The organism is Planococcus sp. ISL-109, from assembly GCF_018613655.1.
Lineage (GTDB): Bacteria > Bacillota > Bacilli > Bacillales_A > Planococcaceae > Planococcus.
The window spans coordinates 727,306-784,976 of the sequence record NZ_JAGGPW010000004.1 but is presented as its reverse complement, the minus strand read 5'-3'; the positions used below and the strand labels follow the sequence as shown (position 1 = coordinate 784,976).

The 57,671-nt window shown below is 49.3% G+C and carries 55 protein-coding genes, 1 pseudogene and 1 riboswitch (2 of these 57 only partly in view); of the genes and pseudogenes, 51 read left to right on the top strand and 5 right to left on the bottom strand.

Annotation, left to right across the window (positions count from 1 at the left end; genetic code table 11):
- From comGA to gcvPB, 11 genes are all read left to right on the top strand, one after another.
- Positions 1-550 carry the 3' portion of a competence type IV pilus ATPase ComGA gene (comGA, locus tag J7E21_RS05745; RefSeq protein WP_215105543.1) on the top strand. It extends 476 nt beyond the left edge of the window, so 550 of the gene's 1,026 nt are visible here — the last part of the coding sequence; its start codon lies off the left edge, out of view; its stop codon occupies positions 548-550.
- The gene (gene comGB / locus J7E21_RS05740) at positions 522-1,565 is read left to right on the top strand and encodes a competence type IV pilus assembly protein ComGB (protein ID WP_215105541.1); all 1,044 of its coding nucleotides are present in this window, start codon (positions 522-524) and stop codon (positions 1,563-1,565) included. The genes comGA and comGB overlap by 29 nt, the downstream gene beginning before the upstream one ends.
- Positions 1,566-1,576: 11 nt before the next feature.
- Entirely contained in the window at positions 1,577-1,891 is a 315-nt protein-coding gene (comGC, locus tag J7E21_RS05735; RefSeq protein ID WP_215105539.1) for a competence type IV pilus major pilin ComGC, read from the top strand.
- Positions 1,828-2,319 (top strand): competence type IV pilus minor pilin ComGD, encoded by a 492-nt coding sequence (comGD, locus tag J7E21_RS05730; RefSeq protein WP_353047740.1) that lies wholly within the window; start codon positions 1,828-1,830, stop codon positions 2,317-2,319. The genes comGC and comGD overlap by 64 nt, the downstream gene beginning before the upstream one ends.
- Complete coding sequence (locus J7E21_RS05725) at positions 2,306-2,605, top strand: hypothetical protein (RefSeq protein ID WP_251047792.1); 300 nt, start codon at positions 2,306-2,308, stop codon at positions 2,603-2,605. The genes comGD and J7E21_RS05725 overlap by 14 nt, the downstream gene beginning before the upstream one ends.
- On the top strand, positions 2,593-3,027 hold the full coding sequence (locus tag J7E21_RS05720) for a ComGF family competence protein (protein ID WP_215105537.1): 435 nt from the start codon (positions 2,593-2,595) through the stop codon (positions 3,025-3,027). The genes J7E21_RS05725 and J7E21_RS05720 overlap by 13 nt, the downstream gene beginning before the upstream one ends.
- A complete protein-coding gene (locus J7E21_RS05715) occupies positions 3,008-3,211 on the top strand; it encodes a hypothetical protein (RefSeq protein WP_215105535.1) in 204 nt (67 codons plus the stop codon). The genes J7E21_RS05720 and J7E21_RS05715 overlap by 20 nt, the downstream gene beginning before the upstream one ends.
- A gap of 19 nt (positions 3,212-3,230) precedes the next feature.
- A complete protein-coding gene (locus J7E21_RS05710) occupies positions 3,231-3,743 on the top strand; it encodes a shikimate kinase (protein ID WP_215105533.1) in 513 nt (170 codons plus the stop codon).
- Positions 3,744-3,887: 144 nt separating this feature from the next.
- Positions 3,888-3,981: riboswitch (glycine riboswitch) on the top strand.
- A 148-nt stretch (positions 3,982-4,129) separates the two neighbouring features.
- Entirely contained in the window at positions 4,130-5,230 is a 1,101-nt protein-coding gene (gene gcvT / locus J7E21_RS05705; protein ID WP_215105531.1) for a glycine cleavage system aminomethyltransferase GcvT, read from the top strand.
- A 27-nt stretch (positions 5,231-5,257) separates the two neighbouring features.
- Positions 5,258-6,625 (top strand): aminomethyl-transferring glycine dehydrogenase subunit GcvPA, encoded by a 1,368-nt coding sequence (gcvPA, locus tag J7E21_RS05700; RefSeq protein ID WP_215105529.1) that lies wholly within the window; start codon positions 5,258-5,260, stop codon positions 6,623-6,625.
- Complete coding sequence (gene gcvPB, locus J7E21_RS05695) at positions 6,618-8,090, top strand: aminomethyl-transferring glycine dehydrogenase subunit GcvPB (protein ID WP_215105527.1); 1,473 nt, start codon at positions 6,618-6,620, stop codon at positions 8,088-8,090. Before gcvPA ends, gcvPB begins: the two co-directional genes overlap by 8 nt.
- Positions 8,091-8,254: 164 nt before the next feature.
- Here the strand turns inward: gcvPB and J7E21_RS05690 are convergent, their stop codons facing one another.
- The gene (locus tag J7E21_RS05690; protein ID WP_215105525.1) at positions 8,255-8,635 is read right to left on the bottom strand and encodes a rhodanese-like domain-containing protein; all 381 of its coding nucleotides are present in this window, start codon (positions 8,633-8,635) and stop codon (positions 8,255-8,257) included.
- Between the two features lie 406 nt (positions 8,636-9,041).
- Between J7E21_RS05690 and J7E21_RS05685 the strand changes: the two genes are divergently transcribed.
- The 18 genes from J7E21_RS05685 to J7E21_RS05600 all read left to right on the top strand — a co-directional run bounded on the left by J7E21_RS05685 (position 9,042) and on the right by J7E21_RS05600 (position 27,083).
- The gene (locus J7E21_RS05685; protein ID WP_215105523.1) at positions 9,042-11,600 is read left to right on the top strand and encodes a vitamin B12-dependent ribonucleotide reductase; all 2,559 of its coding nucleotides are present in this window, start codon (positions 9,042-9,044) and stop codon (positions 11,598-11,600) included.
- Positions 11,601-11,728: 128 nt separating this feature from the next.
- Positions 11,729-12,157, top strand: a complete 429-nt coding sequence (gene aroQ, locus J7E21_RS05680) for a type II 3-dehydroquinate dehydratase (protein ID WP_215105521.1) — start codon at positions 11,729-11,731, stop codon at positions 12,155-12,157.
- A 17-nt stretch (positions 12,158-12,174) separates the two neighbouring features.
- Positions 12,175-13,233, top strand: coding sequence for a M24 family metallopeptidase (locus J7E21_RS05675; protein ID WP_215105519.1), 1,059 nt, complete (start codon positions 12,175-12,177; stop codon positions 13,231-13,233).
- A 17-nt stretch (positions 13,234-13,250) separates the two neighbouring features.
- Complete coding sequence (efp, locus tag J7E21_RS05670; RefSeq protein WP_215105518.1) at positions 13,251-13,811, top strand: elongation factor P; 561 nt, start codon at positions 13,251-13,253, stop codon at positions 13,809-13,811.
- A 126-nt stretch (positions 13,812-13,937) separates the two neighbouring features.
- Positions 13,938-14,441 carry an acetyl-CoA carboxylase biotin carboxyl carrier protein gene (gene accB, locus J7E21_RS05665; protein WP_215105516.1) on the top strand — a complete coding sequence of 168 codons (504 nt, stop codon included), beginning with the start codon at positions 13,938-13,940 and terminating at the stop codon, positions 14,439-14,441.
- Positions 14,442-14,454: 13 nt separating this feature from the next.
- Positions 14,455-15,807 (top strand): acetyl-CoA carboxylase biotin carboxylase subunit, encoded by a 1,353-nt coding sequence (gene accC, locus J7E21_RS05660; RefSeq protein ID WP_215105514.1) that lies wholly within the window; start codon positions 14,455-14,457, stop codon positions 15,805-15,807.
- Between the two features lie 14 nt (positions 15,808-15,821).
- Complete coding sequence (locus J7E21_RS05655) at positions 15,822-16,217, top strand: Asp23/Gls24 family envelope stress response protein (protein WP_215105512.1); 396 nt, start codon at positions 15,822-15,824, stop codon at positions 16,215-16,217.
- Positions 16,218-16,381: 164 nt separating this feature from the next.
- Entirely contained in the window at positions 16,382-16,771 is a 390-nt protein-coding gene (nusB, locus tag J7E21_RS05650) for a transcription antitermination factor NusB (RefSeq protein WP_215106142.1), read from the top strand.
- Between the two features lie 17 nt (positions 16,772-16,788).
- Positions 16,789-17,664 carry a bifunctional methylenetetrahydrofolate dehydrogenase/methenyltetrahydrofolate cyclohydrolase FolD gene (folD, locus tag J7E21_RS05645; RefSeq protein WP_215105510.1) on the top strand — a complete coding sequence of 292 codons (876 nt, stop codon included), beginning with the start codon at positions 16,789-16,791 and terminating at the stop codon, positions 17,662-17,664.
- A gap of 72 nt (positions 17,665-17,736) precedes the next feature.
- Positions 17,737-19,089, top strand: coding sequence for an exodeoxyribonuclease VII large subunit (gene xseA / locus J7E21_RS05640; RefSeq protein ID WP_215105508.1), 1,353 nt, complete (start codon positions 17,737-17,739; stop codon positions 19,087-19,089).
- The gene (xseB, locus tag J7E21_RS05635; protein WP_215105507.1) at positions 19,090-19,326 is read left to right on the top strand and encodes an exodeoxyribonuclease VII small subunit; all 237 of its coding nucleotides are present in this window, start codon (positions 19,090-19,092) and stop codon (positions 19,324-19,326) included. It abuts the gene before it with no gap.
- The gene (locus tag J7E21_RS05630; protein ID WP_215105505.1) at positions 19,323-20,201 is read left to right on the top strand and encodes a polyprenyl synthetase family protein; all 879 of its coding nucleotides are present in this window, start codon (positions 19,323-19,325) and stop codon (positions 20,199-20,201) included. Before xseB ends, J7E21_RS05630 begins: the two co-directional genes overlap by 4 nt.
- 93 nt (positions 20,202-20,294) lie before the next feature.
- Positions 20,295-22,208: a 1-deoxy-D-xylulose-5-phosphate synthase gene (gene dxs, locus J7E21_RS05625; protein ID WP_215105503.1), complete on the top strand. Its 1,914-nt coding sequence runs from the start codon at positions 20,295-20,297 to the stop codon at positions 22,206-22,208.
- On the top strand, positions 22,205-23,047 hold the full coding sequence (locus J7E21_RS05620) for a TlyA family RNA methyltransferase (RefSeq protein WP_215105501.1): 843 nt from the start codon (positions 22,205-22,207) through the stop codon (positions 23,045-23,047). Before dxs ends, J7E21_RS05620 begins: the two co-directional genes overlap by 4 nt.
- Positions 23,048-23,242: 195 nt before the next feature.
- Complete coding sequence (gene ahrC, locus J7E21_RS05615; protein WP_215105499.1) at positions 23,243-23,692, top strand: transcriptional regulator AhrC/ArgR; 450 nt, start codon at positions 23,243-23,245, stop codon at positions 23,690-23,692.
- Between the two features lie 17 nt (positions 23,693-23,709).
- A complete protein-coding gene (gene recN / locus J7E21_RS05610; protein WP_215105497.1) occupies positions 23,710-25,407 on the top strand; it encodes a DNA repair protein RecN in 1,698 nt (565 codons plus the stop codon).
- A gap of 30 nt (positions 25,408-25,437) precedes the next feature.
- The gene (spo0A, locus tag J7E21_RS05605; protein ID WP_215105495.1) at positions 25,438-26,190 is read left to right on the top strand and encodes a sporulation transcription factor Spo0A; all 753 of its coding nucleotides are present in this window, start codon (positions 25,438-25,440) and stop codon (positions 26,188-26,190) included.
- A 197-nt stretch (positions 26,191-26,387) separates the two neighbouring features.
- Positions 26,388-27,083: a glycerophosphodiester phosphodiesterase gene (locus J7E21_RS05600; RefSeq protein WP_215105493.1), complete on the top strand. Its 696-nt coding sequence runs from the start codon at positions 26,388-26,390 to the stop codon at positions 27,081-27,083.
- Between the two features lie 85 nt (positions 27,084-27,168).
- On the opposite strand, the gene J7E21_RS05595 is transcribed toward J7E21_RS05600, so the two are convergent.
- Positions 27,169-27,405: a DUF2627 domain-containing protein gene (locus J7E21_RS05595; RefSeq protein WP_215105491.1), complete on the bottom strand. Its 237-nt coding sequence runs from the start codon at positions 27,403-27,405 to the stop codon at positions 27,169-27,171.
- A 128-nt stretch (positions 27,406-27,533) separates the two neighbouring features.
- Between J7E21_RS05595 and J7E21_RS05590 the strand changes: the two genes are divergently transcribed.
- The 13 genes from J7E21_RS05590 (at position 27,534) to J7E21_RS05530 (ending at position 44,887) form a co-directional block, all read left to right on the top strand.
- On the top strand, positions 27,534-29,576 hold the full coding sequence (locus J7E21_RS05590; protein ID WP_215105490.1) for a sigma-54 interaction domain-containing protein: 2,043 nt from the start codon (positions 27,534-27,536) through the stop codon (positions 29,574-29,576).
- 131 nt (positions 29,577-29,707) lie between these two features.
- Positions 29,708-30,616 (top strand): phosphate butyryltransferase, encoded by a 909-nt coding sequence (gene yqiS, locus J7E21_RS05585; RefSeq protein ID WP_215105489.1) that lies wholly within the window; start codon positions 29,708-29,710, stop codon positions 30,614-30,616.
- Between the two features lie 143 nt (positions 30,617-30,759).
- Positions 30,760-31,860, top strand: a complete 1,101-nt coding sequence (locus J7E21_RS05580) for a Leu/Phe/Val dehydrogenase (protein WP_215105488.1) — start codon at positions 30,760-30,762, stop codon at positions 31,858-31,860.
- A 28-nt stretch (positions 31,861-31,888) separates the two neighbouring features.
- Positions 31,889-32,974 carry a butyrate kinase gene (gene buk / locus J7E21_RS05575; RefSeq protein WP_215105487.1) on the top strand — a complete coding sequence of 362 codons (1,086 nt, stop codon included), beginning with the start codon at positions 31,889-31,891 and terminating at the stop codon, positions 32,972-32,974.
- Positions 32,975-32,998: 24 nt separating this feature from the next.
- Entirely contained in the window at positions 32,999-34,426 is a 1,428-nt protein-coding gene (gene lpdA / locus J7E21_RS05570) for a dihydrolipoyl dehydrogenase (RefSeq protein WP_215105486.1), read from the top strand.
- Between the two features lie 13 nt (positions 34,427-34,439).
- Complete coding sequence (locus J7E21_RS05565) at positions 34,440-35,444, top strand: thiamine pyrophosphate-dependent dehydrogenase E1 component subunit alpha (protein ID WP_215105485.1); 1,005 nt, start codon at positions 34,440-34,442, stop codon at positions 35,442-35,444.
- The gene (locus tag J7E21_RS05560) at positions 35,444-36,427 is read left to right on the top strand and encodes an alpha-ketoacid dehydrogenase subunit beta (RefSeq protein WP_215105484.1); all 984 of its coding nucleotides are present in this window, start codon (positions 35,444-35,446) and stop codon (positions 36,425-36,427) included. The genes J7E21_RS05565 and J7E21_RS05560 overlap by 1 nt, the downstream gene beginning before the upstream one ends.
- Positions 36,428-36,992: 565 nt before the next feature.
- A complete protein-coding gene (locus J7E21_RS05555) occupies positions 36,993-38,327 on the top strand; it encodes a dihydrolipoamide acetyltransferase family protein (protein WP_215105482.1) in 1,335 nt (444 codons plus the stop codon).
- A 98-nt stretch (positions 38,328-38,425) separates the two neighbouring features.
- Entirely contained in the window at positions 38,426-40,120 is a 1,695-nt protein-coding gene (locus J7E21_RS05550) for a methylmalonyl-CoA mutase family protein (protein ID WP_215105480.1), read from the top strand.
- The gene (gene scpA, locus J7E21_RS05545; RefSeq protein WP_215105478.1) at positions 40,121-42,268 is read left to right on the top strand and encodes a methylmalonyl-CoA mutase; all 2,148 of its coding nucleotides are present in this window, start codon (positions 40,121-40,123) and stop codon (positions 42,266-42,268) included. It begins immediately after the preceding gene.
- A complete protein-coding gene (gene meaB, locus J7E21_RS05540) occupies positions 42,268-43,335 on the top strand; it encodes a methylmalonyl Co-A mutase-associated GTPase MeaB (protein ID WP_215105476.1) in 1,068 nt (355 codons plus the stop codon). The genes scpA and meaB overlap by 1 nt, the downstream gene beginning before the upstream one ends.
- Positions 43,336-43,400: 65 nt before the next feature.
- On the top strand, positions 43,401-43,841 hold the full coding sequence (locus tag J7E21_RS05535; protein WP_215105474.1) for a BrxA/BrxB family bacilliredoxin: 441 nt from the start codon (positions 43,401-43,403) through the stop codon (positions 43,839-43,841).
- A 53-nt stretch (positions 43,842-43,894) separates the two neighbouring features.
- Positions 43,895-44,887: an aromatic acid exporter family protein gene (locus J7E21_RS05530; RefSeq protein ID WP_215105472.1), complete on the top strand. Its 993-nt coding sequence runs from the start codon at positions 43,895-43,897 to the stop codon at positions 44,885-44,887.
- 133 nt (positions 44,888-45,020) lie between these two features.
- Here J7E21_RS05530 and prli42 read toward each other — a convergent pair whose 3' ends face one another.
- A complete protein-coding gene (prli42, locus tag J7E21_RS05525; RefSeq protein ID WP_215105470.1) occupies positions 45,021-45,116 on the bottom strand; it encodes a stressosome-associated protein Prli42 in 96 nt (31 codons plus the stop codon).
- A 166-nt stretch (positions 45,117-45,282) separates the two neighbouring features.
- On the opposite strand from prli42, the gene mce reads away from it, so the two are divergent.
- The 9 genes and pseudogenes from mce (at position 45,283) to gdhA (ending at position 55,936) form a co-directional block, all read left to right on the top strand.
- Positions 45,283-45,681 (top strand): methylmalonyl-CoA epimerase, encoded by a 399-nt coding sequence (gene mce / locus J7E21_RS05520; protein ID WP_215105468.1) that lies wholly within the window; start codon positions 45,283-45,285, stop codon positions 45,679-45,681.
- 15 nt (positions 45,682-45,696) lie between these two features.
- Positions 45,697-47,238, top strand: a complete 1,542-nt coding sequence (locus J7E21_RS05515; RefSeq protein WP_215105466.1) for an acyl-CoA carboxylase subunit beta — start codon at positions 45,697-45,699, stop codon at positions 47,236-47,238.
- 119 nt (positions 47,239-47,357) lie between these two features.
- Positions 47,358-48,476: a M20/M25/M40 family metallo-hydrolase gene (locus J7E21_RS05510; protein ID WP_215105464.1), complete on the top strand. Its 1,119-nt coding sequence runs from the start codon at positions 47,358-47,360 to the stop codon at positions 48,474-48,476.
- 711 nt (positions 48,477-49,187) lie between these two features.
- Entirely contained in the window at positions 49,188-50,429 is a 1,242-nt protein-coding gene (locus tag J7E21_RS05505) for a DNA polymerase IV (RefSeq protein ID WP_215106140.1), read from the top strand.
- Positions 50,429-51,376, top strand: coding sequence for a ribonuclease Z (gene rnz / locus J7E21_RS05500; protein ID WP_215105462.1), 948 nt, complete (start codon positions 50,429-50,431; stop codon positions 51,374-51,376). Before J7E21_RS05505 ends, rnz begins: the two co-directional genes overlap by 1 nt.
- A 90-nt stretch (positions 51,377-51,466) precedes the next feature.
- A pseudogene (locus tag J7E21_RS05495) lies at positions 51,467-51,559 on the top strand (DNA alkylation repair protein); the annotation flags it as partial.
- A gap of 443 nt (positions 51,560-52,002) precedes the next feature.
- Positions 52,003-52,659: an NAD(P)H-binding protein gene (locus J7E21_RS05490; RefSeq protein ID WP_215105460.1), complete on the top strand. Its 657-nt coding sequence runs from the start codon at positions 52,003-52,005 to the stop codon at positions 52,657-52,659.
- A 62-nt stretch (positions 52,660-52,721) separates the two neighbouring features.
- Positions 52,722-54,104 carry a M1 family metallopeptidase gene (locus J7E21_RS05485; RefSeq protein ID WP_215105459.1) on the top strand — a complete coding sequence of 461 codons (1,383 nt, stop codon included), beginning with the start codon at positions 52,722-52,724 and terminating at the stop codon, positions 54,102-54,104.
- Between the two features lie 476 nt (positions 54,105-54,580).
- Positions 54,581-55,936 carry an NADP-specific glutamate dehydrogenase gene (gene gdhA, locus J7E21_RS05480; protein WP_483313485.1) on the top strand — a complete coding sequence of 452 codons (1,356 nt, stop codon included), beginning with the start codon at positions 54,581-54,583 and terminating at the stop codon, positions 55,934-55,936.
- 102 nt (positions 55,937-56,038) lie between these two features.
- Here the strand turns inward: gdhA and J7E21_RS05475 are convergent, their stop codons facing one another.
- Entirely contained in the window at positions 56,039-56,749 is a 711-nt protein-coding gene (locus J7E21_RS05475; RefSeq protein WP_215105457.1) for a hypothetical protein, read from the bottom strand.
- A gap of 286 nt (positions 56,750-57,035) precedes the next feature.
- Positions 57,036-57,671, bottom strand: partial view of an AI-2E family transporter gene (locus tag J7E21_RS05470; protein WP_215105456.1) — the 3' portion only. It continues 447 nt past the right edge of the window; 636 of the gene's 1,083 nt are visible here — the last part of the coding sequence; the start codon falls outside the window, past its right edge — the gene reads right to left on this strand; its stop codon occupies positions 57,036-57,038.

The window sequence follows — 57,671 nt, the reverse complement described above, 5'->3', positions numbered from 1 at the left end:
TCTGCGCCATTGCTCCGAACGATTAAAACGCAACGTCATCACACTGGAGGATCCGGTTGAACGGCAGAACGCCGCTTTTTTGCAGATCCAAGTGAACGAAAAATCGGGCATGACCTATGCAACTGGCTTGAAAGCTATTTTGCGCCATGATCCGGACATCATCATGATCGGTGAAATCCGCGATGCAGACACAGCCGCAATCGCCGTACGAGCTGCTCTAACGGGACATCTTGTACTGTCCACTATACATGCTAGGCATTCGGTCGGCTGTCTGCACAGGCTTCATGACTTGGGAATCCCGTATGAGGATATGCTGCAGACAATCATCGGTATCGCTGCCCAAAAAATCGTGCCGATGTATGAAGACTTGGAGCAGCTGGAAACCAAGCATCGGGCACTTTATGAAATACTCAGCAGCGACAGCCTGTCGAATGCGATTCAGTCTGCAAAAAACCAGCAGGACTATCAGCTTCCTGAACATTTGTCGTTCGGCGGCCAAATTAGGGAAGGGGTGAGAATCGGTGCGCTTCACGCTAACTCCGACTGCTAAGCGCTTGCCATTCCGTGAGCGGGCACAATTTTTGACGAGACTATCGGCGTTGATGGCAGAAGGCTATTTGTTTCCTGTGGCATTGACGCTGTTATTGCCGATGCATACGACGCGTGTCGATGATGCTCTTGCCGGCATGGACCGGATCCTGAAGGGTGGGGGCAACGCGGCAGAAGTGCTGAAGTTTCTCGGATTCCGGGAGCGGGTTTTGTTTCCGGTGGAAATTGCTGAGTTTCACGGGCGGCTCAGCGAAGCGATAAATGGCATTGCCGCGGGTTTTAAACGGACGCAAGAAGTGCAGAAAAAACTGCAGAATATTCTCGTCTACCCCGTATCCTTGCTGATTCTCACTGCAGCGTTGTTTCTGTTTTTCCGGACCAATTATGTGCCGAATTTATCGGCGCTCATTTCATCTTTGCAAAACGACGGCGATCAGCAAGGCGTCCCTGTCTATCTGTTGCGGATCCCGGATGTCTTTATCGGCCTGCTGGTAGTCTGCGTGGCAGTGGCGTTACTTTTGCGTCTTTATATCAAAAGCCAGCCGGTCGAACGGCAAATCATGCTGCTGCTGCAAATGCCGGTGATCGGTCCGTCCGTGCGCTTGTACTGGTCGCAGCTTGTCTCCCGGGAACTTGGAACCTTGCTGCACAGCGGCATTTCCCTGCAAGAAGCATTAAGGCTTCTGTACAAACAGCGGCATCATCTGGTCATCAGCCATATCGCCGAGACTTTGCACGCACAAGTCAAGACGGGTATTCCGTTATCTGTCGCGGTTGAAAGGCATACTTTTGCCGCGCACGACATGGCAGCATTTACACGCCATGGCGAAGCGACCGGCATGCTGGGGAAAGAGCTGGTGCTCTATAGTGAAGTGCTGTTGGACCGGATCGAATTGCAAGCACAGCGTTCGCTGAAAATCATCCAGCCCAGTTTTTTTGTATTAATCGCCGTGTGCATTGTCGCCGCGTATTTGGCGATTTTGCTGCCGATGTATAATCTCGTCCATACGATATGAGGAGGAATACAATGAAACGATTAAAAGACCAACGCGGGTTTACGCTCATTGAAATGCTCATAGTCATGCTAATTATTACAGTCCTCATCGCCATCGCGATACCGAACGTCGCCAAACAAACTTCAGCGGTCGACGAAAAAGGCTGCAAAGCATTTGTCCAAATGGTTCAAGGGCAAGTCGAGTCCTACCGGATGGATAATAAGAAAGTACCTGCACTCACGGACCTGGTGGCGGACGGTTATTTGAAAACAGGTGAAACGAGCTGCCCGAACGGGGAAACAATCGAAATTTCAACAGAGGGCGTAGTATCCTCACGGGCTTCCTGAAACAGCAGGGCGGCTTTACGCTCATAGAGATGCTACTCGTGCTGTCGGTGCTGGGGGTTGTTTCTTCACTTGCACTTTCGAGTGCTGTTCTGCACGAGGAAAGAAGGGAAGAACAGCGGTTTTTTGCGCTGCTCGAGCAAGACATCCATTATGCGCAAAGCCAAAGTTATGCGCTTAGTTCTTCGGTAATGCTCGTTTTTCGTGAAGGGAAACTTGGTTATGAGGTGATGTATGGTTTGAATAGACCGGGCTTTTCTAGGCCTATGCCATCAACTGTCAGTTTAAGCAAAACGAGCAATATCCGCGAAGTTTATTTCACGCCAAGCGGCTCGATTCGCCAGCCCGGAACCTTGCGCTTTGCGACCAGCCGCGGAGAAAGGACGGTGACGATACATCTTGGGAAAGGGCGGGTGGTTGTTTCACAATGAACGGGGCATTTCATTAGCGGAAACGATGTTGAGCCTGTTCATGGTTTTTCTCGTGTTCGGCTCGCTCTTGCCGCTGATCCATGATATGCATATGCGGCTCGAATTAAAAAAAGAGCGCCATGCAGCTTATGAAACTTTGCACGAAGCGGCAAAGCTGATAGCCCAAAGTGGTGTCGATGGAGGTACCCGGACGGTCAACGGCATTGTCTATTCCTGGCAGTCTAAGGGGCATTGTGTCGATTACAGCGATTACCGCGGAGAAGAGCAGCGCATATGCTTAAAATGATGCGTTCTAAGCGCGGCTTTACGTTCGTGGATTCTTTGCTGAACATTGTAGCTCTTTCACTAGTGTTGCCACTAGCGGCAATGTTCTATTTGTATAGTATGCAGTTTTTGTCGGATATGGATTCGAGCGCTACCGAGTTTAGGCTTTTTACGCTGGAGCTTCAGCGGTATTTGGCGGGCAGTGAGCAAGTCCACATCATGCGCAGCGGCCAGGGCTTGCGCATTTACCAATCAGGTACAGTTTACGACATTGAAATGTACGGGGCGGTTGTGCGCAAACGCAAAGATCTGCTCGGCCATGAAATTATGCTGACGGAAGTAGCTGCCGGTGGATTTGCCATCGACGGAAAGACCTTGACGATTTCCATGGAATTTGAAAGTGGTGCCGCCGAGGAGGTGGGATATGAACTATCGCTTCCTTGATTGCGAGTCGGGGGCTGTCTACCCGCTCACGCTCATCTTTTTCATCTCTGCACTAATGCTGATGTCCCATATGGTGCTCATGTATACGATTGAATACCAGACCTATGATAGTTTGGAAAATGTTCATAGAAATGCTACTATACAACTACTGACGGAAATTGGGCAAAATAAAATCCCTGAGTAGGGTAGTACGGGTGGGAACAATGAACAGAATCTATTTAATCGGTTTTATGGGCTGCGGCAAAAGTGCAATCGGCAGGAGGCTTAGCTTTTTGTTGAAAATGCCTTATTATGACATGGACAAGGAAATTGTCCGACAGATGGGCATGACCATCCCGGAAATTTTCGAGCAGTATGGCGAGCGGTATTTCAGAGATCTCGAAACTCAATTTTTGCAAAATTTGCAACAGGATCACTGCATCATTTCAACCGGAGGCGGCGTAACGATGCGCAAAGAAAACCAGCGGATCATGCGGCGGACCGGGCTTGTCTTGTTTTTAGATGCACCTTTTCGTGAAATTTGGCGGCGCATCCATAAAGATCCGAATCGCCCGATTGTCCGGCGCTCGACGCGCGAGGAAATCGAAGCGCTTCACAAAGCGCGTTACCGTGATTACAAACGGACAGCCCATATCACCATCCGCACAGAACATCGCACCTTAAAGCAAATCACTCAATATGCTGCATTTCAAGTTCGTCGCTTGAAAACCGAATGAAATATTAGTTTGCATGGTTTATTGTTCGTGAATTGACTTGGGTAGCGAAAAAGATTGCGCTTTCTCCCATTCAATGTTAGGATGTAGTCGAAGTTATACTATTCTGTATAACGGGTTGGACCAATTCAGCATTGATTTGGGCGGATGAATGTATGGGGAGAGAACGCTTAGTTTAGCGTCGCCGAAGGAGCAAATGAGCAATCATGAATCTCTCAGGCAAAAAGACTCGTACAGGACGCATCTCTGGAGAACGCTGCTTCTATGCAGCTACCAAAGAGGAAAGCCATAACGGTAAACTTTCAGGTGCCAGGACAGAGAATTCCCTTTTTATGAAGAGGGGATTTTCTGTCCTTTTTTGCGCGCCCTGAAAAACAGGAGGGAAAGAGATGGGACAATTAAAGCGAACACCTTTGTTTGACTCGTACGCTCGCTATGGCGGGAAAACAATCGATTTTGGCGGCTGGGAATTGCCGGTGCAATTTTCTTCCATCAAAGAAGAACATGAAGCAGTCCGAACAAAAGCGGGATTGTTTGATGTATCACATATGGGCGAAATTTTCGTCACTGGATCCGATAGCTTGTCCTATTTGCAGAAGCTTGTGACGAACGATGTCGCAAAGCTCCAACAAGGACAAGCGCAATACACCGCTATGTGCTATGAAGATGGGGGAACGATTGATGACCTGCTCGTTTACAAGCTCGAAGATGACCGTTATCTGCTGGTCGTCAACGCCTCCAATATCGAGAAAGATTTCGGCTGGATGCAACAGCAACTCGCAGGCCAAGTCGAACTCGACAATGCCTCCGAGCGCTACGGATTATTGGCTTTGCAAGGTCCGGTTGCACAACAAGTGTTGAGCACATTGACCGATGAAGACTTGTCTGCGATCCGCCCATTCCGTTTTAAAGACAATGTGGAAGTAGCGGGTTCTACGGTGCTCGTATCCCGCACTGGCTATACAGGCGAAGACGGTTTTGAAATTTACGGCAGCCCGCAAGCGGTCACCGCATTATGGGATAAAATCCTGAAAGCCGGCGAACCGCAAGGCGTCGTTCCGGTTGGACTCGGCGCACGGGACACTTTGCGTTTCGAAGCCGGCCTTGCGTTGTACGGCCAGGAATTGTCAAAAGACATCACGCCGCTTGAAGCAGGCATCGGTTTTGTCGTCAAGCTGAAAAAAGAAGACGACTTTATCGGAAAAGCTGCTTTAGCTGCGCAAAAAGAAGCAGGAGTTCCGCGCAAGTCCGTCGGAATCGAAATGATCGACAAAGGGATACCGCGCCACGGATACGTCGTCTATAAAGGTGACGAAAAAATCGGCGAAGTCACGACCGGCACACAATCACCGACCTTGAAAAAGAACATTGGACTTGCCCTATTAGCAGCAGACCACCAGGAGCTTGGCAGCGAAGTGGACGTCGAAATCCGCAACAAGCGGCTCAAGGCGAAAATCATAACTGCACCGTTTTATAAACGTTCAAATTAATCCGAATAAAAAAGGGGACTGCATACGATGAAACATCGCTTTTTACCAATGACTCAACAAGATGAAAAAGAAATGCTCGAGGTGATTGGCGTCCAATCGATCGAGGAATTGTTTTCGGACATTCCTGAAAAAGTGCGCTTCCAGGGCGAATACAACATCAAGCCCGCCAAATCCGAGTCGTCGCTGACGAAAGAATTGGCTCAGCTCGCTTCCAAAAATGCGGATTCTGTGCGCTACGCATCGTTCCTTGGCGCAGGCGTTTACGACCATTACAAACCGATCGTCGTGGATCACGTCATTTCCCGTTCTGAATTCTATACCGCCTATACACCGTACCAGCCGGAAATCTCGCAAGGGGAATTACAGGCGATTTTTGAATTCCAGACGATGATTGCGGAACTGACCGGAATGGATATCGCGAACTCATCCATGTATGACGGTGGAACGGCACTCGCAGAAGCGGGCATGCTAGCAGCCGGCCAGACGCGCCGCAAGAAAATCCTTGTGTCGGCTGCTGTCCATCCGGAATCGCGCGACGTGGTCCGGATGTATGCGCTCGGGCAATCGATCGACGTGGTGGAAATTCCGTTGAAAGATGGCCGTACTGACATGGATGCCTTGAAAGAAATGGTCGATGAAAATACAGCCACAGTGATGATCCAATATCCGAACTTTTTCGGACAAGTCGAGAACTTGAAGGAAATCGAGCCGATCGTCCACGAAGCCGGCGCCCTCTTTACGGTTTCTTCCAACCCGTTGGCGCTCGGCGCTCTCACGCCGCCAGGCAAGTTCGGCGCAGATATCACGGTCGGCGATGCACAGCCGTTCGGCATTCCGGAAGCGTTCGGCGGGCCGCATTGCGGCTATTTCGCCGTCACGAAAAAATTGATGCGCAAAGTCCCAGGACGTCTCGTCGGTGAAACGACGGACGATGAAGGTAGACGTGGATTCGTGTTGACTTTGCAGGCGCGCGAGCAGCACATCCGCCGTGACAAAGCGACATCGAATATTTGCTCGAACCAGGCACTGAACGCACTCGCTGCATCTGTTGCGATGACAGCACTCGGCAAACAAGGCGCAAAGGAAATTGCAATCCAAAACATCACCAAGACACATTATATGAAACAACAACTGAAAAAAGCAGGCTTTGAAATTGCTTTTGAAGGAGCACATTTCAACGAAGTGGTCGTCAAAACAAAATCATCCGTCAAGGAATTGAATGCGGCCTTGTTCGAAAAAGGCATGATCGGCGGTTATGACCTCGGCCTCAGCTACGATGAGTTCGCAGGGCACATGTTGATAGCCGTCACTGAGCAGCGTTCAAAAGAAGAAATCGATGCGTTTGTCCAGGAAATCGATGCATTCGTGCGAGAATTGGAGGCTTCCCATGCATAAAGACAACCAACCACTCATTTTTGAAATGACAAAAGAAGGACGGGTCGGCTATAGCCTGCCGGAACTTGATGTACCGGAAGTAGATCTAAGTGAATTGCTTGGACAGGAACTGGTGCGCGAAGAATTGGCAGAACTTCCGGAAGTATCGGAACTCGACATCATGCGCCATTATACGGCTTTATCCAACCGTAATCACGGCGTCGACTCTGGATTTTATCCGCTTGGGTCGTGTACGATGAAATACAACCCAAAAATCAATGAATCCGTCGCGCGTTACTCCGGTTTCGCGAACATCCATCCGCTACAGGAAGAATCCACTGTGCAAGGCGCGATGGAATTGATGTTTGATTTGCAGGAGCATTTGAAGGAAATCACCGGCATGGACGAAGTAACCCTTCAGCCAGCAGCAGGTGCCCACGGCGAATGGACGGGCCTCATGATGATCCGCGCGTACCATGAAGCGAACGGCGATACACACCGTACGAAAGTCATCGTCCCAGATTCTGCACACGGCACGAACCCTGCTTCTGCAACGGTCGCCGGATTTGAAACGGTAACGGTGAAATCGAACGAGCACGGACTTGTCGACCTTGAAGACTTGAAGCGCGTTGTCGGCGACGATACCGCAGCGCTCATGTTGACGAACCCGAACACACTTGGTTTGTTTGAGGAAGATATTTTGGAAATGGCCGCGATTATCCATGGCGTCGGCGGCAAGCTTTATTATGACGGGGCGAACTTGAACGCCGTCATGTCAAAAGCACGCCCGGGCGATATGGGCTTTGATGTGGTGCATTTGAACTTGCACAAAACATTCACCGGCCCTCACGGCGGAGGCGGCCCAGGTTCTGGACCTGTCGGTGTCAAAGCGGACTTGATCCCTTATTTGCCGAAGCCGCTTCTCGTCAAGAAGGGCGAAGGCTATGCGTTTGATTACGACCGTCCGCAATCGATCGGGCGCGTCAAGCCCTTCTACGGCAACTTCGGCATCAATGTGCGTGCCTATACGTATATCCGCACGATGGGGCCGGACGGCTTGAAAAAAGTAACGGAATACGCAGTATTGAACGCCAATTACATGATGCGCAGGTTAGCGCCTCATTTCGATTTGCCGTACGACCGCCACTGCAAGCACGAATTTGTATTGAGCGGCCGCCGTCAAAAGAAACTTGGCGTCAGAACACTCGATATGGCGAAGCGCCTGCTCGATTTCGGTTACCACCCGCCGACGATCTACTTCCCGCTCAACGTAGAAGAAGCTATGATGATCGAGCCGACCGAGACCGAGTCGAAAGAAACGCTCGATGACTTTATCGACGCGATGATCCAAATCGCTCGTGAAGTGGAGGAAAATCCCGAGATTGTCCAAAATGCACCGCATACGACGGTCATCAATCGCCTGGATGAGACGAAAGCGGCACGCAAGCCGATTCTTCGTTACCATAAACCGACAGATAGCGAATAAAGAGAAACTAACAATCAGTGGGTGGCTTCATCTCCAACTGATTGTTAGTTGATCCAATCGGACTTTTACGGCCCGTGGAGCTGCCGCTTAAGGAAGTGGGAGTTTTACGGGCCGTTGAAGCAACATAAAAAATCCCCGGAAGCCTAAGCTCCCGGGGATTTTAGTTATTTGGATTTGACTTTGCCTGTCCATTTTTTAAAGCCGCCTTGCAATTGGAACAACTGATCGTAGCCTTTTTTCTTCAGGAACAATGCGGCGCGTCCGCTTCGGGATCCGTTTTGGTCGTATAAATAGACCGGTTTGTCGATACGGATTTCCTTGTAGCGCTGGCGCATTTGCGTTTGCGGAATATTGCGGGCTCCTAGAATATGCCCCGCTGCAAAGTCTTTCGGTTCCCGGACATCGATCAGCTGGGCTTTTCGGTAGCCTTGGATAAATTCTTCCTGGTTCAAGTCGGTGACCGCTTTGCGGATGCGGAAAAAGGAAATGACCGCGAAAATGAGGATAGCGATAACTACACCTAATGTGATATACAATAATTCCACTGTTGTTGCCCCTTTCTATACTTACTCATTATAAGAGATAAAGCGGCGGATATTCAATCACTATGTTGAAGGAATCGGGGGAAAATGAAGACAATCCTGTGAAGAGGGGCAGATTAGGTTGATGATTCCCGCCATCGGTAGCGTTTATCGGCTGGTCGAATTGTCAAGTACTGTGGAGAAAGAAAAAAATCAATTTTTGCGCTGTTTTATGCGAACGTATGTGTCTTTTGTCTCATTTTCATCGGAACGAAAATGCCGAACCCTTGCCGTTGCTCGCTTAATTAGGTGGCGGAATTTCCATCAGAAAAATATTATTGCGAGTGAGTTTCAATATATAGTATCATGGGAATTGTAGTAATACTATATATAGTGTTTAACACATATAATATAAAGGAGGATTTGTCAAATGGTTTCCGCCACACAATCCGAATATACATTGAACGTCGAGTCCCTGAACAAAGACATTGAAGCTTTCCCGCAAGTCCACGCAGTGACGAAAGAAATGAAGAAAACGCATAAAGGCGTATCCCGGCTGGTCATGATCGACCGCTATTCGTTTAAGGATACGAGCAAACAATCATTGAAGCCCGGCGATTTTGTCGTTTTGACGGTCAAAGAAGACCCGAAATTCCCTGCACGCGGCCTCGGCTATATCGTGTCGATCGACCGCGAGGCGAACAAGGCGCGCGTATGGATCGAAGAAGATTACCGCAGTGCTATCGACAATTCCGATGAAGCGGTAAAAGGCATCGTCAACCGCCCGATCGATGTTATCGAAAAGCCGCTGGAAGTGTTTTATGAACAAATCGCCAAGCGCAACGCAACAGGTCTATCGGCTGTCGAAAAAACACCGGAAAAGCAAAGCGAATGGTTCACGAAATTCTACGATCAGCTCGTCGATTTGAATTTCGTGCCGGCTGGACGTGTTCTTTACGGTGCAGGCGCTGATACGGACGTAACGTATTTCAACTGCTACGTCATGCCGTTTGTTGCGGATTCCCGTGAAGGAATTTCCGACCACCGTAAGCAAGTGATGGAAATCATGAGCAGAGGCGGCGGCGTCGGGACAAATGGTTCGACATTGCGCCCGCGCAACACACTCGCGCGCGGAGTCAACGGCAAATCATCCGGCTCGGTTTCCTGGCTGGACGATATCGCCAAACTGACGCATCTCGTCGAACAAGGCGGATCGCGCCGCGGCGCTCAGATGATCATGCTGGCCGACTGGCATCCGGATATCGCGGAATTCATCATCTCCAAAATGCAAAATCCGCGCATCCTCCGCTATTTGATTGAAACGAGTGAAGACGAGACGATCAAGCGCCTGGCCAACGATAAGTTGAAATTCAAGCCGCTGACGGAGCAGGAAGAAGCGATGTATCAAGGGCTGCTCAATTACCGGGCAATTCCTGGCATGGGCGGATTCAACGAGAAGATCATGCGCGACGCTGAAACGAAGCTGCGCGACGGCGGTACGTTCTCGGTCCATAACGAAGAATTCCTGACAGGTGCCAATATTTCCGTCACGCTGACCAAAGACTTCATGGAAGCGGTCGAAAAAGACGAAGACTTCGAACTGCGCTTCCCTGCTGTCGAATCGTATTCGAAAGAGGAAATGGCGAATTACAATGAAGAGTGGCATAAAGTCGGTGATGTCCGCGAATGGGAAAAACTCGGCCATAAAGTCCGGACATACCGGGTCATCAAAGCACGCGAACTGTGGAACTTGGTCAATGTCTGCGCGACCTACTCTGCAGAACCGGGCATTTTCTTCATCGACAACGCCAATGAAAAAACGAACGCCACTGCCTACGGGCAGAAAGTCGTGGCAACGAACCCTTGCGGTGAACAGCCGCTCGCACCTTATTCGGTCTGCAACTTGGCCGCGGTCAACTTGGCGCGCTTTGCAGATCCGAAAACAAAAATGGTCGATTTTGAAGCCTTGAAGGAAACGGTCCGCGTCGGTGTCCGTATGCAGGACAACGTCATCGATGCGACTCCTTATTTCCTGGAGGAAAACCGCATCCAGGCACTCGGCGAACGCCGCGTAGGCCTTGGCGTCATGGGTCTTGCTGATCTGCTCATCTATACGGACCGCGAATACGGCTCGGATGAAGGCAACGCACTCGTCGATGAAATCTTCAAAACGATTGCAACTGCCGCATATGAAGCTTCCACTGAACTTGCTGAAGAGCGCGGGAGCTTCCCGTTCCTCGTCGGGAAAACAGATGAGGAAACGCAAAACTTACGCCGTGCCTTCACGGAAACAGGCTTTATGCAAGGCATGCCGGAAGAAATCCGCGCGGCGGTACTGGCCAAGGGCATCCGTAACTCCCACTTGTTGACGGTGGCACCGACCGGGTCAACCGGAACGATGGTGGGCGTATCAACTGGGCTTGAGCCGTATTATTCCTTTACTTACTACCGCAGCGGACGCTTAGGAAAGTTCATCGAAGTGAAAGCGGATATCGTCCGTGAATACTTGAAGAACAATCCGGATGCAGACGAAGATAATTTGCCGAAAGCATTTGTCACCTCGATGGATCTCGCTCCGGAAGCGCACGCGGACGTTCAATGCATCATCCAGCGCTGGATTGACTCGTCGATTTCAAAAACAGTCAATGCGCCGAAAGGCTATACGGTCGAACAAGTTGAAGGCGTCTATGAGCGCTTGTACAAAGGCGGCGCGAAAGGCGGCACGGTTTATGTCGACGGCAGCCGTGATTCACAGGTATTGACCTTGAAAGCAGAAGACAATACATTCGAAGAAGAACATACAGAAGAAGATACGGGCAAACGTCCGATCGTCTTGATCGACACGATCCAGGCCTTGCGTTCGACGAATGTGGCGATCGGTTCGGAAGTGGGCGATACATGCCCGGTCTGCCGACAAGGCACCGTGGAAGCAATGGGCGGCTGCAACACATGCACGAACTGTGCGGCTCAATTGAAATGCGGATTGTAATAAAAGTAAGCGGAAGCCGAAACTGGCTTCCGTTTTTTTTGTTGGCCTAAACCGCTTTACGGGTTTGTGCTTGCCACCGTTTCGTATGCTAAAATGGGAAAGGAACGCTTAGGAAGGGGTGTAGGAGCATGAGAGTTTTAGTGCTGAACGGTCCAAACTTAAACCGTCTCGGAAAACGAGAGAAAGAAGCGTATGGAAGTTTCACGCTGCCAGAACTGGAACAAGAACTGGCCAGCTTTTCAATCGAACGCGGCTTTGAGTTGATCTGCAGGCAATCAAACCACGAAGGTGAATTGATCGATTGGATTCACGGAGCGGACGATGACGGCATTTCCGGAATCGTCTTGAATGCCGGAGCGTATACGCATACGAGCATTGCGCTGCGTGACGCCATCGCGTCCGTCCAAGTGCCGGTCGTTGAAGTACATATTTCCAATATCCATGCGCGGGAACAGTTTCGCCATCATTCCCATATCGCGCCCGTTGCAATTGGGCAAATTGCGGGCTTTGGCAAGGACGTTTACCGCCTCGGGCTCGAAGCGCTCCTGCTTCGATAACAGAAAGGATGAAAACGATGAAATTGTTGAAACTGCGTGAAGAAATGCACAAGCGGGGGATGGATTCTTTCCTCGTGACAAGTTCTTATAACTTGCGCTATATTACAGGCTTTACCGGCACGGCAGGCCTTGCGCTCATTACTCGCAACGATGCCTGGTTCATTACGGATTTCCGCTATACCGAACAAGCGGGTGAGCAAGTGACGGAGTTCAAGGTCGTCCAAGCACAGAAAGGCTTGATCGATGAAGTGACACGGATCGCACAAGAAGCGGCTGTCGAGCGTATAGCGTTCGAGCAGGATTATATGACCTTTGCGACATATACAGTATATCAAGAGAAGTTATCGGCAACACTCGAACCGGTCAGCGGAGTTATCGAGAACCTGCGTATGGTCAAAGCCCCGGAAGAGATCGACGTTTTGAAAGCTGCGGCGAAAATCGCCGATGATGCATTTGAGCATATTTGCGGATGGATCAAAGCGGGAATGACGGAACTCGAAGTATCGAATGAACTGGAATTTTTCATGCGCTCACAAGGAGCCGCGTCCTCGTCATTTGATATTATCGTCGCATCCGGGCTCCGTTCTGCATTGCCGCACGGCGTCGCATCCGATAAGAAAATCGAACAAGGCGATTTCATCACACTCGATTTCGGTGCATTGTATAAAGGGTATATTTCCGACATCACGCGGACCATCTCTGTCGGTGAACCGTCTGAAAAACTTAAGGAAATTTACCAAATCGTCCTCGATGCACAGGTGCTGGCGCTGGAAAAAATCAAGCCAGGCATGACGGGTATCGAAGCGGACGCCATCGCACGCGATTACATCAAGTCAAAAGGCTACGGCGAAGCGTTCGGCCATTCGACCGGGCACGGCATCGGCATGGAAGTCCACGAAGCTCCAGGACTGTCGTTCCGTTCAGAGACGGTGCTCGAAACAGGGATGGCTGTCACGGTGGAACCGGGCATTTACTTGCCGGGAATTGGCGGTGTGCGCATCGAAGATGATATACTGATAACCGAAACGGGGAATGAGCGGTTGACGCATTCTTCTAAAGAGCTACGCATTTTATAACAAACGGAGGAACTAACATGATTTCAGTGAACGATTTTAAAACAGGCTTAACAATTGAAGTAGACGGCGATATTTGGCGCGTTATGGAATTCCAGCACGTCAAGCCGGGCAAAGGGGCAGCGTTTGTACGTTCGAAACTGCGCAATTTACGTTCAGGAGCGGTCAACGAAAAAACTTTCCGCGCCGGCGAAAAAGTTGGCAAAGCACAAATCGATAACCGCAAAATGCAATATTTGTATGCAAATGGCGATATGCATGCGTTTATGGATACCGAAACATATGACCAAATCGAATTGCCGGAAAAAAGCATTGCTTACGAATTGAAATTCCTTCAGGAAAACATGGATGTGCAAGTGATCCAATACCAAGGGGAAATTCTCGGTGTGGAATTGCCGAACACCGTTATCCTCGAAGTGGCTGAGACGGATCCCGGCATCAAAGGGGACACGGCAAGCGGTGGTTCAAAACCGGCAATCTTGACGACCGGGTTGAGCGTCCAAGTGCCATTCTTCATCAATCAAGGGGACAGACTCATCATCAATACGACCGATTCATCTTATGTTTCCCGAGCGCAATAAGCAAAAAAGGCCTCTTTAGCGGGGGCTTTTTTTTAAAATATCCCGCTCGCTATTTCAAAATGATTCAAAAAAGTCTAAAATAGAGTAGTGACTATATCAATTACATAATAGGGGAGTAGGTAAAATATGAAAATTCAAGAAATTCGCGAAATCATCAAATTGGTGGATAACTCATCCATCAACGAATTCAGCTATGAATTTGAAGGCGTCAAAGTCAAAATCAAGAAAGACGCATCGAACGCGGGAGTACAGGCTCCGGCACAGCCACAAGCAGCTGCTGAAACTGTACAAGCTGCACCAGCACCGAAACAAGCAGAACCTCAAGCGGCAGCCCAATCAGAGCAACCGTCAGAAACAGAAGCCGATTCAAACGGAGCGGCAGATCAAGACTTGCACAAAATTCTTTCGCCGATGGTCGGCACCTTCTATCAGTCGCCATCACCGGAAGAAGACGCTTACGTGGCAGTCGGCACAAAAGTTTCTGCAGACCAAGTCGTTTGCATCGTTGAAGCGATGAAGCTCTTCAATGAGATCGAAGCAGAAGTGGATGGGGAAATCGCTGAAATCCTAGTCAAAGACGGCCAATTGGTCGAATATGGCCAGCCTTTGTTCCTCGTAAAATCGAATTAAAGGGGGAGCTGAGATGATGAAAAAAGTATTGATTGCAAATCGCGGCGAAATTGCCGTCCGGATCATCCGTGCTTGCAAAGAGCTCGACATCGAAACGGTCGCGGTCTATTCAGAAGCCGATAAAGAAGCCCTTCACGTCGAACTTGCAGACGAGGCGTATTGCATCGGCCCGAAATTATCGAAAGACAGCTATTTGAACTTCTCCAATATCATCAGCGTTGCTAAACTGACGAATTGCGATGGCATTCACCCAGGGTATGGCTTCCTCGCTGAAAATGCCAGTTTTGCAGAGTTGTGTGAAGCCTGTGACATCATGTTCATCGGCCCGACTGCCGCAGCGATTTCGAAAATGGGAACAAAAGACGTCGCCCGTGAAACGATGCGCGCAGCAGGCGTTCCGGTCGTCCCGGGATCGACCGGCATTGTCGGCAGTGAAGAAGAAGGTTTGGAAATCGCTGAAAAAATCGGCTTCCCGGTCATCATCAAAGCAACAGCTGGCGGCGGAGGAAAAGGCATTCGCGTAGCACGAACACGCGAAGACTTTGTCAAAGGGCTGAATATGACCCAAAAAGAAGCGGCAGCAGCGTTCGGCAACCCGGGGGTCTATATCGAGAAATTTGTCGAGGATTTCCGCCATATCGAAATCCAGGTGCTTGCGGATTCTCATGGCAATGCCATTCATCTCGGCGAACGTGATTGCTCGATCCAGCGCCGCATGCAAAAACTTGTCGAAGAAGCGCCGTCTCCAGCATTGTCTGCGGAATTGAGAGCGGAAATGGGCGAAGCGGCCGTCAAAGCGGCACAAGCGGTCAATTACCGCGGCGCTGGAACAGTGGAGTTCATTTTTGACGTGGAAAACCAAAAGTTTTATTTCATGGAAATGAATACGCGCATTCAAGTCGAACACCCTGTCACAGAAATGATTACAGGAATCGATTTGATCCAGCAGCAATTGAAAGTCGCTTCAGGTGAGACGCTCGCCTATAAACAGGAGGACGTCACGTTTAAAGGCTGGTCGATAGAATGCCGTATCAATGCTGAAAACCCGTTGAAAAACTTCATGCCGTCAGCCGGACGCGTCGATATGTATTTGCCTCCGGGCGGTATGGGCGTGCGCGTCGATTCAGCGATGTATTCAGGCTACACGATCCCACCTTATTACGATTCCATGGTCGCCAAGCTCATTACATACGCCGATACTCGCGAAGAAGCAGTGGCGAAAATGAAGCGTGCGCTTGATGAATTTGTCGTAGAAGGCGTCTTTACAACGATTCCATTCCATCTTCGCCTCATGGATCATGACGTGTTCAAATCCGGGGACTTCAATACGAAATTCCTGGAAAAATACGATGTAATGGGCTCCTAAGGAGGAACATACAGATGGCAGAAAAAATAATACCGTATGTGAAAATGAAATCCCCAGGTGCACAAGACCTCGGAAATATCGAAGTGGCACCGGAAGTATTGGAAATTATTGCCAGCATTGCCGCGACCGATATTGAAGGCGTCGCGAGCATGCGCGGCAATTTCGCTTCCGGCGTCGTCGAGCGACTCGGCAAGAAAGTCCACGGCAAAGGCATCAAAACCGAATTGTCGCTAGAAGGTTTGGCGATCGATGTGTATTGCGTCATCAATTATGGTGTGTCGATTCCGAAAACCGCACAAAAAATCCAAGAACAAGTCCGCCAAACATTGGAGACGATGACTTCCCTGCAAACGCAGGAAGTGAATGTCCATATTACCGGTGTCCATTTCGACACTCCTCAAGCAGACTGATCAGCAGGCTGTCTGGACATGCGAACGCATTGTCCGGGCGGTCTTCTTTTTTATGATTGCCAGCAAGCACAACGGGATTTGTTGGAACATTTCAAACTTGGAAGTTCCATGCGATTAGCTGTATAATGAAGGGTAATCAGCTTGAAAAGGAGACCGGAATTATGATGAAACGACACGAAGCACGTGAAAAAGCGCTTCAGACGCTATTTCAGCTCGATGGAACAGAACTGACGATTGAAGAGGCGATTGAGCATGTCATGGACGGCGAAATCGATCAATTTTATAAACTGCTGATAGAAGGAACAAACAGCAAACAGCAGGAAATCGATGAAAAACTGAAAGACCATTTGGAGAACTGGTCGCTCGAGCGGCTGCCGAAAGTCGAACGCACCATTTTGCGCATGGCTGTTTTTGAATTGGATTACATGGATGATGCGCCGAGCCGTGTCGTTTTGAATGAAGCGATCGAATTGAGCAAAACCTTCGGGGACGACAAATCAAGCCGTTTCGTCAACGGCGTGTTATCGAAATTCACTGACCAAACTGCGAATTAACTATTGGAGGAATCTACGTGACTGCTGAATTGATTGATGGAAAAGCGGTAAGCCGGGAAATTAAAGAGCAAGTGCAACAACGTGTAGAGAAACTGAAAGCAAACGGAATCACACCAGGACTATCGGTCATATTGGTAGGGGACGATTCCGCTTCGCAAACTTACGTCAAAAACAAAAAGAAGACGTGCGAATCGCTCGGCATGCGTTCGGATCTGCATCTGTATCCGGAGTCGTTATCCGAACAAGAGCTGCTTGCGAAAATCGATGAGTTGAACAAAGATCCGGAAATCCACGGCATTTTGGTTCAATTGCCGCTGCCAAAGCATATCGATGAATTCAAAATCATTACCGCCATCGATCCGTCAAAAGACGTCGATGGATTCCATCCGATTTCGGTAGGCAATTTGATGATCGGCAAAGATACCTTTTTGCCGTGCACGCCGCACGGAGTGATGAGACTGCTCGCCCATTACGGAATCGATCCTGCCGGCAAGCATGCGGTCGTTATCGGACGCAGCAATATCGTCGGCAAACCGATCGGGCAACTATTGCTGCAAAAAGATGCAACGGTAACCTATTGCCATTCCAAAACAGCGAATCTTCAGGCGATGACTAAACAGGCGGATATCATCATCGCGGCAATCGGGCGCGCCAAGTTTATCGGTGCTGAGCATATTAAAGAAGGTGCAGTCGTCATCGATGTCGGCATGAACCGCGACGAGGCAGGGAAACTATGCGGCGACGTCGATTTTGAAGCGGTGCGCCCGCATGCCAGCTTTATCACACCGGTCCCAGGCGGTGTGGGGCCAATGACCATTGCAATGCTGATGGAAAATACCGTGCTGTCGGCTGAAAAAGGATTATCGAAAGACAAAGCTGCCGAAAGCGTGTAAAGTGAATAGCAAATAGAGCTGTTTTTCGAAAGAAAGACAGCTTTTTACTTTCTATAGACAGGGGTTGACATATTGGCGACCGACCCGTACTTAAGTGTTGCAGCTGTAACAAAATACATAAAAAAGAAATTCGATGCAGATCCTCATCTGCGTGATGTTTATATTAAGGGCGAATTATCGAATGTGAAGATCCATACGAGCGGGCATATTTATTTCACGCTGAAAGACCAAAAAGCTCGTTTGCCGGGTGTCATGTTCTCGGCACGCGCAAAAACGGTGAAATTCCGCCCGGAAAGCGGCATGACGGTGCTCATACGCGGAGATATTTCGGTCTACGAAGCTTCTGGACAATACCAGTTGTATGCACAGTCTATGCAGCCAGACGGCATCGGTGATTATTTTTTAGCTTTCGAGCAATTGAAGGAAAAGTTGGTAAAAGAAGGGCTCTTCGATGCTGCGCATAAAAAACCGCTGCCCCAATACCCGGAAAAAGTCGGGGTCATCACGGCACAGACAGGCGCTGCGGTGCGCGATATTTTGACGACGCTGAAACGGCGCTATCCGCTCGCCGACATCGTGCTGTTTCCGACACTCGTCCAAGGCCAAGGAGCGGCCCAATCGATCGTCCAGTCGATCCAGCAGGCAAACCGCACGGACAGTGATGTCCTGATCGTCGGACGCGGCGGCGGCTCGATCGAAGATTTATGGGCATTCAATGAGGAAGCGGTGGCGCGGGCGATTTTCGATTCGCATGTTCCGGTCATCTCAGCGGTCGGTCATGAAACAGACACGACAATCGCTGATTTTGTGGCGGACTTGCGCGCTGCGACACCGACAGCCGCCGCAGAACTGGCGGTTCCGAGCCGCACTGAATTGTTTGAACGTGTCATGGCGCAGCGCCAAGTGATGTTTCGGCTCATGTCGAACGACCTCGAGCAGCAGCGCATACGCTTGAAGCAGCTGCAAAATTCCTACCCGATGGCCTATCCGGAACGGCTTTACCGCCCGTTCATCGAACGCGTCGAACGGGCAGCGGATGCACTGCAGCGGGAGACCATGCTCGCAGTACGGCGCTCGGATGACCGGCTTTCCATGTTGTCCAAGCAAATTGAGAGCCGCAATCCGGCCGACCGCATACGCCAGGCCGAACGTGAACTGGCGGTCCTGAGCGAGCGGCTCGACCAGCGCATAGCGACGGTCTTCAAAGACCGCGACCAGCAATTAAAGTCTGCGCTGCGGACGCTGGACGCCTTAAGTCCCCTGAAAATTATGGACAGAGGCTATGCCATTCCGTTTAAAGAAGGCGAAGTGGTGAAATCGGTCCATCAGCTGGCACTAGGCGATCGGTTAAGCCTGTCACTCCAAGACGGCGATGTGCAAACGGTGATCGAAGCGATCAATCCAAATGACAAGGAGCGCGAATAAATGGCTGAAAATAAATTGATGTTCAATGATGCTATGGAACAATTGGAAGAAATCGTCCGCCTGCTCGAACAAGGCGACGTGCCGCTTGAAGAAGCGCTGACGCTTTACCAGAAAGGCATGGAGCTATCGAAGCTATGCCACGATAAATTGAAAAATGCCGAAAATCAGCTGGTGACGATGATGAAAGACGGAAAAGAAGTGCCTGCTGAAATCGAAACGGAAGGAAATGCGCAATGAACTTAAAACAATTCAGAACCCATTATGAGCCGGTCATCCAGCAGGAAATGGCGGAATTGATCAGCGAATTATCCATACCCGAATCATTGAAAGAATCGATGCATTATTCCTTGCAGGCTGGCGGGAAACGGATACGGCCGATGCTTTTGCTGGCGGTTATGCACGAACAGGGCGCAGCCCATCCGGATGCCTTGAAAGTGGCATCCGCTATTGAAATGATCCATACCTATTCCTTGATCCATGACGATTTACCTAGTATGGACAATGATGATCTGCGCCGCGGCATGCCGACCAACCATAAAGTGTTCGGTGAAGCCGTCGCAATCTTAGCGGGAGATGCTCTCTTAACATACAGCTTCGGCATTCTGGCACGTCTTGAGGCAGTGCCTGCAGAAGACAAAGTACGGCTCATTGATCTTTTGAGCACAGCAGCAGGAGCTGAAGGCATGGTCGGTGGCCAAGTTCTCGACATCGAAGGCGAGCAGAAACAGCTGAGCTTAGAAGAACTTGAACATGTGCATTTATTGAAAACGGGTGCTCTGCTCACTTACAGCATCGTCGCCGGTGCGATTCTTGCAGGCGCAAGTTCTCAACAATTGGTGGCGCTTTCAACGTTCGGCCGCCACATCGGACTGGCGTTCCAGATCCAAGATGACATTTTGGATGTGACCGGAACATCTGAAGAGCTCGGGAAAACTGCTGGCAAAGACGAGTCGAGCGAAAAAAGTACATACCCCGGCATCTTGACATTGCCAAAAGCAAAGGAAAAGCTTGACTTCCATGCGCAACAAGCGCTTGAAGCACTTGCTTCTTTGCCAGGCGAGCAGCAGCTTTTGAAGGAATTGACCGAATTGATCGTCGAGCGAAAGAGCTGAAGTCAGTGCTCTAGTTTGTACATTTGTCGTGTACTGCTATAATATGGGGAGATAACCATACAGGAAAATTTAGAAAAAGGTGTGTGATGGCAAATGGATCTTCAGTCGATAACTGGTCCATCTTTCCTAAAAGAGCTAAATCATGAGCAATTAGAGCTTTTAAGTGAAGATATCCGTCGATTTCTTATAGAAAATCTATCAAAAACTGGAGGGCATATCGGGCCGAATTTAGGCGTAGTAGAGCTGACGATCGCGTTGCATCGCGTATTCGACAGCCCATCCGATAAGCTCATCTGGGATGTCGGACATCAATCATATGTCCACAAAATCTTAACCGGCCGTGCAGGCCAATTCGGATCGCTGCGCCAGTTTAAAGGGCTGTGCGGATTCCCGAAGCGCAATGAAAGCGAACACGATGTCTGGGAAACCGGCCACAGCTCGACTTCTTTGTCAGCAGCAATGGGCATGGCGGCAGCGCGCGATATTAAAAAAGATTCAAATTATGTCATTCCGATCATCGGCGATGGTGCGTTGACGGGCGGCATGGCCTTTGAAGCGTTGAACCATATCGGGCATGCGCAAACGGACATGACGGTCATCTTAAACGATAACGAAATGTCGATTGCACCGAATGTCGGAGCGCTCCACAGCATGCTTGGACGGATGCGCACAGCAGGCAAATACAATAAAGTAAAAGACGACCTTGAATACTTGCTGAAGAAAGTGCCTGCAGTCGGTGGGAAACTTGCTTCGACGGCGGAGCGCGTAAAAGATAGCTTGAAATACCTGGTCGTTTCCGGCATGTTCTTTGAAGAACTCGGATTCACATATCTCGGCCCAATCGATGGGCACGACTTGGAAGAACTCGAAGACAATCTGCAATATGCGAAAAAGACAAAAGGACCAGTTCTGCTTCACGTCATTACGAAAAAAGGCAAAGGTTATTTGCCGGCTGAACAAGATAAAATCGGCACTTGGCATGGCATCGGACCGTATAAGATGGAAACCGGCGATTTGGTGAAATCATCAAGTTCAAGTGCTCCATCATGGAGCGGTTTGATCGCCGAAACGACGCGCAAGCTCGCACGCAGCGATGAGCGCATCGTAGCCATCACACCGGCGATGCCTGTCGGGTCGAAACTCGAAGGCTTTGCTTCGGAATTCCCGGAGCGCATGTTTGACGTCGGCATCGCCGAACAGCATGCAACGACGATGGCTGCCGGTCTTGCAACACAGGGAATGAAGCCGTTTTTGGCGATTTATTCCACATTCCTGCAGCGTGCATATGACCAGGTCGTCCACGACATTTGCCGCCAGAACTTGAATGTCTTTATCGGCATCGATCGCTCTGGCCTTGTCGGCGCGGACGGAGAAACGCATCAAGGCGTATTTGATATCGCGTTCTTGCGCCATTTACCGAATATGGTGTTAATGATGCCGAAAGATGAGAATGAAGGACAGCATATGGTCAAAACGGCCATCGATTATGACGGCGGCCCGATTGCGTTGCGCTACCCGCGCGGCAATGGGCTCGGTGTTCCGATGGACGATGAGCTCCAAGCGATTCCAATCGGCAGCTGGGAAGTGCTGGTAGAAGGAACGGACGCCGTGATTTTGACATTCGGCACAACCATTCCGATGGCGCTTAAGGCAGCGGAACAATTGCGCGGAGAAGGCATCCATGCGGAAGTCGTCAATGCCCGTTTCCTGAAGCCGATGGATGAGGCGATGCTCGCTTCGATTTTTGGCCGCAACTTGCCGGTCGTCACGATCGAAGAAGCTGTATTGCAAGGCGGATTCGGCAGCGCGGTGCTTGAATACGCGCATGACCACGGCCACCACGATTCCGTCATCGACCGGATGGGGATTCCGGACCTCTTTATCGAACACGGAGATGTCGCGGAACTGATGGATGAAATTCATCTGAACAGTGATGAAGTCGTCCGCAAAGTGAAACTTCACGTGAAACACGATGCAAAACAGCAGGAGCGGTCGAACGTTCTATGAATAAAGTGAAAAAAGAGCGTGTGGATGTCCTGCTTGTTGAGCGCGGCATTTGCGAAACCCGCGAAAAAGCAAAGCGCGCCATTATGGCGGGCGTGATCTTTTCAGGCAGTGAACGGATGGATAAACCGGGCGAGAAAATCTTACAGGATGCACCGCTCGAGAAAAAAGGCAATGATCTGCGCTATGTCAGCCGCGGTGGCTTGAAATTGGAAAAAGCGCTCGCTGAATTTGATGTGTCGGTGGACGGCAAAATGATGCTGGATATCGGTTCGTCGACCGGTGGCTTTACCGATTGTGCGCTGCAAAACGGCGCGCGTCATGGCTATGCGCTGGATGTCGGCTATAACCAGCTGGCCTGGACAATCCGCCAAGACCCAAGAGTGACAGTCATGGAGCGCACCAATTTCCGCCATTCCAAACCAGCAGATTTTACGGAAGGCTTGCCGGAAATGGCGACCATCGACGTATCGTTCATTTCCCTGCGCATCATCTTGCCCGTCTTGAAAACCATCTTGGTTCCTGGTGGCGATGTCATCGCACTCGTCAAACCGCAGTTTGAGGCAGGGCGTGAAAAAGTCGGCAAAAAAGGCATTGTCCGTGAGCCGAAAGTACACCGGGAAGTGTTGGAGAAAGTCGCATCTTATGCGATCGGCTGTGGATTTGAAGTGAGAGCGATGACCCATTCACCGATTACCGGCGGAGAAGGCAATATCGAGTTCTTGTTTCATCTCGTCTCGAATACAACAGAAGCAAAAAGCGATATCCCGGATCCGCAAGCGATTGCGGAAACCGTGGAACGCGCACATGCTGCCTTCAAAGAAAAAACAAGCTTATCATAACTAACAGACGGAGAAAATGAACCTTTTTCTCCGTCTGTTTTTTCGTTTCCGGCAAGTTTTTCAACGAATCACACAAAGCAGCGGATCAAACTCGCAAGCCGTCCCGTAAATGGCGTGAAGTTTTCTTGTTTTCGGGGGCATTTAGAGGTAGGATATAAAGTATATGGAATAATTATTCACTCAAGGGGGAGCACCATGAACAAAGGACAACGTCATATCAAAATCCGCGACTTGATTTCAAATCGCGAAATTGAAACGCAAGATGAGTTGGTCGACTTATTGAAATCTGCGGGCTATGAAGTGACGCAAGCGACCGTTTCCCGGGATATTAAGGAATTGCACCTGGTTAAAGTCCCGTTGCAGGATGGACGCTATAAATACAGTTTGCCTGCCGATCAGCGCTTTAATCCGATGCAGAAACTGCACCGGGCGCTGACCGATGCATTTGTTAGCATCGATGGAGCGAGCCATTTTCTGGTCATGAAAACCTTGCCGGGCAATGCACACGCAATTGGTTCATTGATCGACCATCTGGACTGGGAAGAAATCCTCGGCACGATTTGCGGCGATGATACATGTTTGATCATTTGCCGCGATGTCGAACATCGAGAAGTGTTGAAACAACGTTTGATCGAAATGCTTTAATAAAGAGGTGGATGTATATGCTGCGTGAATTGGACATACGCAATTTTGCGATTATCGATACATTATCGGTCAGTTTTACGGAAGGTATGACGGTCTTGACTGGAGAAACGGGCGCCGGGAAATCAATCATCATCGATGCCGTGCATTTATTGGCGGGCGGGCGCGGCAGCCTGGAGTTTATTCGACATGGTGCCCAAAAAGCCGAAATCGAAGGCTTGTTCCATATTGAAGGCCATGTGCATCCGGTATACAAAAAACTAGAGGACTTCGGCATTCAAGCGAGCGACGGCGATGTGCTGCTGCGGCGTGAACTGAACGGCAAAGGAAAAAATGTCTGCCGCATCAACGGCAAACTTGTGACCATTTCGATTTTACGGGAAGTGGGGGCAGCATTGATTGATATCCACGGCCAGCACGAAACACAAGAGCTGATGGACGAAAAGCAGCACCTCCATTTATTGGACCAATTTGCCGGCAAGTCATTGACGAAAGCGAAAGAAGGATATACCCATACATTTGACAAGTACACGAAATTAAAACGTGAGTTCGCAAGTTACAATGAAAATGAGCAGCAGATTGCACAGCGCATCGATTTATTGACTTTCCAATTGCGCGAGATTGAAGAAGCCCAGTTAGTGCCGGGAGAAGAAGAAGTTTTACTCGAAGAACGCAAACGTTTGCAGAATTTCACCAAAATCTTCGAGTCGATTTCACAGGCGCATGAAGCCATTCAAGGCGAATCGAAAGGGCTCGATTGGGTCGGCAATGCCATGTCTGAACTTGAGCACGCGGCGGCTGTCGATGAACAATTCCAGGAAGCTTCAGAATCTGTTGCGGGTGCTTTTTACCAATTGCAGGACACGTCGACAGAAATCAAGCGCGTATTGGATCAAATGGAATTCGATCCCGAGCGGCTCAATGAAATCGAGCAGCGCCTCGCGTTATTGCAATCGCTGAAACGCAAATACGGTGCTTCCGCTGAAGACATTTTGCTGTATCATGAAGAACGTACGGACGAACTCGATAAATTGGTCAACCGCGATCAGCGTTTGCGCCTCGACCAGGAAAAGCTGAAAGAACTGACCGAGGACTTGCGCATCGAAGCGGAGGAATTGACTTTGCTTCGGAAACAAGCAGCTGTAAAATTGTCGCGCGCAATCATGGAGCAATTAAAAGAACTCCACATGGGCAAAGCCTCATTTGACGTCAATTTCAGCCTGCTGCCGAAAGGGAAATTCGACCGTTACGGGCATGACAGCATCGCTTTCCATATTTCGACAAATGTCGGAGAGCCGCTGAAGCCGTTGACGAAAGTCGCTTCAGGCGGCGAATTGTCGCGTATGATGCTGGCTTTGAAAACCATTTTCTCGAAGCACCAAGGCATTACGTCGATCATTTTCGATGAAGTCGACACTGGGGTGAGCGGGCGGGTCGCGCAGGCGATTGCTGAAAAAATCGCTGCGATTGCGCGCCATTCGCAAGTGTTGTGCATTTCCCATTTGCCGCAAGTTGCTGCAATGGCCGATCAACATCTGTTTATCGAGAAAAAAGTGTCAAAAGAGCGGACAACGACCGCGGTGAAAGAACTGACCGGCAGAAAACGCACCGAAGAAATGAGCCGTATGCTGTCGGGAGCGGAAATCACTGATTTGACTATGCAGCACGCTGAAGAATTGTTGACTTTGGCGAAGGACCGGAAGCTATTGATGAAATAACGGTCCATACGTACTTTAGGAGAGAACAACATGAAGAAAATTAGAATCGCCATTGCCGATGACAACCGGGAGCTTGTAGAGTTGATGACGGAGTTCCTAACGGCGCAGCCGAATATGGAAGTGGTGGGTGTCGCTTATGACGGTCGAGAATGCATCGGCCTGCTGCAACAAGCCGAAGTGGATATTTTGCTGTTGGACATCATCATGCCTTATCTTGATGGCATTGCTGTCCTTGATGTGCTGCGCACCAACGAACACTTGAGTAAAATCCATGTCATCATGTTATCGGCGTTCGGCCAAGAATCGATCATGAGCCAGGCGGCTGACTACGGCGCTTCCTATTTCATCATGAAGCCATTTGAATCGGAGCGGCTCATCGTTCAAATCAATCATATTATGAAAAATGGCGACAATAGAGCCAAGGCTGGAGTAGTGACGATTGATGAGCTGATAACGATCAGATTGAAAGACATCGGCGTGCCGCCGCATCTGAAAGGCTATGTTTACTTGAAAGCAGCTGTCTCACTCGTTCAGCAGGAACCAACACTGCTCGGCAAAGTGACGAAAGAGCTGTATCCAAAAATCGCCTTGAAGTTCGATACGACAGCAGCACGGGTAGAGCGCTCCATCCGCCACGCCATCGAGCAAGTGTGGGTGCGCAATGAATCCGTCGCCCATATTGCTACTGTCATCGGTTATAGTGAGGCGCATTTGCAGTCGAAGCCTTCGAACTCGGAGTTTATCGCCATGATCGTCGACAGCCTCGGCAGGCAAGAGCAGTGAATTTATGTGAACCGATACCTTCAATGGGTATTGGTTTTTTTGTGCACGCGGGCGCCATATAAAAAATGTAGTAAACTACATAAGGTTATTTTTAAAAAACCAAAAAACAGCCATCACGGAGCTCCAACATTTTTAGCCAGCAGACAACATGTTACAATAAATGATATAAAGCACCCTATTCCTAAGGGGGAGTTACTATGTGTAGAGTGGAAATCTATGCGCATCGCGGAGCTTCCGGCGTTGCGCTGGAAAACACGTGGAAAGCATTCAACATGGCTCATCAGCTCGGAGTCGGCATTGAGCTGGATATCCAACTGACGCAAGATGGAATCGCTATAGTCTACCACGACGAACAATTAAAGCGCCTGACCGGAACAAAAGCGAACATTTCGGATGTTCCGTTTCAAGTCTTAGAGCCTGTAAAGGTCCGCAAACTTTTTAAACGTTTCGGCAGCCATCAGATCCCATTGGCCTCTGATGTATTCGATTGGGCATTCGCAAAAAAAATCCCACTTAACATCGAACTGAAATCCTCCATAGCACTGCATCCGTCCGGACCGGAAATCATCACCAATTTGCTCGATGGAATGGAAAACTTTCATCTTTCCTCTTTTGACATCGGGCTGCTCGAAAAAATGAAGAGTTTGCGCCCGGATATCGAAGTAGCCTGGATCATGAAAAAAGCGAAGCAATTGAATGAATTGGAGGACTATGGTTGGGTCGATAGCATCCATTTCCATAAAAAATTCCACCGAGCAAAATGGCTGGAACCGATTGCGGCACTGGACAAGCCCATTCGACTTTATGGTGTGATAGGCAATGAACGGTTTTTACGCTCGCTTCACCCGTCCGTTAAAGGGCTCATCACCGATTACCCGTCGCGCATTGCTTAGAGGCATTAAAGATCGGAAAAAAAGACAGCCCGGAAATGAAATTCCGCGGGCTGTCTTTTTTTGTTTGATCCAAACCTTGCATGCTTTATCGTTTTTGGAAGCGTTCAGAAACATTGCCCTTTTTGCGGTCGCGGTTCAACAGAAAACCGGCAAAAAAAGCGATGCCGATCACTGTGAAAAGCGTACCGAGCGTAAACTGCATCCACAAAGCCGGATACGGTTCGAGCAGTTTATTGAAAAGGGTATCCCGCATTAGTTTGATGCCATAGGCGGCCATGATACCGGGAATCAGCAAAATGATAAATGCAATCAATCGTCCCATCTATTCCACATCCTTCATCGTCTATTGTTTCCAATCTGCTCAAAGTTGTCAAGAATTGTCCCCTGCGTTAGTCTAGAAGTAACTGTGCAGACTATTGCACGAATTGACTTGGAAAGGTTTGAAGGAAATTGCAAAAAGTAATTATTATTGGGGGGGGCATCGGCGGCTCGGCCATTCTGAAACTGCTGGTGGAATCCGGATTGTTTCATGTTGAAGGGGTTGCGGACATCGATGCTGTGGCGCCTGCTTTGCTAGTAGCTTCAAAATACAATATTGCCACCGCTTCGGATTACCGTGAGTTATCTAAAACCGTTGATATTGTGTTCAACGTGACAGGTGATGATGAGCTGACACAGCGCTTGCGCCGATATTACCCGCCGCGCACCGTCATCATCCCGGGTAGTGTCGCGAATATATTCGTCCGTCTGATGGACGAGAAAGAGCATTACATTAATCGGTTGAGCAACGAAAGCCACAAAGGCTCCATCATTTTCAACTCGATCGATGAAGGCATGGTTGGAATCGACTGCAATAACCACATCAATTTCATCAACCGCAGTGCAGCACGCATGCTTGGCGTGGAACAGCAAAACGCGATTGGCCGCCATATTCATGAGCTCATTTCGATGAGCGAACTTCCGAGGATCGCCCAAACCGGCAGAACGGAACTAAACAGGGAATTGGAATTGAAGGACGGCTCGAAAATTGTCACGAGCCGTTTTCCAATGATCGATGAGACCGGTGAACTAATCGGGGCGTTTGCGGTTTTTAAGGATATTACGGAAGTTGTGTCGCTGGCAGAAGAAATCACCGACTTGAAAGAAATCCAGACGATGCTCCAAGCGATTATCCAGTCGAGCGATGATGCTATTTCCGTTGTTGATGAAAAAGGCAACGGCTTACTGGTCAATCCGGCTTATACACGCATTACGGGACTGGAAATGGACCAAGTGATCGGCCGGCCGGCATCCGCCGATATTTCTGAAGGCGAAAGCATGCACTTTAAAGCGCTTCAGACCCGCAAGCCGGTGCGCGGCGTCAATTTGAAAGTTGGCCCAGCGAAACGCGAAGTCATTGTCAATGTCGCGCCGATTATCGTCGACAATCAATTAAAAGGCAGCGTCGGCGTTATCCACGACACGACGGAAATCCGTTCGCTCATGAAAGAACTGGACCGTGCGAGGAGCATCATAAGGACCTTGGAATCGAAGTATACGTTTGATGATATCATCGGATTGTCTTCGGAGATGCAATTGTCCTTGCAACAGGCCAAGCTCGCCGCACAGACGCTCGTGACGGTGCTGTTGCGCGGTGAATCAGGTACTGGTAAGGAATTGTTCGCACACGCCATACACAGCGCCAGTGAACGCCAGTTCAATAAATTTGTGCGCGTCAACTGTGCGGCGGTGTCGAGTGAGCAGCTCGATGCGGAATTGTTCGGCTACGAAGAAGGTGCTTTGCCAGATAATCGGACAGGGACAAAGCGCGGATTATTGGAAGAAGCGAATAAAGGCAGTATTTTTCTGGATGAGATCGGAGAGTTATCGCCGCAGATCCAAAGCAAACTACTGAGGGTGCTGCAAGAGCATGAAACCTTGCGGATCGGTGGGACCAAACCGATTCCGGTCAATGTTCGTGTCATCGCATCGACCAATGCCAATATGGAAAAGGCGCTGCTTGACGGCACGTTCCGGGAGGACCTGTATTACCGCCTGAACCGCATGCCAATCTTGATTCCGCCGCTGCGCAGCAGAAAACAGGACATCCCGCGCATCACTGACCGTCTGCTGATGAAATTGAACCAGGAATACGGCCGTAATGTGGAGAGCCTATCGGACAAAGCGCTTCAGTATTTAAAGATGTATGACTGGCCGGGCAATGTCCGCGAACTCGAAAACATTCTAAGCCGTTCGATGATCTTCATGCAGATGAACGATAACATCATGACCGAAGAACACATTCCCCTCAACATGCTGAAGTCTAAAGAAGCGAAAAATGAAGTGGTCATCCCGACATCCGCGCCTTTGCAGGAGCAATTGGAAACGCTAGAACGCAGCATACTCCACCGGACGCTTGAAGAAGCAAAAGGCAATAAATCAAAAACAGCAAAACAACTCGAAATTTCCTTGAGGACCTTGTACTATAAATTGGAAAAATTCAGACTATTATAAGGTTTTGCAACTCTTTGCAAGGTTTTGCAAGAATTTGCAAAGAGAAGGCCGCTATTTCGTAAATAAAACGCTTACATCCCTTATATCCCAAGCTTTCTTCTGTTTTAATTAAAAAGAATGAGGTGATAGATATGACCACTTTACAGAGCATCGCCGATGAAATCGACTTGTCCAATGAACATGCTGTCGCAGTCGCAGCAGCCGCTGATTCAGCTGTACTCGAAGCCATCAGCTTAGCGCTTGAACAGAATTTGGCAAGCTTTCATCTATATGATGACGAAACAACGTTAAAACAATTGATCTCAACTGATTTCCCCCATTTGAAAAACCACCCGAAGCTATCAATCCATCATGCCAAGGGACCGCAGCAAGCGGCAAAAGAAGCTGTCCGGGCCGTGTTTCACAATGACGCCAGCGTCTTGATGAAAGGACATATACCGACAGCCACATTAATGAAAGCTGCACTCAACGCCGATTACGGACTGCGTACCGGCAAGGTTTTATCCCATGTCGCAGCTTTTGAAGTGGAGGGCTATGACAAGCTCATCTTCGTCACGGATGCCGGCATGAATCTTGAACCGACGCTGCAGGAAAAAGCTCAGATCATCCGCAATGCGGTGCACGTCGCGCATTCAGTAGGCGTCACTATGCCGATTGTTGCAGCTCTTGCGGCGGTGGAAATCGTTAATCCTGCAATGCAAGCTACTTTGGATGCAGCAGCGCTGACGGCGATGAACAAGCGCGGGCAAATCACGGATTGCATAGTGGACGGACCGCTAGCTTTAGACAACGCCATTTCCACAGAAGCCGCGAAACATAAAGGCATCGAAGGAGATACAGCTGGCAACGCAGACATTCTGCTCGTGCCGAATATCGAAGCGGGCAACATCCTGTATAAATCACTGGTCTACTTTTCCAAAGCCAAAGTCGGTGGCATCATCGCAGGCGCTAAAGCGCCGATCGTATTAACATCGCGCGCCGACAGTGCAGAAAGCAAATTATTCTCGCTCGCTTTAGCCTTGCGCTCAGCGACTTTATAAAGAGAAACTTCAATCAGAGAGGCTTTACCCCACTGATTTTCAGGTGATCTAATCGGACTATTACGGCCCGTTGATCTCCCACTTAAAAAGCGGGAGTGTTACGGTCCATTAAAGCAGGATAAACTACTAGGAGGAATTATACAATGGAAATTTTCAAAAAAATGGAAGAACACGACTACGAGCAATTGGTATTTTGCCAAGATAAAAACTCAGGGCTTAAAGCCATCATTTGCATCCACGACACGACGCTTGGGCCGGCTCTCGGCGGTACGCGCATGTGGAACTATGAAACAGAAGAAGAAGCAATAGAAGATGCAATCCGCCTCGGACGCGGAATGACTTATAAAAATGCAGCAGCCGGCCTGAACCTTGGCGGCGGAAAAACCGTCATCATCGGCGATCCATTGAAAGACAAAAACGAAGAAATGTTCCGCGCTTTCGGCCGTTATATCCAAGGCTTGAACGGACGCTATATTACAGCAGAAGATGTAGGGACTACTGTAGCCGACATGGACATGATCCATGAGGAAACAAATTTCGTAACAGGAATCTCACCAGCATTCGGTTCTTCAGGCAACCCGTCACCAGTCACTGCTTACGGTTCTTATATCGGAATGAAAGCTGCGGCTCTTGAAGCATTCGGCGATGATTCACTCGAAGGCAAAACAGTCGCAGTCCAAGGTGTCGGAAACGTCGCATATCCACTTTGCGAATACTTGCATAAAGAAGGCGCGAAATTGATCGTCACAGATATCAATAAAGAAGCGGTTCAGCGTGCAGTCGACGCATTCGGCGCAACAGCTGTCGAGCCAAATGAAATCTATGCAGTAGAAGCGGATATCTTTGCACCGTGTGCGATGGGCGCGATCATCAACGATGAAACGATTCCACAATTAAAAGTGAAAGTGGTCGCAGGATCTGCGAACAACCAATTGAAAGAAGAACGCCACGGCAATGAACTCGAAGCTCGCGGCATCGTTTATGCACCGGACTTCGTCATTAACTCAGGCGGCGTCATCAACGTAGCGGATGAGCTTTACGGCTATAACAACGAACGAGCCATGAAACGTGTCGAGACGATCTACGATAGCATCACACGCATCTTTGAAATTGCGAAGCGCGATGGCGTGCCAAGCTATATCGCGGCTGATCGCATGGCGGAAGAGCGCATCGAGCGCGTCCGCAAATCAAGAAGCCAGTTCTTGCGCAACGGCCACGGCCATGACATTTTAAGCAGACGCTAAAGTTGAAAGAAGAAACGGAGGGATCGATGTGCAAAAACAGCTGAATCGAATTCTGGTCATTAATCCCGGCTCAACTTCGACAAAGATCGGCGTTTTTGACAACGATGTCCAGATCCTTGAAAAAACTATCCGCCACTCCACTGAAGAGTTGGCGGATTTCCCTGCCATTATTGACCAGTTTCAATTTCGTAAACAAACCATATTAGAAGCATTGGATAAAGAAGGCATGAACGTCTCGAAACTTGCTGCTGTATGCGGTAGAGGCGGGTTGCTCCGGCCGATCGAAGGCGGTACGTATGCCGTCAATGAAGAGATGCTCGAAGATTTGCATGAAGGCTATTCCGGCCAGCATGCATCCAACCTCGGGGGCATCATCGCACATGAAATTGCCGAAGGTCTTAACATTCCTGCATTTATCGTCGATCCGGTGGTCGTCGATGAACTGGCCCCGATTGCGCGCGTATCCGGATTTTCGCTCATTGAACGCAAGTCGATCTTCCACGCGCTCAACCAAAAAGCAGTCGGAAGGCGCTATGCGAAAGAAACTGGGCGTGCTTATAAGGAGTTGCGCCTAATCGTCACGCATATGGGGGGCGGCATTACAGTCGGTGTCCATGAAGACGGAAAAGTCATCGATGTCAACAATGGTTTGCACGGCGATGGCCCGTTCAGTCCAGAACGGGCGGGCACGGTGCCTGCCGGTGATTTAGTCGAATTGTGTTTTTCCGGACAGTATTACCGCGATGAAGTTATGAAAAAATTGGTTGGGCAAGGCGGCTTGGTCGGCTATCTCGGAACCAATGACGCTGTGACGGTCGAAAAACGCATCCAAAAAGGCGATAAAGAAGCCGCGCTGATCTATGATGCAATGGCGTATCAAGTAGCGCGAGAAATCGGCTCCGCCAGCGCCGTCTTAAAAGGCCAAGTGGACGCCATCATTTTGACGGGCGGCTTAGCGTACGGCAAAGACTTCGTCAAATCAATCTCTGAACGGATTTCCTGGATTGCGGACGTCGTGGTCCATCCCGGAGAAAATGAATTGCAGGCGCTCGCAGAAGGTGCGAGCCGTGTTCTAGATGGCGAAGAACAAGCGAGAATATATCCGAACGGTTAATCAATCTCAAAGGAGGAATACCCTATGGCTCAAAATTACGATGTCGTCATTTTAGGCGGCGGTACGGGCGGTTATGTCGCAGCGATCCGCTCAGCACAGCTCGGACTCAAAACAGCTATTGTTGAAAAAGGCAATTTAGGCGGCACATGCCTGCACCAAGGCTGTATCCCGAGTAAAGCATTATTGCGCAGTGCAGAAGTATACGCGACGACCAAAAACCATGCAGCAGAGTTTGGCGTCATCACGGGTGAAGTATCGCTCGATTTCTCCCGCGTCCAACAGCGCAAGCAGGGAATCGTCGATCAATTGCACGCAGGCGTCCAAGGCTTGATGAAAAAAGGCAAAATCGATGTGTACGAAGGCATTGGCCGAATTCTCGGACCTTCGATTTTCTCTCCAAACCCGGGTACGATTTCGGTAGAAATGAACAACGGCGAAGAAAACGAAATGTTGATTCCGAATAATGTCATCGTTGCAACCGGCTCACGGCCACGGACTTTGCCAGGACTTGATATCGATGGTGAATTGGTCATGAGTTCAGATGAAGCGCTTGTGATGGCAGAGCTTCCGAAATCCATTTTGATCGTCGGCGGCGGCGTCATCGGAATCGAGTGGGCATCGATGCTCAACGATTTCGGCGTCGAAGTGACGGTTCTCGAATACGCAGATCGCATCGTTCCGACCGAAGACAAAGACATTTCCAAAGAAATGCAGAAATTGCTGAAGAAAAAAGGCGTGACCTTTGCAACCAGCGCGAAAGTTTTACCGGAAACGGTCGAAAAAGGTGATGGCAAGGTCACGATCCAAGCCGAGATTAACGGCACCAACGAAACCTTTACAGCTGAGAAAATGCTGGTATCTGTCGGCCGCCAAGCGAACGTGGAAAACATTGGAATCGAAAACACGGATATTATCGTCGACAAAGGATTTATCCAAGTGAAAAATACATTCCAAACGAAAGAATCCCATATTTATGCGATCGGCGATGTCATCGGCGGCATGCAGCTCGCGCACGTAGCTTCTCACGAAGGCATTACAGCAGTCGAGCACATCAAAGGAAACGCACCGCATGCTATCGATTATGATCTCGTTTCCCGCTGCGTCTACTCGAATCCGGAAGCGGCGAGCGTCGGGATTACAGAAGAGCAGGCGAAAGAACAAGGCTTTGACATAAAGGTCGGCAAATTCACCTTTAAAGCAATCGGCAAAGCGCTCGTTTACGGCGAGTCTGATGGCTTTGTCAAAATCATTGCAAACAAAGAAACAAACGATATTCTCGGCGTTCATATGATCGGACCGCACGTAACGGATATGATTTCAGAAGCAGGACTTGCGATGGTCCTCGATGCAACACCATGGGAAATTGCGGACACGATCCATCCCCATCCAACGCTTTCAGAAGTCATGGGCGAAGCAGCTTTGGCGGTAGACGGCAAAGCGATCCATAGTTAAAGGAGGAAATTCAATGGCTACGAAACACGAAGAAGTAGGATTGACTAATGACGATGTGCTGAACATTTACGAAACGATGATGACAGCGCGCCGCGTCGATGAGCGCATGTGGCTCCTTAACCGTGCAGGAAAGATTCCATTCGTTATTTCTTGCCAAGGCCAAGAAGCGGCACAAGTCGGAGCAGCGTATGCTCTTGATAACACAAAAGACTATGTCGCACCGTATTACCGCGACCTCGGCGTCGTTCTGCACTTCGGAATGACACCGAAAGAATTGATGCTGTCAGCATTCGCTAAAGAGGAAGACCCGAACTCCGGCGGACGCCAGATGCCAGGGCATTTCGGCCAGAAGAAAAACCGCATCCTGACGGGTTCTTCTCCTGTAACGACGCAATTGCCTCATGCAGTCGGCGTTGCGTTAGCCGGGAAAATGAAAAAACAGGATTTCATCACGTTCAATACACTTGGGGAAGGCTCTTCCAACCAAGGCGATTTCCACGAAGGCTTGAACTTTGCCGGCGTCCACAAACTGCCGGTCATCACGATGGTCGAAAACAATCGCTATGCGATTTCCGTTCCGTTCGAGCGCCAAGTGGCAAGCAAAAACGTTTCGGACCGCGCGGCAAGCTACGGCATGCCGGGTGTGACAATCGACGGCAACGACCCGATCGAAGTTTATAAGCATGTGAAAGAAGCAGCGGACCGCGCACGCCGTGGCGAAGGGCCGAGCCTCATCGAAACGGTTTCCGAGCGCATGACTGCTCACTCATCTGATGATGACCAGCGCCAATACCGTTCAGCTGATGAGTTGGCTGCACAAAAAGAAAAAGATCCGATTCTTTTATTCGGCGCTTATTTGAAAGAAAACGGCATCATGAACGATGAACTAGAAAAAGAAATCAACGACCGCATCATGGTCCTCGTCAACGAAGCGACGGATTATGCGGAAAGTGCACCATATGCACCAGCAGAAAGCGCAATGAAATACGTTTATGCTGAAAAAGGAGGAAACGAATAATGGCCGTTATGAGTTATATCGATGCCATCACGCTTGCCATGAAAGAAGAAATGGCACGTGACGAAAACGTTTTCGTACTTGGGGAAGATGTCGGGAAAAAAGGCGGCGTCTTCAAAGCGACTCAGGGGCTTTACGATGAGTTCGGCGAAGACCGCGTAATAGATGCACCGCTTGCTGAATCAGCCATTGCCGGCGTCGGAATCGGTGCGGCCATGTACGGCTTGCGCCCGATTGCAGAGTTTCAGTTTGCAGATTTCATCATGCCTGCCGTCAACCAAATCATTTCGGAAGCTTCACGCATCCGTTACCGTTCAAACAACGACTGGTCTTGCCCGATCGTCTTCCGTGCTCCATTCGGCGGCGGTGTGCACGGTGCGCTTTATCATTCCCAGTCTGTGGAAGCGATATTTGCGAACCAGCCAGGATTGAAAATCGTCATCCCTTCGACTCCATACGATGCAAAAGGTCTTTTGAAAGCGGCCATCCGCGACGATGATCCGGTCATGTTTTTTGAACACAAACGTGCATACCGCCTGATCAAAGGCGAAGTGCCGGAAGAAGATTACACGATTGAAATCGGCAAAGCAGACGTGAAACGTGAAGGGGAAGACATCACTGTCATCACATACGGACTAGCTGTACACTTCGCCTTGCAAGCAGCAGAGCGCCTGGCGGAAGATGGCTATTCGGTCCACATCCTGGACTTGCGCACAATCTACCCGCTAGATAAAGAAGGAATCATCGAAGCAGCGAAAAAGACTGGGAAAGTTCTTCTGGTCACAGAAGATAATAAAGAAGGCAGCATCATCGGCGAAGTGGCAGCAATCATTGCTGAACACTGCCTGTTCGACCTCGATGCACCGATCAAACGTCTTGCTGGCCCAGACATTCCGGCGATGCCATACGCGCCGACAATGGAGAAATTCTTCATGATCAACCCGGATAAAGTCGAAAAAGCAATGCGAGAACTCGCTGAGTATTAAAGAAGAAAAGCGGAGTTGCCCATCTAGCCCCGACAAGCGCTGGAAGTCTAGCCGGAAATGGCGTTTTGTGCCATTGCAGGACAGACTGAAGCGACCTCGAGGGGCTGGCAACGGAGCTAGACAAGAAGAAAAGCGAAAATGGCCGCTCAGGTTCGACAGGCATAAGACGAACTGGCGAAGTGGCGCTCTTTGCCACGCAGCATTGAAAAGTGGAAGTGCCTGTCCAGCTCTGACAGGCATAAGACAAACCGGCGAAGCGGCGCTCTTTGCTGCACAGCCGGGGCGGCTTATGACCCGAAGAGCTAGGCACTGAACTAGACTATGAAACGGCTTATGACCCGAAGAGCTAGGCACTGAACTAGACTATGAAACGGCTTATGATCCGAGAACCTGGCCATTGCAGCTAGACAAATAGAAAAGCGGAGTTGCTCGTGTAGCCCCGACATGCGCTGGAGATCACGCCGGTACTGGCGCTCTTTGCCACGGCAGGCGGGATTGAAGCGACCTCGAGGGGCTGGCAACGGATACGCAGAAATGTGGAATACATTGAAGAGGAGGAATCCCATTGGCTATCGAAAAAATCACGATGCCTCAGCTCGGTGAGAGTGTCACTGAAGGCACGATCGAAAAATGGCTCGTCCAGCCAGGCGACCACGTCAATAAATATGACCCGCTGGCAGAAGTCAATACCGATAAAGTAACGGCGGAAGTCCCGTCATCGTTTACAGGCACGATCAAGGAATTGATTGCAGCTGAAGGCGAAACGCTGGAAGTCGGCGAAGTTGTCTGCACGATTGAAACAGAAGGCGGCGGTTCGGCAGAAGTGGAAGAAGCAAAACCCGCTGCTGGTGAAAAAGCCAATGAAATGCCGGCTGCAGGAGCTGCGCCGACGAAAAAACTGGAAGGTGAAAAAGGTTCCACTAAACCTGCTAAGCCTCAAGTCGGCAAAGCGCGTTATTCACCGGCCGTTCTTCGTTTGTCGCAAGAACACGACATCGATTTAAACCAAGTCGAAGGATCTGGAAACGAAGGGCGCATTACCCGTAAAGATTTGATGCAGTTGATCGACAGCGGCAATATCCCGCAAGCCGGAGATCAGCAGGCACAAGCGCCACAATCGGCTGAACCAGCTCAAGAAGCCGCACCACAAGTACCGAAAGAACCGGCAGCGAAACAAGCGCCAATCGAATCGGCACCCGGAGATATTGAAATTCCAGTTTCCGGCGTGCGCAAAGCGATTGCAGCGAATATGCTCAAGAGCAAGCATGAAGCACCGCACGCTTGGATGATGATCGAAGTCGACGTGACGGATCTCGCGCAATTCCGCGATTCCATCAAAGGCGACTTCAAGAAAAAAGAAGGCTTCAACATTACCTATTTCGCGTTCTTCGTCAAAGCTATTTCCCAAGCATTGAAAGAATTCCCAATGATGAATTCAATGTGGGCAGGAGATAAGATCATCCAGAAAAAAGATATCAACATCTCGATCGCTGTCGCGTCCGACAATGCGTTGTTCGTTCCGGTCATCAAAAACGCTGATGAAAAATCAGTCAAAGGGATCGGCCGTGAAGTCAACGAATTGGCACAAAAAGCACGCACCGGCAAACTGAAGTCTGCGGACATGCAGGGCGGGACGTTCACTGTCAACAACACTGGGTCGTTCGGTTCTGTCCAGTCGATGGGCATCATCAACCACCCGCAGGCAGCGATTCTTCAAGTTGAATCGATCATCAAGCGCCCAGTTATCATGCAAGGTGGCATGATCGCGGCACGTGATATGGTCAACTTGTGCTTGTCACTCGACCACCGCGTTCTTGACGGTCTTGTCTGTGGCCAATTCTTGGCACGCGTCAAAGAAATTCTCGAGAAAATGAACAAAGAAAACACTTCCGTATATTAATGAAAAGTTTGGAGTCTTCGGACTTCAAGCTTTTTTTTCTTTCAGTAACCCGCTGTGTCAGGTAAACTAGAAACAGAAAGCTTTGAGGAGGGAATAGTTTGACGATTGAATCGATGAAAAACATTCAGTTTCCTGAGCGTACATACGATGAATGGAAACAAGCAGCAGTAGCTGCTTTAAAAGGAAAAGATTTTGACAAGGTGATGAAAACGCGAACAATAGAAGACATTACCCTCGAACCCCTTTATACAGAAAGTATGTTGGAGCGGACTGTATCCGATGTAAATGCGCAGACGGCTGCGGTGCAAAGCGGGAAGTTCCAATCTTCCTGGATCGTCGCACAGGAAATTGCAGCAGAAGATGCCGAGATGTTTTTAACAGTGACAAAAGAAGACCTTGCACGAGGCAACGAAGCTATTGTCTACACGAGCGCTCACCCGTTCGACTGGACCGAAGTGCAGCTAGAAGAATTAGCAGCCTTGATCGTCCGCTATCCGATTTATTTTAAATTGATCGAAGAACAAGATCCGATATTGCGCGTCTTCGAATTGCTGACAACAGAGCAGCAGGACGAGGTACAAGGCGTTATTTTTGCAGCAGAAGCCGTCAAAGCACCTGCTAAGGTCCGCACCGAATTGATCGATACACTGCCGACGCATAATGCCGGCGGCACCATTATACATGAGTTGGGTGTGGCACTGAGCATGATGGCGGAGTCGTTGAAAGAGCAAACATTCGAACAAGCGGCCAGTAAGTTTTGGGTGCGTTTTGCGGTCGATACGCATTTCTTCCAGGAAATCGCAAAAATACGCGCATTCCGCATCTTGTGGCAGGCATTCGGCACCGCATACGGCGAGCAGGCACCACGCATTCCGGTGTTTACGGAAACCTCCGTCCGCTCATATTCCAAATTGGATCCATATGTCAATCTACTGCGTGCCGGCAATGCAACATTCTCGGCAGTATTAGCCGGAACTGACGGGCACACGGTGCATCCGCACGATTTCCTTACGGTTCCGACCGCATCGAGCCGCCGCATCGCCCGCAATGTCCAGTTGGTCATTAAAGAAGAATCCCACGTATCGCATGTCACGGATGCCGCAGGCGGATCTTACTTTATCGAAAGCTTAACTCGCCAGTACGTAGATGCTGCTTGGAATTATTTCTGCGAAATCCAGGAAGCTGGCGGCTATTCTGAAGTCAAACGCACAGGCTGGCTGACTGATGACATCCAAGCGAAGTGGCTCGAACGCGAGCAACAGGCAACCAAGCGCAAAACTTCATTAATCGGCACGAATGTATACGCCAATCCACAAGAACCAGTAAAGGACTCGAAAATTGATGCGGCACACTTGGAATACATGACCGCCAAACGCTTGTCAACACCATTTGAGAAACTGCGCGCTAAAAGCCGCGAAACGAGCATCAAATCAGCCATTATCTTGTTGGAACCGTTAAAAGCGGTGAAACCTCAGGCGGACTTTGTGTCAGGTTTTCTTTCCGTTGCGGGAATCGAGCCCGAAATCAGCCCTTATCTATCTTCCGCAGACGAAGTCAACCGTTTTATCCGTTCTGAGGAACTCGACTATGCGGTATTATGCGGCAGCCAGGATACACTTGCGAAAATCGTGCCTGGCCTGAAACCGCAAACGGCCATTGACGTCGCCGGAAAAGTCGATGCCGAAACCATGGCTAACTGGGAAGCAAACGGCATCCGTGATTGTCTCTATGCCGGAAAGCCGTTGATTGCCAAATTGAAAGACGTTTTGTCGCTCGGAAAGGAGGCGCTGTAAATGACGACACCTGATTTTAGAAACATAGATGTAACAAAACTGGATATTGCAAAATTAGGCGAGCGCGACGACAGTGCTTTTATGACAAATGAAGGCATCGCCGTAAAACCGTTCTACACATCCAAAGACTTGAACAAACCACAGACGAGTTTGCCGGGAATAGCGCCGAACGTGCGCGGGCCATATCCGACGATGTACGCATCACGGCCTTGGACTGTGCGCCAGTATGCCGGATTCTCAACAGCCGAAGAAAGCAATGCATTCTACCGCCGCAATTTGGCGATGGGGCAAAAGGGCTTATCTGTGGCATTCGATCTTGCAACGCACCGTGGCTATGATTCCGATCACCCTCGTGTAGTGGGCGATGTCGGGAAAGCGGGCGTCGCAATCGACAGCGTCGAAGACATGAAAATCCTGTTCGATGGCATCCCGCTCGACCAAATGTCGGTCTCGATGACGATGAACGGTGCAGTTGTGCCGATCATGGCGTTCTTTATCGTCGCAGCAGAAGAACAAGGGGTATCGCCGGAGCAGCTGGCCGGCACGATCCAAAACGATATTTTAAAAGAATACATGGTGCGCAATACGTACATCTATCCACCGGCGATGTCGATGCAGATCATCGCGGATATCTTTAAATACACATCCGACCATATGCCGAAATACAATTCAATCTCCATTTCGGGCTACCATATCCAGGAAGCCGGCGCAACGGCCGATATCGAACTTGCCTATACGCTGGCAGACGGTTTGGAATATGTCCGTACCGGCTTGGACGCAGGCATCGGCATCGACCAATTCGCACCGCGTTTGTCGTTCTTCTGGGGCATCGGCATGAACTACTTTATGGAAGTGGCGAAAATGCGCGCAGGACGTGAAATTTGGGCGAAAATGATGAAGAGCTTCGATCCGCAGAACCCTAAATCACTGGCGCTCCGCACACATTCCCAAACTTCCGGGTGGAGCTTGACGGAGCAGGATCCGTTCAATAACGTCACGCGGACTTTGCTCGAGGCGAATGCGGCGGCTATGGGCCATACGCAGTCCTTGCACACGAACGCATTGGATGAGGCGATTGCCTTGCCGACCGATTTCTCGGCTCGCATCGCGCGCAATACGCAATTGTTCCTGCAGGAAGAAACCTTGATGACCAATACGATCGATCCGTGGGGCGGCTCGTATTATGTCGAAAAGCTGACTGAAGAACTCATGGAAAAAGCGTGGACTTTGATTGAAGAAGTCGAAGAACTCGGCGGCATGGCTAAAGCAATCGAAACTGGCTTGCCGAAAATGCGCATCGAAGAAGCGGCAGCGAAAAAACAAGCCCAAATCGATTCGAACGAAGAGACGATCATCGGCGTCAATCGCTACCGACTCGACCAGGAAGACCCAATCGATATTTTGAACATCGACAATACGATGGTACGCAAAAAGCAGATCGAGCGGCTGGACAAAATGCGCGATACACGCGACCAGAAAAAAGTCGACAAAGCGCTCTTGGAGTTGACCAAAGCAGCTGAGAGCGGTGAAGATAATATTCTCGCTTGTGCCATCGAAGCAGCACGCCACCGCGCATCACTCGGTGAAATTTCGGATGCCATCGAAAAAGCATCCGGCAGACATAAGGCGGTGATTCGTTCCGTGAGCGGGGTATACAGTTCAAACTTCTCAAACCAGGAGGAAATGCAGGTCGTCAAACAAATGACTGAAGAATTTATCGGCAATGAAGGGCGCCGTCCGCGTATTTTGATTGCGAAAATGGGCCAGGACGGCCACGATCGCGGCGCGAAAGTCATCTCGACTGCATTCGCCGATCTCGGCTTTGATGTCGATATCGGGCCGTTGTTCCAGACACCGGCCGAAACGGCGCAACAGGCTGCGGAAAATGATGTTCATGTCATCGGCGTCAGTTCGCTTGCAGCAGGCCATATGACACTCGTGCCGGACCTTGCGGCAGAACTGAAAAAAGTCGGGCGGGAAGATATTTTGATCGTCGTCGGCGGCGTCATTCCAGCTCAGGATTATGAATTTCTGCGCAACAACGGCGCAAGTGCGATTTTCGGGCCGGGAACAGTTATTCCGGTCGCTGCCCAGAAAGTCATAGAAGAAATTTATGCGCGCCTCGGTTACGAGGAAGAGGTGGACTGATGGACCGGGATAAGCAGTCCAGACAGGTCATGTCGGGAGTTTCGGATGCGCACGATGGCATGAAAGCCGTGCCGAGAAAAAAATTCAAGAAGCCCGCAAACAGCCAGTTTGATTTGGACGAGCTCGCTCGCGGCGTCGAAAGCGGATCGCGCCTGCATCTCGGTAAGGCAATCACCTTGCTCGAGAGCACCAATCCGGAGCATAAACAGCGAGGCCAGCAATTATTGAATGTGCTGTTGCCGAAAACCGGGAACAGCATCCGCATTGGCATCACAGGTGTCCCAGGAGCTGGAAAAAGCACGTTTATCGAAACCTTCGGGACGATGCTGACTGAGCTCGGCCACCGTGTGGCGGTGCTCGCAATCGATCCGAGCTCTTCACGCACGGGAGGCAGTATACTCGGCGACAAAACGCGCATGGAGGAGCTTGCGAGAAATCCGCAAGCGTTCATCCGGCCGTCGCCGACTGCCGGAACGCTCGGCGGCGTCCATAAAAAAACCCGCGAGACAATGCTTTTATGCGAAGCGGCCGGATACGATGTCATATTGGTCGAAACGGTCGGTGTCGGCCAAAGCGAAACTTTGGTGCGTGGCATGGTCGATATGTTCCTGCTACTCGTCTTAACGGGTGCTGGCGATGAACTGCAAGGCATGAAAAAAGGCATTTTAGAACTTGCGGATGCCATGATCGTCCATAAAGCAGATCGCGACAATTTGCCGCTCGCCAACAGAACGGTGCGCGAGTACAAGCAAATGCTGCATTTTCTCCAGCCGGCAACGGAAGGCTGGACGACGCGTCCCTTGGCGGTATCTTCCATAGAAGGAGCAGGTATCCGGGAAGTATGGGACATGGTGCAGGAATTCGAACAATTGGTCAAAGAAAGCGGCTATTGGAATACGCGGCGCCAAGAACAAACGCAGGATTGGTTCCATTCGATGATAACCGATGAACTGCTCAGCCGTTTTTACGGGGACGCAGAGCGAAAACAGCAAGTTATACAATTGGAACAGCGCATACTCAGCGATGAGCTGACGGTCTCCCAAGCGGTCGCACAGCTGTTCGAGTAAGCTTTTTTGCAACTGTGCCGCTGTCCTGATATGATAAGAACAGCAATAATGAAGGAGTGGTACAAATGAGCATGGATTTTAACTTCCTGATGAATGATATCGTTACACAAGCCCGCCAAGAACTAAAAGACGGCGGCTATACACAACTACAAACGGCGGAAGACGTGCAACAAGCGTTCGCCAAATCGGGAACAAGCCTTGTCATGATCAATTCAGTTTGCGGCTGTGCAGGCGGCATCGCCCGTCCAGCAGCACTGCACTCGATTCATTACGATAAGCGCCCAGATCACCTGTTTACCGTATTTGCCGGCCAGGACAAAGAAGCGACAGCACAAGCACGCGATTTGTTCGGCGACGAGCATTTGCCTTCTTCACCGTCATTCGCATTTTTGAAAGACGGCAAATTAGTGGATGAAATTGGCCGCCACGAAATCGAAGGGCACGATCCGATGTCGGTCATTACGCACATCCAATCGATTTTTGAAGAGCATTGCGAAGAAGTCTGATTAAAAATGCCCCCGCAGCGGGGCATTTTTTTATGTAAACGGGGGAGGCAGCTATGAAACTGAAACCATATCGAATTGGCTACCGGACGATGAAAACGGCGCTCGGTGCAGCAATCGCCATTTATCTTGCCCAATTAATCGGGCTGGAATATTATGTATCGGCGGGTATTCTGGCGATTTTATGCATTCAGCCGACCAAGAAAAAATCGGTGCGCGCGGCGTTCTCCCGTTTTGTTGCGAGCATGATCGCCATAGGTTTTGCGTATGTCTTTTTTGAACTGGGCACTTACCATCCGGTGATGCTCGGCTTAATGATTCTCCTGTTCATTCCGGTACTAGTCAGCCTTGGCTTTTCGGACGGCTTTGTCTCAAGTGCGGTTATTCTGCTGCATCTATACGACGCGAAAAACTTAACGACTGGGTTATTCATCAACGAAGTCTTGCTCATGTTGATCGGGTTTGGGACAGCACTGCTGGTCAATATGTATATGCCGAGCATTGAAAAGAAACTGGCCAGCTACCGCGAGGAGATTGAAAGTCTGTACTCGTCGGTGTTCAAGGAAATCACCATTTACTTGCGCCAGGGGGAATCCGATTGGACGGGCAAGGAATTGATGGAAGCGGAAAAGCTGCTCGATAAAGCAAAGGCACTCGCATATCAAGATGTTGAAAATCACTTGTTGCGCCATGAGAACAAGTATTATCATTATTTCGATATGCGCGAGCAGCAACTTGAAATCATCGAGCGCATTTTGCCGAAAATCACTGCACTTCCGGTCATTGTCGGACAGACGCAACTGGTCGCTGATTTCCTCGAAGACTTATCGGAACATGTCCATTCGGGAAATACTGCCTATCAATACATCGATAAATTGGATCACGTCAAAGCGAACTTTGCTGCGATGCCATTGCCCGATACGCATGAGAAATTTTTGGCGATGGCCGATCTGAACGCCATCATCCAAGAGATGGAGACGTATTTGGAGATCAAGCAATCCTATAAAGGCTTCCACAATAAAAAAGGGCTGATGGCATCACCTGCATAAAAAACCGGCCAGAGAAGCCCTCTGGCCGGTTTTTTGCACGGTTGAATCCACATCACCTGTATGCACCCATGAAAAAAGAGCATCCGAAACGCCTGTTGCAGGCGCTTGCGGATGCTCTTTCGATAAATTCATATTAAATGACGAAGCTTAAGCCCATCATCAGGCTCGACAGCAGCATCAATCCGACCATTGCATAGACAATGACTTTTCGGACAGCTTGGTTTCTCATGGATAGCATAGCTCCTTTATTAACTGGACTTTCAGCATATCATACCATATTGGGGGAGAATTTTAAACTGCCAACATCTCCATTTTCATAATATTCGATAACAACTAGAGTTTTTGCCGGTGAATGGGTACAATAAAGAGGAAGCTAAAAAAGGAAGTGAATAAGGATGAAGAAAGTTGATCATATCGGAATCGCTGTAAAAGATTTAGAGCAGGTCCTGCCTTATTACACAGAGACACTCGGGTGTCCGCTGATGAAAGTGGAGGAAGTGGAAGGGCAGAAAGTGAAAGTCGCATTTTTAGATGCCGGCAACATTAAGATCGAGTTGCTCGAGCCGATGAGCGAAGACAGCCCAATCCATAAGTTCATCGAGAAAAAAGGCGAAGGCATCCATCATATCGCATTCGGTGTTGACGGCATCGAAGAGCGCATGGAAGAGCTTCGGACGAACGGTGTCCAGCTATTGAGTGAAGAACCGAAACCAGGTGCTGGCGGGGCGATGGTCGCATTCCTTCACCCCAAATCATCACACGGTGTATTGTACGAACTATGCGAAAAGAAGTGACGGAGGAGTGGGAAAATGGACATTTATGAACGCATCAATGAATTGTACGATAGAAAAAGAGAAATAGAGCTTGGCGGAGGCGAAGCCCGAATCGAGAAACAGCACGAAAAAGGCAAACTGACGGCACGCGAACGCATCGAATTATTGCTTGACGAAGGCAGTTTTGTCGAACTGAGCCCGTTTGTCGAACACCGTACGACCGATTTCGGCATGGGCAAAGGTCCAGGTGAAGGCGTTGTAACCGGGTACGGAAAAGTGAACGGACGCCCAGTTTATTTGTTCTCACAGGATTTCACTGTGTTCGGTGGGGCACTCGGGGAAATGCACGCGAAAAAAATCGCCAATGTCATGGACATGGCCGCGAAAAACGGCGCACCGTTCATTGGCTTGAACGATTCCGGCGGTGCCCGCATCCAAGAAGGCGTGTTATCGCTTGATGGCTACGGCCATATTTTCTACCGCAACTCGATTTATTCCGGCGTCATCCCGCAGATCTCCGTCATCATGGGGCCATCTGCAGGAGGCGCGGTGTATTCACCGGCGATTACGGATTTTGTCTTCATGGTCGATAAGACGAGCCAGATGTTCATCACCGGACCGAAAGTCATCGAAACGGTTACGGGAGAAAAAATTTCTTCCGAGGATCTTGGAGGCTCACGTGTACATACCGCCATCAGCGGAAACGCCCATTTCCGTTCCGGTTCTGAACAGGAAGTGCTCGAAATGGTGCGCCAATTGATCAGCTATTTGCCGCAAAACAACCAGGAAATGCCGCCTCGACTAGAAGTCGATAACGAAGATGATTATCGCCCGGACTTGGCGGATGTCGTACCGTTTGAAGCGATCCGCCCGTACGATGTGCGTAAAGTTGTCGAGCAGGTCGTCGACAAGGACAGCTTCATGGAAGTGCAGCCGGAATTCGCGCGCAATATCGTCATCGGCCTTGCACGCATTAAAGGGGAAACAGTCGGTCTTGTGTGCAACCAACCGAAAGTAATGGCTGGTGGTCTTGATATCGATTCGTCCGACAAAGCGGCTCGGTTTATTCGCTTCTGCGACAGCTTCAATATCCCGCTCATCACATTCGAAGACGTCACCGGCTTTTTCCCGGGGATTAAGCAAGAACACGGGGGCATCATCCGCCACGGTGCAAAGATCCTTTATGCATATTCGGAAGCGACCGTGCCGAAAATGACAGTCATTTTGCGCAAAGCTTACGGCGGTGCCTATGTCGCGCTCAACTCAAAATCGATCGGTGCAGATCTTGTGTATTCGTGGCCGAACGCAGAAATTGCTGTTATGGGGCCGAACGGCGCAGCAAACATCATCTTTGCGCGTGAAATCGCCGCAAGCGATGATCCGGAAGCGACACGTGCCGCTAAAATCGAAGAATACCGCGTGAAGTTCGCCAATCCGTATGTCGCAGCCGCACGCGGCATGGTTGATGACGTGATCGATCCGCGGGAGACGCGAATCAAGCTGATCCAGGCACTCGAGATGATGCGCAACAAGAAAGACGAACGCCCGAAGAAAAAACACGGCAATATGCCGCTATAATAGGTTAGATAATCGATCTCTTCCAAAGTTGGAAGAGGTCGATTCATTTTGAATGAAGATGACACTACGAAAGTCTATAATGGAACCTGAGACAAATGGAATAGAAGAGGGGTTTTTAAATGAAAACCGATCGATTATTGGAAGAATTTCTGGAGCTCGTGCAAATCGACTCCGAGACCAAAGACGAAGCAGCGATTGCTGTCATTTTGACGGAAAAACTGGAAGCACTCGGCTTTACGGTCGTAGAAGACGATTCCAAACAGCGCACGGGCCACGGTGCCGGAAATCTTGTCGCGACGCTTGCAGGAACGAAAACAAGCGCGCCGGCGATTTATTTCACTACGCATATGGATACGGTCACACCGGGTAAAGGCATCAAGCCTGAAGTCCGCGACGGCTACGTCTATTCGGACGGCACGACGATTCTCGGTGCTGACGATAAAGCGGGCATCGCGGCACTTCTTGAACTTGCGCGCCATTTGAAAGAAGAGCAGGTTGAGCATGGCGATATCCAGTTCCTCATTACGGCAGGAGAAGAAAGCGGCCTTGTCGGTGCGAAGGAATTCGACGTAGCGCTCCTGACGGCTAAATTCGGTTATGCGGTCGACAGTGACGGACAAGTCGGCGGCATCGTCACCGCAGCCCCCAACCAGGCAAAGCTGTGGACGACGATCTATGGCAAAACGGCACACGCCGGCGTGGCACCGGAAAAAGGCATTTCCGCAATCACCATCGCTTCAAAAGCAATCGCCCGCATGAAGCTAGGGCGCATCGATGAGGAGACGACTGCGAACATCGGCAGTTTCGAAGGCGGCAGAGCGACCAATATCGTCTGTGACGAAGTCCACATCTTGTCGGAAGCGCGCTCGATCAGCGAAGACAAGCTGGCGGGGCAAACCGCACATATGGAAACGGTCTTTAAAGAAGTTGCTGAAGAAATGGGCGGACGCGCGGAAACCGACGTTCAGCTTATGTACCCAGGGTTCCGTTTTGATGAAATGGATCCGGTTGTCGATATCGCAAAAGCCGCTGCGGAACGCATTGGTCGTCCATCGCCTGTGCTGACGAGCGGCGGCGGCAGCGACGCGAACATCATCAACGGCCACGGCATTCCGACGGTCAATCTATGCGTCGGTTACGAGGAAATCCACACGAAAAACGAGCGCATGCCGGTAGAAGAGCTTGAGAAACTGACCGAGCTATTGGTTGAAATCGTTAAAGAAGCAGCGATTCGTTAATTTTATACGTTAAGGCTGTCCCGGAAGGTCATAAAATATGGCTTTCTAGGGCAGTTTTTTTATGTGTAAAGCTGATGTTTTTTTGCGGTAAGGATGTTCGCAATTAACTAAGCTGCTTGTTATTGCAAATGGATTGGAGTGAGATTGCGCTGCAGGGGCCTGTCCCGCGCAGTCCCTCCGGTGTCAGCCCCTTCCGCTCCATCTCTATTTTTAGAGTGGAAATGAAATTCATCTGTCTATGAAGTCAGGGTTAACTATTTTTTCAACATCTCAAAATTAGATGGAACTATTGATGAAGCGTTGAAGGTTTATCAGTCGCTCTGCCACTATAATGTCCAACTAAGCGTCGTTACCTAGCCGGGGAAACGAATCAAAGCAGTCGCTGTTTTACATAAAAAATATAACGAAATCTAAAAGCCTCACCGCGCACACGGGCTGGCCGGAGCGATGAGACAAGCGCCCCTTTTGGCTCATTGCGGGAGGCATGCCCCCAAGCGGAAGGCGGCTGTTTAGAGATAAACCGATCAATAAACGATCCATCTCGCTCTCTTGTCCAATTAATCAGCATCCACTAGCTGATGAAACCAACAGATTTTCTTTCTCGCACAAAGTAATTCAAAAGATACCTAAAGATAACAAGAAAAGGTGAACCGGATGCCTGTTCGCCTGTTTTTTGATACACTGAAAGAAAAGGAAAGCGAAGCGATTGCTATGGCTGGGCGAGTTATTTTCCATATTGATATGAATAGCTTTTATGCATCGGTCGAACAGGCACATGACCCGACGCTTAAAGGAAAAGCGCTGGCGATTGCGGGGAATCCGAAAGAGCGGCGGGGCATCATCGTCACATGTTCGTACGAAGCTCGGGCATACGGGATTTACACGACGATGCAAGTGCACGAGGCGAAGAAAAAGTATCCGGGCCTGCTCGTCATGCCGCCGAACTTCGATCGTTACCGCGAAGCGTCGCGGTCGATGTTCGAGATTTTGCGCACGTATACCGATGCCGTCGAACCGGTGTCGATTGATGAAGCGTATATCGATGTGACGTCTTTATCTAACGACCGACATCCACTGGAAATCGCGGAAGAGCTGCAAAAGCGCATTCTCGCGGAACTCGATTTGCCGTGTTCACTCGGCATCGCACCGAATAAATTTCTCGCAAAAACAGCGTCCGATATGAAAAAACCGCTTGGTATCACCATCCTCCGGAAACGGGATATTCAGCGCATTTTGTGGCCGAGAAAGCTTGTTGAGATGCACGGCATCGGCGAGAGCACGGCAGCGAAATTGAACGGGCTGAAGCTCTATACGATCGGTGATTTGGCGAATGCTCCGGACGGTTTGATAAAAGAAAAGATGGGAAAAAACGGCGTTCGACTGCAAGCACGCGCTAGGGGAGAAGACAGCCGCGAAGTGGATCCTGATTCGATCTATGACCGGAAAAGTGTCGGGACGTCGACGACTTTGCCGATCGATGAAACCGATCTGGAGAACTTGAAAAAGATATTCCGGACATTGAGCACGAAAGTGGCGGCCAGGCTCCATGCGAAAAACTTGGCAGGGCCGACCGTCAGCATCCAGACGCGTAGCTCCGACTGGAAAAACCGTACCCGCAGCATCACCTTGAACAATACGCTGTGGAAAGAACAAGACATCCTGCAGCAAGCCTGGCAGCTGTTCGAGACGCATTGGAACGGCGAACCGCTGCGGCTCGTCGGGGTGACGGTGTCGAACGTCGTCGATAAAGGCGATATGACCGAACAATTGTCGCTGTTCAATTTCGAAGAGCACGCAAAAGACGAACCGATTTTGGACTTGGTCGCGAAACTCGAGAGCCGTTTCGGAAAAGGCGCCGTTTCGCGGGGCATCGGCTACCGCCAGTCGACACATGATGCACAAACGAGTTTAAGCAAAGATTTCCTGAGCGACCACGAAAGGAAGAAACGCTAATGCAAGTAGTATTTTTAGGTACAGGCGCGGGCATGCCGTCAAAACAGCGCAATACATCGGCGCTCGCTTTAAAACTGCTCGAAGAACGCGGAACGGTGTGGCTGTTCGACTGCGGTGAAGCGGTGCAGCACCAGATTCTACGGACCTCGATCAAGCCGCGGAAAATCGAGAAGATCTTCATCACCCATATGCACGGCGACCATATTTTCGGCTTGCCGGGACTGCTCGGCTCGCGCTCGTTCCAAGGCGGGGAAGAACCGCTCGATTTGTACGGTCCGAAAGATCTGAAAGATTATGTCGAGATGACTTTAAAATTAAGCAGGACGCATTTAACTTACCCGATCCGTTTTCATGAAGTGACTGAAGGCATCATTTTCGAAGACGAACTGTTGAAAGTCGAAGCTGGCTTGCTGGAGCACGTCATCCCTACATATGGATATCGCATCGAACAGAAGGATTTGCTTCCGAAACTCGATATCGACAAAGCACGCGAACTCGGAGTGCCGAAGGGTCCGCTTCTTTCTAAACTGAAAGCCGGTGAAACGGTGGAATTGCCGGACGGAGGCTTGGTCAAGTCCGAAGAAGTCACCGAAGCGGCACAGCAAGGCTTTACCGTGACGATCCTCGGCGATACGCGTTTATGCAAAAAGTCAGAGGAACTTTCAAGAGATGCTCATCTCGTCGTCCACGAAGCGACGTTTGACGGGGCAACGAAGAAACTTGCGAAAGAATACGGCCATTCGACGACGCTCGATGCCGCCGCAGTTGCGGCAGATGCGAATGCTGGGAAACTGCTCGTCAATCATTTGAGCGCACGCTTTTTACCTGAACACGAAAAAGAGCTGCTCGCGGCGATGCGTCAAATTCACGCAAACAGTGACATTGCGCATGACTTTGATGAATATGCCTGGAATAAAAAAGAGCATCACTTAATGAAACTGGAATAATACTAAAGAGACGTTTTCAAGTAGTTGAATAGCATACTACGGAAAACGTCTCTTTTTTAGATCCACCAGAACGAAAGGACGTGCACAGCAATGGATGCTAAAACTGTCATGCAGGAACTTGAGGTATTTGGAAAAGAACGAACGAAAAAAATGTGCTTGTCGAGCGGTGCACATGAACCCGTTTAGTGAAGAAAATAGATTTTGTTAAGAGTCCATAAAAGTTCTTTTCAGGTACCATTCTGATTTACTCGATAGGCTGGATATTTTTGATTGTTATGCAATAGCTAAAGGAAAAGGAAGAGAAATTTGGCTATTTCCTTACTCCGACTTTCTGTTGATTTCAGTTGATCCGAAGATCCGCCTGGTGCGCTCTTTCGAAGTTCTAGAATTGCTTCATGGCTCAAGCGGACTATGCGTTCGGGGGAACTATGCGTATTTTTTCGATCCGCACGACAGCGACGGCAAGCTATACCAATGGAAGATCGGAACCGAAACCCTGGAGCTTTTGGGTGCTCTCCCAGCAAGAGCTAGAGGACTGAATAACGCTGATTTTGACTATTAACGACTAAAAATTTTCAGAACATTGAATTTTTCATCCACATAGAGATAAAACTAGGAGGAACATTATGCACGCATTAGTGATCGGAGCAACAGGAGCAACTGGGAAAGACCTGGTCGAATTGTTATTGCAAGACGTTTCGTTTGAACAAGTTGATATTTTTGTCAGAAGGTCCTTGGACATCCGGCATGACAAGTTAAAAATCCACGTGATTGATTTTGATAAGCCGGAAGAATGGGTGCATCTAGTAAAAGGCTATGTGCTGTTTTCCTGCCTCGGGACGACGATCAAAGCGGCCGGAAGCAAGGGAAATCAGTGGAAAGTGGATTACGGTTACCAATACGAATTCGCAAAAGCGGCAAGGGAAAATGGTGTCGAACGCTACGTGTTGGTCTCAGCCGACTTTGCTTCACCGAAAGCCCGCAGTTTTTACTCGAGGATGAAAGGCAAGCTCGAAGAAGCCGTAATCGAGCTGGTATTCCCATATATAACGATCTTCAACCCGCCGATACTGGAGCGTAAAAACAGCGACCGGGTGATGGAGAATCTCGGGCTCAAAGCGATACAGCTGATCAATAAAGCAGGCATTCTGCGCTCCCAGCAACCGCTCCCGACCGAAATCCTCGCACAAGCGATGATCAACTCGGCGCAAAAGGATGACAAAGGCTTAACTGCTTTAAAAGGAAAAGCCATTTGGGAACGTGCGGGTGCAAATGCTAATTAGTTCAACCCGCATACTACTTACAGAAGATAAGCTTAAAGAACTTTAGAAATAGGAGAAGCTGCATGAAGAAAAAATTATGGATTATCGTACTCGCATTAGCTGTCCTCATTTCAGTTGTCTTGGTATGGATATTTTCATTCAAGGAACCCGAAAGCGACTCGATTGAGACAACCGATGTGGAAATGGACGCAAGTTATAACCTGGATGTAACAATGGACGAAGCCGGTGCTTTTCGTATTGCTGCTTCTATCAGAGTGAAAAACACATCTGACGAGAAGTGGAGTGAACTAGGCTTTTACCTGGTACCGAACGCCATGAATCCAGATGAGACGGATGGCTATCAAGGTGAAGCTGCAACCGTAGACATTTCCGCGGTCACCGCCGAGGGTGAGGCAACAACTTATCAGCTTAGCAATAATGCTTTGATGATTGAGTTGGAAGAAGCGCTAGAACCGGGGGACAGCCGTGAAGTGGCAGTAGTCTATACACTGGGATTGCCGGAAAACGGCATGCGCTTGTCGCAAGTGGACGATAATTATTATTTGGCGCATTGGTATCCGATGCTCGCAAGTTTTGAAGACGGTTGGCAAATTCATGATTATGACCCAAAAGGGGAGTCCTATGCGACCGGTTACGGAGAGTATATCGTGAGTTATGAGCTGTCAAAGGATTACCTAGTCGCGACATCGGCACAGGACGGAACGATCAGAGCCAGTTCTTCCGGAACAGTGCAAGGAGATATGATCAAGGATTTTTACATGGCTGTGATGGACCCGGAAGATTGGGAAATGAAAAGCCGGAAAGTCAATGACACGACTTTTCGAGTGTTTGCACCGAGTGGGTCGGATATTTTAGCCGATACGACAGACCTTGCTGCTGATGCGCACAGTTATTTTGAAGAAATGATCGGCGAGAACCCGTCGAAAGAACTGGATATCATAGCCAATGACGGCTATATGGAATACCCAAACATCATCGAAGTGGCCACAGATGAGGCAAATCTCGCATACATTCTCGTTCATGAAATCGCGCATCAATGGTTTTATTTAATGGTGGGCAATGATCCGTTTAACGAGGCGTGGTTGGATGAAAGTTTAACCGAATTTGCGATGGCGCTATTCCTCAGTGAATACGCCGGTGACGACGATATCGGCTTCCAAGGGGCTGCAGCGTACGCAGACTCTTACACGACAGCAACGCACGCCAATATCCCATTGGACGAATTTGAAGAGTCGGTATACTACGCAACAATTTACGGGGAAGTGCCGATGCTTTTGAAAGCGTTTTTTGATGACAATGGGGGAACGGAAGCGGCGTTTGAATTTCTAGCGGCATACTACGTGGAGTTCCAATACCAGCAAGTGGATACCGATGACTTTAAGGCGTTTTTTGAAGACTACTTTAAAGGAGATCAACAGGAGTTTTTGGACAGCTGGCTGCAATAAGAAAAAGCATGGAAACTTTCGATTGGTTTCTTTTCATTATTCGGTTAGCCTTTTGAATGTGTATTTTAATTTGAAATGATGTCTTCGCCGCAAGCTACTAGATCTGTAATCAGGTGCAATTCAACTTAAAATGAAATTCATCATCAGAAGTTGAAGAATTACGAAATCGGTGGAAAGAACATTTGCATGAGAAGACGGACACTAAAATTTCCTTTATTTATGACGAAAATCAAATTTCTTACAAAAAAAATGAAAACCGCGAGGCATTGCAGATGATAGCGCTTTCTTCCTTGCGAAAACTCCAAAATGATGGTCTGGGAACAGCCTGCAGGGCAATAAGGGTTTGCGCCGGCTCGAAACAGTTTGTATAATAAGTTATAAATATTAAATAGAATGAATTATTATTCAAGTATTTCAATGCATTTGATTTAAGAGAGGGTTGAAAACAGTTGTCATATACACAAACAGAAAAAACCATCAAAGAACAATCATCTTCTGAATACATAAAAGCCGTTCATAAAGAAGTCGAAGACCGGAATTCGGGAGAAGCAGAATTTTTGCAGGCGACTTGGGAAGTCTTCGATTCGTTGCAGCCGGTATTTGAACAGCACCCTGAATATGTGGAACAGGGCATCTTGGAACGCATTTCCGAGCCGGAACGCTTTATTGCGTTTCGTGTAACATGGGAAGATGACGCGGGCAATGTCCATGTCAACCGGGGATATCGTGTTCAATTCAACAGCACGCTCGGACCTTTTAAAGGCGGCCTGCGCTTCCATCCTTCCTTAACGGCAAGTGTCGTCAAATTCCTTGGATTTGAACAAATATTTAAGAACGCATTGACCGGCTTGCCGATCGGCGCCGGTAAAGGCGGCTCTGATTTTGATCCGAAAGGAAAATCCGATCGCGAAATCATGCGTTTCTGCCAAAGTTTCATGACAGAGCTGACACGGCACATCGGTCCGGATATCGATGTTCCAGCAGGGGATATCGGTGTCGGCAAACGGGAAATCGGTTATCTGTTCGGCCAGTATAAGCGTCTTCGCAATGCCTCTGAAGCAGGTGTCTTCACCGGCAAAAATCCGGATAATGGCGGAAGCCTGATCCGCAAGGAAGCGACCGGATATGGAACTGTCTACTTTGTCGAAGAAATGCTGAAAGACCAGGGACATTCGTTTAATGGTAGCAAAGTCATCGTATCAGGTTCGGGAAATGTCTCGATTTATGCAATGGAAAAAGCCGTTGAATTCGGTGCCACGGTTGTCGCGTGCAGTGATTCGGAAGGTTATATCTATGATCCGGATGGCATCAACGTCGAAACGGTTAGGCAATTGAAGGAAGTCGAAAGAAGACGGATTTTCGATTACCTTGAAAGCCATCCGAATGCAAAATACGGCATCGATAGATCGGAAATTTGGCGAATTCCATGCGATATCGCCTTGCCTTGCGCAACACAAAACGAAATCGATAGAGAAAGTGCCCGCGCCTTGGTCGAAAACCGGGTGAAAGCCGTCGGAGAAGGCGCCAATATGCCTTGTACAGAAGAAGCTGTCCGTGTGCTGACGCAAAACGGGGTGTTATTTGCTCCAGCAAAAGCAGCCAATGCAGGTGGCGTAGCGGTTTCTGCGATGGAGATGTCCCAGAACAGCATGCGTTATTCGTGGACAGCCGAAGAAGTGGATGAAAAACTGCTGCAGGTCATGAAGAACATTTACAAGACATGCAACGATACTGCAGAACAATATGGTTCACCGGGCAACTTGATTATCGGAGCCAATATTGCAGGATTTAAAAAAGTTGCTGACGCGATGATCAGCCATGGCTTAAGCTAAGTTGGCTAAGCAGATAAGCGAATAGTAAAGGTTATTATACTGCCGTCCCCGGGATACATTACTTCCGGGGGCATTTTTTTGACTAGTCAATGGTTCTAACTACTACCACTCGAAAAAAAACTTCAAGGACATCGTAATCGTGGAATAAAAGAGCACGGAAATTAAAAAAGTGGGAAAATGGGTTTCTTTCTCACTAGGCAATTCATGTTTGAACACAGTGTAAATCATCGCCCCGGAAACAAGCGAAAAAATAATGGATTTGAAAAGTGGAGTTAGTTCAGTCGTCAATGCAACAGTCCAACCGACAACAATCCCAACAGCCAGTATATAGCGGCCGTATTTATTGTATTCGACCGGAAACTTTCGCCACATATCATGGGCAACCGCCACGAAATGCGGGCCAATCGCGACGCAATAAAACAGTGCCTGAATCGCGGATACTTCGAAAGACAGCACCGAGTACGAGACGAGGGCGTTATAAAGTGCATAGAACGCAATGACTGACCAAAAGGAGGATGTGCGGGAAATATAGTTTCGCTGGATGAAGATCTGAATGCCGACAAATAATACAATACCGAGAAGGCCGATAAAATAGATTTCCGACTCCATCGTAAACCGGCGATAGGGCTCTTGAATATCGGCCTGCTGCTTGTGCAGTGTCGGGAGCAGATAGACAAAAATATACGAAACAGCCAAGCCCCCTGAAAACGAAAACCATTTCATCCGCTTAAGTTTTTCATTAGGGACAAGAACGCTCGCAAAGAAATGAATCAGGATGAATACAATGCCGATCAAGAACGGAATCAATAGCATGACCCAATCCTCCTGTCAGATGTTTATAGGTGGTGAAATATAAAAAAATATTGCTATATTGTATATCATGTCGTATTTAAAAACGATAAAACTGTTGTAGAGGCATTCTTATAACAATGAATGCTGACAGCGTAACGGAATATCCATGCACTATTTTTGTGAAACTTGAATTGTGTTTTACACAAGGGCGCGATTTTCTCAAAAAGACCAATCACAATTAAGGTTAAGGTGCTTGGAATGGTGGTCATTTTTCATTATATTACATTTAATTCCCCTGATTGTTTATTCAGCGCAGTGCCGGGAATCTCAATCGGGCAAGCCGGTAAATATTCTGCATGACAGCCTTTCCGACGGCATAGATAGGAATGACAAGGATCATGCCGATGATTCCGGCAAAACTTCCGCCAATATATAGAAGAAAAATAATCGTTACCGGATGGACTTCTAGTTTATGGCCCATGACGTTTGGAGATATGAGATTGCTCTCCAATTGCTGGATAATGATGATGGCGATGGCAGTCCAGAGTGCCAGAATCGGATCCTGAAAAAATGCCACAATCAGAACAGGCACAGCGCCTATGAAGGGTCCGAGAAACGGAATCAGGTTGGTGAACAACGCAACAAGCGCCAGTATCACCGCATATTGCAAGCCGAGCAGCATATAGGCAATCAGGCTCAGCGCACCGACGAACAGGCTGACAATCGCCTGTCCCTGGATATAGGCGCTCAAGTTTTCATCCATATCCTGCAGGATTTTGCGCCCTTCCTCACGCGAATCATAAGGCAAAATCTTTAGGAACCTGTCAGGCAGGCGCTCGCCATCCTTCAGCAGAAAAAACAGTACGAATGGGACGATGACCAGTTTGGACACCATGCTGAAAAAGCTGCCGATAAAGCTCATAAGACTAGAACCGAAGCCTGC

Excerpts from the sequence above, each read along its gene's own strand:
- J7E21_RS05530 (WP_215105472.1), top strand. The coding sequence starts at position 43,895 with ATGAAACTGAAACCATATCGAATTGGCTACCGGACGATGAAAACGGCG.
- recN (WP_215105497.1), top strand. The coding sequence starts at position 23,710 with ATGCTGCGTGAATTGGACATACGCAATTTTGCGATTATCGATACATTA.
- dxs (WP_215105503.1), top strand. The coding sequence starts at position 20,295 with ATGGATCTTCAGTCGATAACTGGTCCATCTTTCCTAAAAGAGCTAAAT.
- accC (WP_215105514.1), top strand. The coding sequence starts at position 14,455 with ATGATGAAAAAAGTATTGATTGCAAATCGCGGCGAAATTGCCGTCCGG.
- J7E21_RS05620 (WP_215105501.1), top strand. The coding sequence starts at position 22,205 with ATGAATAAAGTGAAAAAAGAGCGTGTGGATGTCCTGCTTGTTGAGCGC.
- accB (WP_215105516.1), top strand. The coding sequence starts at position 13,938 with ATGAAAATTCAAGAAATTCGCGAAATCATCAAATTGGTGGATAACTCA.
- J7E21_RS05685 (WP_215105523.1), top strand. The coding sequence starts at position 9,042 with ATGGTTTCCGCCACACAATCCGAATATACATTGAACGTCGAGTCCCTG.
- J7E21_RS05580 (WP_215105488.1), top strand. The coding sequence starts at position 30,760 with ATGGAAATTTTCAAAAAAATGGAAGAACACGACTACGAGCAATTGGTA.
- gcvPA (WP_215105529.1), top strand. The coding sequence starts at position 5,258 with ATGAAACATCGCTTTTTACCAATGACTCAACAAGATGAAAAAGAAATG.
- gcvT (WP_215105531.1), top strand. The coding sequence starts at position 4,130 with ATGGGACAATTAAAGCGAACACCTTTGTTTGACTCGTACGCTCGCTAT.
- J7E21_RS05715 (WP_215105535.1), top strand. The coding sequence starts at position 3,008 with ATGAACTATCGCTTCCTTGATTGCGAGTCGGGGGCTGTCTACCCGCTC.
- aroQ (WP_215105521.1), top strand. The coding sequence starts at position 11,729 with ATGAGAGTTTTAGTGCTGAACGGTCCAAACTTAAACCGTCTCGGAAAA.
- J7E21_RS05630 (WP_215105505.1), top strand. The coding sequence starts at position 19,323 with ATGAACTTAAAACAATTCAGAACCCATTATGAGCCGGTCATCCAGCAG.
- ahrC (WP_215105499.1), top strand. The coding sequence starts at position 23,243 with ATGAACAAAGGACAACGTCATATCAAAATCCGCGACTTGATTTCAAAT.
- yqiS (WP_215105489.1), top strand. The coding sequence starts at position 29,708 with ATGACCACTTTACAGAGCATCGCCGATGAAATCGACTTGTCCAATGAA.
- lpdA (WP_215105486.1), top strand. The coding sequence starts at position 32,999 with ATGGCTCAAAATTACGATGTCGTCATTTTAGGCGGCGGTACGGGCGGT.
- J7E21_RS05710 (WP_215105533.1), top strand. The coding sequence starts at position 3,231 with ATGAACAGAATCTATTTAATCGGTTTTATGGGCTGCGGCAAAAGTGCA.
- scpA (WP_215105478.1), top strand. The coding sequence starts at position 40,121 with ATGACGACACCTGATTTTAGAAACATAGATGTAACAAAACTGGATATT.
- prli42 (WP_215105470.1), bottom strand. The coding sequence starts at position 45,116 with ATGAGAAACCAAGCTGTCCGAAAAGTCATTGTCTATGCAATGGTCGGA.
- mce (WP_215105468.1), top strand. The coding sequence starts at position 45,283 with ATGAAGAAAGTTGATCATATCGGAATCGCTGTAAAAGATTTAGAGCAG.
- J7E21_RS05655 (WP_215105512.1), top strand. The coding sequence starts at position 15,822 with ATGGCAGAAAAAATAATACCGTATGTGAAAATGAAATCCCCAGGTGCA.
- J7E21_RS05505 (WP_215106140.1), top strand. The coding sequence starts at position 49,188 with ATGGCTGGGCGAGTTATTTTCCATATTGATATGAATAGCTTTTATGCA.
- J7E21_RS05510 (WP_215105464.1), top strand. The coding sequence starts at position 47,358 with ATGAAAACCGATCGATTATTGGAAGAATTTCTGGAGCTCGTGCAAATC.
- gcvPB (WP_215105527.1), top strand. The coding sequence starts at position 6,618 with ATGCATAAAGACAACCAACCACTCATTTTTGAAATGACAAAAGAAGGA.
- J7E21_RS05490 (WP_215105460.1), top strand. The coding sequence starts at position 52,003 with ATGCACGCATTAGTGATCGGAGCAACAGGAGCAACTGGGAAAGACCTG.
- spo0A (WP_215105495.1), top strand. The coding sequence starts at position 25,438 with ATGAAGAAAATTAGAATCGCCATTGCCGATGACAACCGGGAGCTTGTA.
- meaB (WP_215105476.1), top strand. The coding sequence starts at position 42,268 with ATGGACCGGGATAAGCAGTCCAGACAGGTCATGTCGGGAGTTTCGGAT.
- J7E21_RS05485 (WP_215105459.1), top strand. The coding sequence starts at position 52,722 with ATGAAGAAAAAATTATGGATTATCGTACTCGCATTAGCTGTCCTCATT.
- J7E21_RS05720 (WP_215105537.1), top strand. The coding sequence starts at position 2,593 with ATGCTTAAAATGATGCGTTCTAAGCGCGGCTTTACGTTCGTGGATTCT.
- J7E21_RS05535 (WP_215105474.1), top strand. The coding sequence starts at position 43,401 with ATGAGCATGGATTTTAACTTCCTGATGAATGATATCGTTACACAAGCC.
- rnz (WP_215105462.1), top strand. The coding sequence starts at position 50,429 with ATGCAAGTAGTATTTTTAGGTACAGGCGCGGGCATGCCGTCAAAACAG.
- J7E21_RS05595 (WP_215105491.1), bottom strand. The coding sequence starts at position 27,405 with ATGGGACGATTGATTGCATTTATCATTTTGCTGATTCCCGGTATCATG.
- comGC (WP_215105539.1), top strand. The coding sequence starts at position 1,577 with ATGAAACGATTAAAAGACCAACGCGGGTTTACGCTCATTGAAATGCTC.
- J7E21_RS05475 (WP_215105457.1), bottom strand. The coding sequence starts at position 56,749 with ATGCTATTGATTCCGTTCTTGATCGGCATTGTATTCATCCTGATTCAT.
- J7E21_RS05600 (WP_215105493.1), top strand. The coding sequence starts at position 26,388 with ATGTGTAGAGTGGAAATCTATGCGCATCGCGGAGCTTCCGGCGTTGCG.
- J7E21_RS05675 (WP_215105519.1), top strand. The coding sequence starts at position 12,175 with ATGAAATTGTTGAAACTGCGTGAAGAAATGCACAAGCGGGGGATGGAT.
- J7E21_RS05565 (WP_215105485.1), top strand. The coding sequence starts at position 34,440 with ATGGCTACGAAACACGAAGAAGTAGGATTGACTAATGACGATGTGCTG.
- J7E21_RS05560 (WP_215105484.1), top strand. The coding sequence starts at position 35,444 with ATGGCCGTTATGAGTTATATCGATGCCATCACGCTTGCCATGAAAGAA.
- efp (WP_215105518.1), top strand. The coding sequence starts at position 13,251 with ATGATTTCAGTGAACGATTTTAAAACAGGCTTAACAATTGAAGTAGAC.
- xseB (WP_215105507.1), top strand. The coding sequence starts at position 19,090 with ATGGCTGAAAATAAATTGATGTTCAATGATGCTATGGAACAATTGGAA.
- J7E21_RS05515 (WP_215105466.1), top strand. The coding sequence starts at position 45,697 with ATGGACATTTATGAACGCATCAATGAATTGTACGATAGAAAAAGAGAA.
- nusB (WP_215106142.1), top strand. The coding sequence starts at position 16,382 with ATGAAACGACACGAAGCACGTGAAAAAGCGCTTCAGACGCTATTTCAG.